This is a genomic window from Saccharothrix tamanrassetensis (assembly GCF_014203665.1).
Classification (GTDB): Bacteria; Actinomycetota; Actinomycetes; order Mycobacteriales; family Pseudonocardiaceae; genus Actinosynnema; species Actinosynnema tamanrassetense.
Genome location: NZ_JACHJN010000005.1, coordinates 575236 through 632906 on the forward strand (window position 1 = coordinate 575236; position 57671 = coordinate 632906).

At 70.5% G+C, this 57671-nt stretch carries 51 protein-coding genes and 1 pseudogene (2 of these 52 only partly in view); 27 read left to right on the top strand and 25 right to left on the bottom strand.

The genetic code is table 11. The annotated features are described in order from the left end of the window. Both FHS29_RS18970 and FHS29_RS18975 read right to left on the bottom strand, forming a co-directional pair. Positions 1-299, bottom strand: the start of a protein-coding gene (locus FHS29_RS18970) for a hypothetical protein (protein ID WP_184692130.1). 409 nt of this gene lie to the left of the window's left edge; 299 of the gene's 708 nt are visible here — the first part of the coding sequence; it begins with the start codon at positions 297-299; its stop codon lies beyond the left edge, outside the window. Positions 300-413: 114 nt separating this feature from the next. Next, positions 414-944, bottom strand: coding sequence for a hypothetical protein (locus FHS29_RS18975; RefSeq protein ID WP_184692132.1), 531 nt, complete (start codon positions 942-944; stop codon positions 414-416). A 687-nt stretch (positions 945-1631) separates the two neighbouring features. Between FHS29_RS18975 and FHS29_RS18980 the strand changes: the two genes are divergently transcribed. Further along, positions 1632-3521, top strand: coding sequence for a Calx-beta domain-containing protein (locus FHS29_RS18980; RefSeq protein ID WP_312864981.1), 1890 nt, complete (start codon positions 1632-1634; stop codon positions 3519-3521). A 357-nt stretch (positions 3522-3878) separates the two neighbouring features. Continuing rightward, positions 3879-4439, top strand: a complete 561-nt coding sequence (locus tag FHS29_RS18985; protein WP_184692136.1) for an EF-hand domain-containing protein — start codon at positions 3879-3881, stop codon at positions 4437-4439. A gap of 66 nt (positions 4440-4505) precedes the next feature. Here the strand turns inward: FHS29_RS18985 and FHS29_RS18990 are convergent, their stop codons facing one another. The 3 genes from FHS29_RS18990 to FHS29_RS19000 form a co-directional block, all read right to left on the bottom strand. Continuing rightward, on the bottom strand, positions 4506-6041 hold the full coding sequence (locus tag FHS29_RS18990) for an MFS transporter (protein ID WP_221456226.1): 1536 nt from the start codon (positions 6039-6041) through the stop codon (positions 4506-4508). 43 nt (positions 6042-6084) lie between these two features. Further along, the gene (locus tag FHS29_RS18995; protein WP_246440453.1) at positions 6085-7728 is read right to left on the bottom strand and encodes a thiamine pyrophosphate-dependent enzyme; all 1644 of its coding nucleotides are present in this window, start codon (positions 7726-7728) and stop codon (positions 6085-6087) included. Positions 7729-7824: 96 nt separating this feature from the next. Then, positions 7825-9315, bottom strand: a complete 1491-nt coding sequence (locus tag FHS29_RS19000) for an aldehyde dehydrogenase (protein ID WP_184692138.1) — start codon at positions 9313-9315, stop codon at positions 7825-7827. Between the two features lie 304 nt (positions 9316-9619). Here FHS29_RS19000 and FHS29_RS19005 point away from each other — a divergent pair, with 304 nt between their 5' ends. The 7 genes from FHS29_RS19005 to FHS29_RS19035 all read left to right on the top strand — a co-directional run bounded on the left by FHS29_RS19005 (position 9620) and on the right by FHS29_RS19035 (position 17306). Continuing rightward, complete coding sequence (locus tag FHS29_RS19005) at positions 9620-10831, top strand: FAD-dependent monooxygenase (RefSeq protein WP_184692140.1); 1212 nt, start codon at positions 9620-9622, stop codon at positions 10829-10831. A gap of 92 nt (positions 10832-10923) precedes the next feature. After that, positions 10924-11907 carry an AraC family transcriptional regulator gene (locus tag FHS29_RS19010; protein ID WP_246440454.1) on the top strand — a complete coding sequence of 328 codons (984 nt, stop codon included), beginning with the start codon at positions 10924-10926 and terminating at the stop codon, positions 11905-11907. 109 nt (positions 11908-12016) lie between these two features. Then, the gene (gene mhpA / locus FHS29_RS19015) at positions 12017-13618 is read left to right on the top strand and encodes a bifunctional 3-(3-hydroxy-phenyl)propionate/3-hydroxycinnamic acid hydroxylase MhpA (protein ID WP_184692381.1); all 1602 of its coding nucleotides are present in this window, start codon (positions 12017-12019) and stop codon (positions 13616-13618) included. After that, positions 13615-14706, top strand: coding sequence for an alpha/beta hydrolase family protein (locus tag FHS29_RS19020; RefSeq protein WP_246440455.1), 1092 nt, complete (start codon positions 13615-13617; stop codon positions 14704-14706). The genes mhpA and FHS29_RS19020 overlap by 4 nt, the downstream gene beginning before the upstream one ends. After that, positions 14706-15761, top strand: a complete 1056-nt coding sequence (locus tag FHS29_RS19025) for a maleylacetate reductase (RefSeq protein ID WP_184692145.1) — start codon at positions 14706-14708, stop codon at positions 15759-15761. The genes FHS29_RS19020 and FHS29_RS19025 overlap by 1 nt, the downstream gene beginning before the upstream one ends. Further along, positions 15758-16693 (top strand): hydroxyquinol 1,2-dioxygenase, encoded by a 936-nt coding sequence (locus tag FHS29_RS19030; RefSeq protein ID WP_184692147.1) that lies wholly within the window; start codon positions 15758-15760, stop codon positions 16691-16693. Before FHS29_RS19025 ends, FHS29_RS19030 begins: the two co-directional genes overlap by 4 nt. A gap of 52 nt (positions 16694-16745) precedes the next feature. Beyond that, the gene (locus tag FHS29_RS19035) at positions 16746-17306 is read left to right on the top strand and encodes a cupin domain-containing protein (protein ID WP_184692149.1); all 561 of its coding nucleotides are present in this window, start codon (positions 16746-16748) and stop codon (positions 17304-17306) included. Between the two features lie 58 nt (positions 17307-17364). Here FHS29_RS19035 and FHS29_RS19040 read toward each other — a convergent pair whose 3' ends face one another. The 5 genes from FHS29_RS19040 to FHS29_RS19060 form a co-directional block, all read right to left on the bottom strand. Next, complete coding sequence (locus tag FHS29_RS19040) at positions 17365-17916, bottom strand: carboxymuconolactone decarboxylase family protein (protein ID WP_184692151.1); 552 nt, start codon at positions 17914-17916, stop codon at positions 17365-17367. Between the two features lie 22 nt (positions 17917-17938). Then, entirely contained in the window at positions 17939-18430 is a 492-nt protein-coding gene (locus tag FHS29_RS19045) for a (2Fe-2S)-binding protein (RefSeq protein ID WP_184692153.1), read from the bottom strand. Further along, positions 18405-19298, bottom strand: a complete 894-nt coding sequence (locus FHS29_RS19050) for an FAD binding domain-containing protein (RefSeq protein WP_184692155.1) — start codon at positions 19296-19298, stop codon at positions 18405-18407. Before FHS29_RS19050 ends, FHS29_RS19045 begins: the two co-directional genes overlap by 26 nt. Next, on the bottom strand, positions 19295-21682 hold the full coding sequence (locus FHS29_RS19055) for a xanthine dehydrogenase family protein molybdopterin-binding subunit (RefSeq protein ID WP_246440456.1): 2388 nt from the start codon (positions 21680-21682) through the stop codon (positions 19295-19297). The genes FHS29_RS19050 and FHS29_RS19055 overlap by 4 nt, the downstream gene beginning before the upstream one ends. A gap of 269 nt (positions 21683-21951) precedes the next feature. Then, on the bottom strand, positions 21952-23553 hold the full coding sequence (locus FHS29_RS19060) for a sensor histidine kinase (RefSeq protein WP_312864982.1): 1602 nt from the start codon (positions 23551-23553) through the stop codon (positions 21952-21954). Positions 23554-23940: 387 nt separating this feature from the next. On the opposite strand from FHS29_RS19060, the gene FHS29_RS19065 reads away from it, so the two are divergent. Then, the gene (locus tag FHS29_RS19065) at positions 23941-24186 is read left to right on the top strand and encodes a three-helix bundle dimerization domain-containing protein (protein ID WP_184692159.1); all 246 of its coding nucleotides are present in this window, start codon (positions 23941-23943) and stop codon (positions 24184-24186) included. Positions 24187-24319: 133 nt separating this feature from the next. On the opposite strand, the gene FHS29_RS19070 is transcribed toward FHS29_RS19065, so the two are convergent. The 4 genes from FHS29_RS19070 to ctaD form a co-directional block, all read right to left on the bottom strand. Beyond that, complete coding sequence (locus FHS29_RS19070; RefSeq protein WP_184692387.1) at positions 24320-24865, bottom strand: EF-hand domain-containing protein; 546 nt, start codon at positions 24863-24865, stop codon at positions 24320-24322. A gap of 407 nt (positions 24866-25272) precedes the next feature. Then, entirely contained in the window at positions 25273-26418 is a 1146-nt protein-coding gene (locus FHS29_RS19075; protein WP_184692160.1) for a carboxylate-amine ligase, read from the bottom strand. A 327-nt stretch (positions 26419-26745) separates the two neighbouring features. Then, on the bottom strand, positions 26746-27012 hold the full coding sequence (locus tag FHS29_RS19080) for a DUF3040 domain-containing protein (protein WP_184692162.1): 267 nt from the start codon (positions 27010-27012) through the stop codon (positions 26746-26748). Positions 27013-27039: 27 nt separating this feature from the next. Then, positions 27040-28803 (bottom strand): aa3-type cytochrome oxidase subunit I, encoded by a 1764-nt coding sequence (gene ctaD / locus FHS29_RS19085; protein WP_184692164.1) that lies wholly within the window; start codon positions 28801-28803, stop codon positions 27040-27042. A gap of 300 nt (positions 28804-29103) precedes the next feature. Between ctaD and FHS29_RS19090 the strand changes: the two genes are divergently transcribed. After that, on the top strand, positions 29104-30237 hold the full coding sequence (locus FHS29_RS19090; RefSeq protein WP_184692166.1) for a carboxylate-amine ligase: 1134 nt from the start codon (positions 29104-29106) through the stop codon (positions 30235-30237). A gap of 110 nt (positions 30238-30347) precedes the next feature. On the opposite strand, the gene FHS29_RS19095 is transcribed toward FHS29_RS19090, so the two are convergent. After that, positions 30348-30509 (bottom strand): hypothetical protein, encoded by a 162-nt coding sequence (locus FHS29_RS19095; RefSeq protein ID WP_184692168.1) that lies wholly within the window; start codon positions 30507-30509, stop codon positions 30348-30350. A gap of 438 nt (positions 30510-30947) precedes the next feature. On the opposite strand from FHS29_RS19095, the gene FHS29_RS19100 reads away from it, so the two are divergent. Both FHS29_RS19100 and FHS29_RS19105 read left to right on the top strand, forming a co-directional pair. Then, positions 30948-31454, top strand: coding sequence for a SigE family RNA polymerase sigma factor (locus FHS29_RS19100; RefSeq protein WP_312864983.1), 507 nt, complete (start codon positions 30948-30950; stop codon positions 31452-31454). Beyond that, positions 31451-32047, top strand: a complete 597-nt coding sequence (locus tag FHS29_RS19105; protein ID WP_184692172.1) for a hypothetical protein — start codon at positions 31451-31453, stop codon at positions 32045-32047. The genes FHS29_RS19100 and FHS29_RS19105 overlap by 4 nt, the downstream gene beginning before the upstream one ends. 369 nt (positions 32048-32416) lie before the next feature. Here the strand turns inward: FHS29_RS19105 and FHS29_RS19110 are convergent, their stop codons facing one another. Further along, complete coding sequence (locus FHS29_RS19110) at positions 32417-32830, bottom strand: hypothetical protein (RefSeq protein ID WP_184692174.1); 414 nt, start codon at positions 32828-32830, stop codon at positions 32417-32419. A gap of 1097 nt (positions 32831-33927) precedes the next feature. Next, a complete protein-coding gene (locus FHS29_RS19115; protein WP_184692175.1) occupies positions 33928-34326 on the bottom strand; it encodes an STAS domain-containing protein in 399 nt (132 codons plus the stop codon). A gap of 262 nt (positions 34327-34588) precedes the next feature. Between FHS29_RS19115 and FHS29_RS19120 the strand changes: the two genes are divergently transcribed. From FHS29_RS19120 to FHS29_RS19130, 3 genes are all read left to right on the top strand, one after another. Continuing rightward, positions 34589-38728 carry a SpoIIE family protein phosphatase gene (locus FHS29_RS19120; RefSeq protein ID WP_312864984.1) on the top strand — a complete coding sequence of 1380 codons (4140 nt, stop codon included), beginning with the start codon at positions 34589-34591 and terminating at the stop codon, positions 38726-38728. After that, positions 38728-39036 carry an STAS domain-containing protein gene (locus FHS29_RS19125; protein WP_184692179.1) on the top strand — a complete coding sequence of 103 codons (309 nt, stop codon included), beginning with the start codon at positions 38728-38730 and terminating at the stop codon, positions 39034-39036. The genes FHS29_RS19120 and FHS29_RS19125 overlap by 1 nt, the downstream gene beginning before the upstream one ends. Positions 39037-39136: 100 nt before the next feature. Next, on the top strand, positions 39137-39562 hold the full coding sequence (locus FHS29_RS19130) for an ATP-binding protein (RefSeq protein ID WP_184692181.1): 426 nt from the start codon (positions 39137-39139) through the stop codon (positions 39560-39562). A 409-nt stretch (positions 39563-39971) separates the two neighbouring features. Here the strand turns inward: FHS29_RS19130 and FHS29_RS19135 are convergent, their stop codons facing one another. Together FHS29_RS19135 and FHS29_RS19140 are read right to left on the bottom strand one after the other, a co-directional pair. Next, on the bottom strand, positions 39972-40403 hold the full coding sequence (locus FHS29_RS19135) for an ATP-binding protein (protein ID WP_184692182.1): 432 nt from the start codon (positions 40401-40403) through the stop codon (positions 39972-39974). Positions 40404-41111: 708 nt separating this feature from the next. After that, a complete protein-coding gene (locus FHS29_RS19140) occupies positions 41112-41369 on the bottom strand; it encodes a hypothetical protein (protein WP_221456328.1) in 258 nt (85 codons plus the stop codon). Positions 41370-41429: 60 nt separating this feature from the next. Between FHS29_RS19140 and FHS29_RS19145 the strand changes: the two genes are divergently transcribed. Continuing rightward, a complete protein-coding gene (locus FHS29_RS19145; RefSeq protein ID WP_184692184.1) occupies positions 41430-42056 on the top strand; it encodes a TetR/AcrR family transcriptional regulator in 627 nt (208 codons plus the stop codon). A 136-nt stretch (positions 42057-42192) separates the two neighbouring features. Here the strand turns inward: FHS29_RS19145 and FHS29_RS19150 are convergent, their stop codons facing one another. Beyond that, a complete protein-coding gene (locus tag FHS29_RS19150; protein ID WP_184692186.1) occupies positions 42193-43872 on the bottom strand; it encodes a caspase, EACC1-associated type in 1680 nt (559 codons plus the stop codon). Positions 43873-44150: 278 nt separating this feature from the next. Between FHS29_RS19150 and FHS29_RS19155 the strand changes: the two genes are divergently transcribed. The 3 genes from FHS29_RS19155 to FHS29_RS19165 are packed head-to-tail and all read left to right on the top strand — an operon-like array spanning position 44151 to position 45224. Further along, a complete protein-coding gene (locus tag FHS29_RS19155) occupies positions 44151-44318 on the top strand; it encodes a hypothetical protein (RefSeq protein WP_184692188.1) in 168 nt (55 codons plus the stop codon). A 1-nt stretch (position 44319) separates the two neighbouring features. Then, a complete protein-coding gene (locus FHS29_RS19160) occupies positions 44320-44766 on the top strand; it encodes a DUF6301 family protein (RefSeq protein WP_184692190.1) in 447 nt (148 codons plus the stop codon). Then, positions 44763-45224: a TY-Chap domain-containing protein gene (locus tag FHS29_RS19165; protein WP_184692192.1), complete on the top strand. Its 462-nt coding sequence runs from the start codon at positions 44763-44765 to the stop codon at positions 45222-45224. Before FHS29_RS19160 ends, FHS29_RS19165 begins: the two co-directional genes overlap by 4 nt. A 30-nt stretch (positions 45225-45254) precedes the next feature. On the opposite strand, the gene FHS29_RS19170 is transcribed toward FHS29_RS19165, so the two are convergent. Together FHS29_RS19170 and FHS29_RS19175 are read right to left on the bottom strand one after the other, a co-directional pair. Then, positions 45255-45821 carry a dihydrofolate reductase family protein gene (locus FHS29_RS19170; RefSeq protein WP_184692194.1) on the bottom strand — a complete coding sequence of 189 codons (567 nt, stop codon included), beginning with the start codon at positions 45819-45821 and terminating at the stop codon, positions 45255-45257. Positions 45822-45871: 50 nt separating this feature from the next. Continuing rightward, positions 45872-46423, bottom strand: a complete 552-nt coding sequence (locus FHS29_RS19175) for a hypothetical protein (protein ID WP_184692196.1) — start codon at positions 46421-46423, stop codon at positions 45872-45874. A 147-nt stretch (positions 46424-46570) separates the two neighbouring features. Here FHS29_RS19175 and FHS29_RS38165 point away from each other — a divergent pair, with 147 nt between their 5' ends. The 3 genes from FHS29_RS38165 to FHS29_RS19190 all read left to right on the top strand — a co-directional run bounded on the left by FHS29_RS38165 (position 46571) and on the right by FHS29_RS19190 (position 49096). Further along, positions 46571-47611 (top strand): AAA family ATPase, encoded by a 1041-nt coding sequence (locus FHS29_RS38165; protein ID WP_221456227.1) that lies wholly within the window; start codon positions 46571-46573, stop codon positions 47609-47611. After that, on the top strand, positions 47608-48663 hold the full coding sequence (locus FHS29_RS19185) for a tetratricopeptide repeat protein (protein ID WP_184692391.1): 1056 nt from the start codon (positions 47608-47610) through the stop codon (positions 48661-48663). The genes FHS29_RS38165 and FHS29_RS19185 overlap by 4 nt, the downstream gene beginning before the upstream one ends. A gap of 247 nt (positions 48664-48910) precedes the next feature. Then, positions 48911-49096 carry a hypothetical protein gene (locus tag FHS29_RS19190; protein ID WP_184692200.1) on the top strand — a complete coding sequence of 62 codons (186 nt, stop codon included), beginning with the start codon at positions 48911-48913 and terminating at the stop codon, positions 49094-49096. Here the strand turns inward: FHS29_RS19190 and FHS29_RS38170 are convergent, their stop codons facing one another. From FHS29_RS38170 to FHS29_RS37725, 3 genes and pseudogenes are all read right to left on the bottom strand, one after another. Continuing rightward, complete coding sequence (locus FHS29_RS38170) at positions 49097-49372, bottom strand: tetratricopeptide repeat protein (RefSeq protein WP_312864985.1); 276 nt, start codon at positions 49370-49372, stop codon at positions 49097-49099. It abuts the gene before it with no gap. 1649 nt (positions 49373-51021) lie between these two features. Beyond that, positions 51022-51276: pseudogene (locus FHS29_RS38670) on the bottom strand (AfsR/SARP family transcriptional regulator); the annotation flags it as partial. A gap of 648 nt (positions 51277-51924) precedes the next feature. Next, on the bottom strand, positions 51925-52053 hold the full coding sequence (locus FHS29_RS37725; protein ID WP_281391618.1) for a hypothetical protein: 129 nt from the start codon (positions 52051-52053) through the stop codon (positions 51925-51927). Between the two features lie 512 nt (positions 52054-52565). On the opposite strand from FHS29_RS37725, the gene FHS29_RS19200 reads away from it, so the two are divergent. The 4 genes in view from FHS29_RS19200 to FHS29_RS19215 are tightly spaced (at most 52 nt apart) and all read left to right on the top strand, a layout consistent with a single transcriptional unit that may run on beyond the window. Continuing rightward, a complete protein-coding gene (locus FHS29_RS19200) occupies positions 52566-54365 on the top strand; it encodes a 1-deoxy-D-xylulose-5-phosphate synthase (protein ID WP_184692202.1) in 1800 nt (599 codons plus the stop codon). 4 nt (positions 54366-54369) lie between these two features. Further along, positions 54370-55467 (top strand): flavodoxin-dependent (E)-4-hydroxy-3-methylbut-2-enyl-diphosphate synthase, encoded by a 1098-nt coding sequence (gene ispG, locus FHS29_RS19205; protein WP_184692204.1) that lies wholly within the window; start codon positions 54370-54372, stop codon positions 55465-55467. Continuing rightward, positions 55464-56729, top strand: a complete 1266-nt coding sequence (gene ispH, locus FHS29_RS19210; protein ID WP_246440462.1) for a 4-hydroxy-3-methylbut-2-enyl diphosphate reductase — start codon at positions 55464-55466, stop codon at positions 56727-56729. Before ispG ends, ispH begins: the two co-directional genes overlap by 4 nt. Positions 56730-56781: 52 nt before the next feature. Further along, positions 56782-57671 carry the 5' portion of an FAD-dependent oxidoreductase gene (locus FHS29_RS19215; RefSeq protein WP_184692205.1) on the top strand. The gene runs 349 nt beyond the window's last position, so only the first 890 of its 1239 coding nucleotides appear in the window; the start codon lies at positions 56782-56784; the stop codon falls past the right edge of the window.

Consider the following 57671-nt stretch of genomic DNA (forward strand, 5'->3'; position numbering starts at 1 on the left):
TTCGCACCGCTTCCCGCACAGGACAGCAATTCGACGTCCGCGGCCTGGGCCGCAGGCGTGGCGACCGATACCCCGACCGCCACCAGCACCGCGACAACGGCGCCGGCGACGGATCGCCGCACCCCGGACCACAGTTTTCCGATTCCACCAGCAGTCATCGAAGCACTCCTCCCCATCCGGAAAGCGAACGAATCGACACTGTAATCCCATGGCGACGCGGCGGACGGGCGAAATGTCGATGAAACTTTCCGTGGGTGTCGAGAACGGCGAAACCGCATATTTCGTTCCTGAGCGGACACCATGTCACCCGTATGCCTCCGCCGGGCCGGCGAATCACCGGTAGGACGCTTCTCGCGAACGCAGTCGACGTAGCCGGCGACGGCCCAGGTGGTGACCGGAGGGCTTGAGCCGGTTCACAGCACGGCGGTGAAGGTGACGGTGCCGCTGACGCTGGTCAGCCCCTGGGGGGTGAGGCAGGCGGTGAGGTCGGTGGCGGGCAGGACCTTGGTCTGGACGACTGTGGCCCCCTGGAACAGCCCTGCGACCACGGTGCCGGTCAGCACGAGCACGGTGGTGCCGCCGGGCTTGAGGTTGACCTCGAAGCCGCCTTGGACGGTGCTGCTGTGCCCGGTGTTCCAGTGGTAGGTCGAGGTGTTGGTGGTGGAGCCGGCCAAGCAGCTGAAGGTGCCGCTGACCTGGGACGTGAACGTCGCGCCGGTGATGTCGGGGTGGCTGGGGGACAGGCAGCCGCCCAGCGTGCCGGTGGCGTTGAAGTCGATCTGCCTGGGCAGCAGCGTCATACCGGGGGAGTAGGTGCCGACCTGGGTTCCCAGGGCGCAGTTGACGTCCACCACGGACGCCGAGGCGGAAGCGGGCACGTGGAACAGCCCCGTGGCGCCGAGCAGCCCGCCGACCACGGCGGCGATCAATGAACGCAGACGCATGACGATTCCGTTCTTGGAAACTTCCGATGGGTGGAACGACGAGTCTGGCGCTCCACTCGTTCGTCCTCAATCGGCTGAACGGCTTGTGGTGGAACACCGTGCGTGGGTGTCGCGCGGCGCAGGAGAGCGAAGTCGAGTCGCACTCCGGAACTGGGCGACGACGTCCTTCACGAACTCGGACAGCGGGCCACGATCGCGCACGACCAGGGGTAGGCCGAGCGTGACCGCATAAATCGGTCGTCGTCACCTGTGAAGACCAGTGCCCGCACCGGCAGTGTCGTGGCACGATTTTTGTGTCCCACCGTTGGTGGATTGGTTGGAATCCCCGCGGCGACGATGATCCCAGTTACGTTTCCACGCTGGGGTAAAGCCTTCTACTTGTCGAACCGACGGGCGACCATCGCCGTGCCGGCCGAACGCGGAGCGGGGGCCCGCCGCCACCGGCCGGGGCGGTGACGGGACCGACGGCGGGTTCTTGCCGGAACCTCCCGGCAAGACCGGCAACGACAGCTGCGTCGTCCTGACCTGCTGACTCGCCCGTCTTCCATGCCCTGGGAAAGCCCGCAGCGATGCGTCCGACCGCCTTGCCGGTCAGTGTGCGACGCCTCGCCGCATCCCCTGGGCGCGTTGCGAGAACAAACCTCATCTGGAGGATCCATGTCCCAGTCCAGTAGACGGCGCCGCTCGGTGCTGCGGAGATCCTTGGCGGCGGCCACGGCCACACTGACGTTGTGGGCCACGACGGCCGTGGTGGTGGCGGCACCGCAGGCGGCGGCCCAGGTCGATCCGGTCGACGTCGTGGTCACCCTCGGCCCCGGCGCGAGCACCACGGTCGCCAAGACGGTCACCACCCCGGCGATCCCGCCCAACCCCGACCTGGTGTTCCTGGCGGACACCACCGGCAGCATGGGCGGCGCCATCACCGACGTCCGCAACAACGCGGGCGCCGTCACCAGCGCGGTGCTCGACGCCCAGCCGACGGCGCAGTTCGCGGTCTCGGAGTACCGCGACGCCGAGGACGCGTTCGTGTTCCGGGTCAACCAGAACCTCACCGGCGACCCGGCGGCCGTGCAGAACGGGATCAACGCCTGGGTCGCCGGCGGCGGCGGTGACATCCCCGAAGCCGCCATCAACGCCCTGTTCGAGATCGGCAGCGGCGCCATCGCGTTCCGCCCCGACGGCACCCGGATCGTGGCGTGGTTCGGCGACGCGCCCTCCCACGACCCCAGCCAGGGCCACACCCTGGCCGCCGCCATCGCCGCTCTGCAAGCCGCCGACATCCGCGTCATCGCGGTCAACGTGGGCCCGGCGGGTGGCGGGCTCGACGCCGGCGGCCAAGCCACCGCCATCGTGAACGCGACCGGCGGCGTGCTGCTGAACAACGTCCCGTCCAACCAGGTCGCGCAGGCCATCCTCGACGGCATCCAAGCCGTCCAGGTCACCGTCACACCCACGATCACCGCGTGCGACCCCCAGCTGACCCTCGGCTTCACCCCCGCGAGCCGGACCGTGGACAGCGGCGACGTCGCCGGGTTCACCGAGACCATCACGGTCAACCCGGGCACCCCGGCCGGCACCTACCACTGCACGGTCGACTTCCTGGTCGACGGCACCTCGCGCGGTTTCATCGAGCAGAACACCGTGCACGTGCCCGGCCTGTCCATCAACGACGTGACCGTCGACGAGGGCAACGCGGGCACCACGCCCGCCACCTTCACCGTCAGCCTGGACCGGCCGAGCCCGAGTCCGGTCACGGTGGACTTCACCACCGCCAACGGCACCGCCGTGGCACCCGGGGACTACACGGCGACCGCCGGCACGGTGACCTTCGCCCCGGGCGAGACCACCAAGCCGGTGACCGTGCCCGTCGTCGGCGACACGGTGGACGAGCTGAACGAGACCTTCACCGTGACCCTGTCCGCGGCCGGCGGCGCGGCGATCACCGACGCGGTGGGCATCGGCACGATCGTCGACGACGACCGCGACGGGGTGTTCTCCTGCCGGGCCAGCGCCTTGAACGTGGTCGGCATCGAGCCGGTGGTGGCCAACCCGGCCAACGTGCCGTGCGTGGACGACAGCGAGACGCTGGCGCAGGCCGGCCTGAACGCCGGGGCGCTGACGGTCAACGCCAAGGTGCTGTCCGCCACCACCGACCAGACGCCGGACGACCTCACCTCGGCACCGCCGGCCGCGGGCGACAACGCCACCGCGAAGGCCAAGGTCGACACGACCACCATCAGCACCCTCGGCCTGACCATCGAGCTGGGCGTGATCCAGGCCGAAGCCGCGGTCCAGTGCGTGCCGAGCGGCGGCGGGTTGGCGCCGCAGTTCTCGGGCAGTTCGACCGTCGCCTCCCTCAAGATCAACGGTGTGCCGACGACCGTCGGTTCCGCGCCGGTCACCATCCCGCTGCTGATCGGCTCGCTGAAGCTGAACAGCACCGAGACCACGGGGACCTCGGTGACCCAACGCGCCGTGGTGCTGGACACCCTGCTCACCGACGTGGTCATCGGTGAGGCGCACGCCGACATCCACGGCACCGGCACCCACCCCAACGGCAACCCCTGCACCAGCTGACCCCTGCCCGACGATCGTCCGCGTCCAAAAAGGACGGGCCGCCGCACCCGGCACGGGCGGCGGCCCGTCTCCGCCCAAGGCGCCCTGCCGGGTGCCGGCAACGCCGTGTCGGTCGGTGACGTCGACGGACGAGCCAGTGTTGCCCCGGCGTGGGCCAGTGCCGTATGCCCGTAGCCGTGCGGGTGATCAACGGTCGCGGTGCGCAGATCCTGCCGGCATGATCCGGTTCGAGACCGTCGTCGGTAAGTGCCGTGGTGTTGCGCCATCGATCACGACCGCCGGCCGGCGGCGGTGGGCAGTCGCGCGGACGGAGCCGCGCACGTCTCGTTGTTCCACTCGATCACCTGCGGAGGATTCGTGCCTGTCAACGACCTGCTCAAGACCAAGATCAACCACGGGTTCGACCACCTGGACGTCGACGGGGACGGGCTGCTCACCGAGCAGGACCACGTCCTGATGGGCAGGCGGACCGCCGAATCCCTCGGGCACGCCCCCGACTCGGCGCAGGAGAAGCGCATCGTCGGCGCCTACCTCAGGATCTGGCACGACCTGCACCTGCCGCACATCCCCGGCGGCGGCACCGCCATCTCCCGCGAGCAGTTCCTCGCCTCCACCGGTTCGCTCGCCGACGACCCGGACGCCGCACGGGCCAGCGTCGGCGCGTTGGCCGAGGCGTTCCTCGCCATCGCCGACACCGACGCCGACGGTCGCGTGAGCCCCGACGAGTTCTTCCTGTTCCAGCGCGGCCACTTCCCCGGCCTGACCGAGGCCGAGGCCACCGAGGCGTTCGGGCACCTCGACACCGACGGCGACGGTCACCTCACCGCCGAGGAGTTCACCCGCGCGTGCGTGGAGTTCTGGTCGAGCACCGACCCGGCCGCTCCCGGGAACTGGTGGATGGGCCGCGCCATGGGGTGACCCGCTCCGCAGTCGGTCGCGGTCGGTCCATCGCGGCATGACGCCTGGCGAACACAGTCGAGGCCATCAGTCGCCGGTTGCCGACGCGCGCTCGGCCGGAAGGTGCGCATCCACGGTCTCCGGACGGTCGGTCGCCCGGTTCCGCGGTACGAGGACGGTGAGGATCGCTGCGAGTACCGCCGGAATGGCGAAGGCGTAGAAGCTCCAGTGGCTCGAAAGCGAGCCCGCGTTGATCTGCGTGAGAACGTAGCCCCCGTATGCCGGCCCGACGATGGCGCCGATCCGGCCGACGCCGAGGGCCCACCCGAGCGCGGTCGCGCGCGACTGGGGTGGGTAGAGGCCGCCGATGAAGGCGTTGACGAGGGTCTGGGTGTTGGACCCGAATCCGGCGAACGCCCCGATGACCAGGAGCAGCGCGGTCGGGGGCTTGGTGATGAAGAGCAGGACGGCGACGGCCGCGATGCAGAAGGAGCCCGCGATGACCAGCTTCTCGCCGAGACGGTCCGCCAGGGCACCGGCGATGATGACGCCTGCGACGGCGCCTACGTTGAAGACCAGCAGGAAGGTGAAAGCCGACCCGGCCGAGTAACCGGCGTTCCGCATGAACTGCGGCAGCCAGGTGTTGAGCCCGTAGACCAAGAGCAGGCCGATGATCGAGATGGCCCAGAGGAGCAGCGTCATCGGCAGGCGACGCCCACCCATGATCGTCCTGGCGGTCTCGCCGAGCGCGCGCTTCGGGCCGGCCGTCGGTCTCGGGGCCGACGTCGGCCCCGCGGGTGGTCGGTACGCGGTGAGACCGAACCGCCGTGCGTACGCGGCGGCCTCGTCATGCCTGCCTTTCGCGGTCAGGAAGGCGATCGACTCGGGCAGCATCCGGATGGCCAGCGGCAGCACGATGACCAGCGGCGCGGCTCCGATGACGAACATGACGCGGAAGTCGACGACGGGCAGCAGCCAGAGCGCCAGCACGGCGGCGAGGATGCCGCCGATCGAGTAGCCGGAGAACATCAGGGCGTTGTTGAGCTGGCGACGTCCTTCCGGGGAGTACTCGGCGGTGAGCGCGATGGCGGTGGGAACGACGCCGCCGATGCCGAGCCCGGTGATGAAGCGCAGCAGGCCGAACACGGTCGGGTCGGGCGCCAGGGCGGTCAGCGGCATGGCGACCGAGAACCAGACCAGGCAGCCGATCATGGTCCGGCGTCGGCCGAGGAGGTCGGTGAGCGTGCCCACGACCATGGCTCCGACGAGCGTGCCGACCAGCGCCAGGCTCCCGATCCGTCCGACGTCGGCCGGGGTCAGCGCCCACGACTTGTCGGCGAGCAGGCTGGGGACGACGGTTCCGTAGACGATCAGGTCGTAGCCGTCGAAGATCACGGTCAGGCAGCAGATCAACAGAACCCACCGGGTGCCCCGTGAGGCCTCGTGGGGCGCGGTGGCTTTGCGTGCGGACATCGCTGGTTCCGTTCTCCTGGGAAGGAAGTGGCGTTCTGCGCCGTGTTCGAGGCGTCTCGCGGAGTTGCCGAAGTATGGAGATCGGACCATTGCCGTGTCCGCCGTCGATCCATTGGATGAACGGGCTTCTTCCGGATGCCCGGCGAACACCGCGGTGCGTGGGACTGTGCTGGAAATCCCCGACCGCGGTGGGCTATCCGTATGTCAGGTCGGCGGCCACTTCGATGTCGAGCAGCCGCGGGCCGGCACGGTCGGCGAGGGTGGGCAGGACTTCGGACAGCGCGTCCGTCAGCTCGTCGTAGCTCGTGATCCGATCGGCCGGGCAGCCGAGGCCCGCGGCGACCGTGCCGAGCCGGATCTCGGAGAACGGCGGCCACGGCTGCTTGCCCTGCCCCGACTGCTCCGCGAGCCTGTCCATGATGGCGTAGCCGCCGTTGGACAACACCAGGAACAGCGCTCCGACGTGGTAGTGGGCCGCACTCCACAACCCCTGGATCCCGTAGAGCGACGACCCGTCGCCGAGCACGGCGACGACGGGGCGGTGCGGTGCCCCCAGCTTGAGCCCGATCGCTGCCGGGAGCCCGAACCCGAGCCCACCCGCGGCCGCGCTCACGAAGCCCAGCGGCGCACGGGCGGGAACGCGACGGTGCAGCTCGGGGCGGCTGGACGGAGACTCCTCGACGAGGATCGCGTCCTCCGGCAGCCAGCGGGCCAGCAGGTCGAAGACGTGTCCGGGGCGCAGCGGCTCGCCCGCCCGCGGCGGTGGCAGTGCCGCGGCGGGCGGGCGCACGGCCGCTGCTTTCCCGGCCCGGGCCCGGACCTTGGCGACGAGGCCTCGGCAGGTGAGCGAGACGTCGGCGACGAAGGCACGGTCGGCGATGCTGTGATGGGTCTCGTCGGCGTACGGGGTGACCTGGAAGACGGTGGCTTCCGCCGGCACCAGGTCGCCCGGTTCCCACGGGTACTGCCGGAACGCAGGCGCGCCCAGGACGAGGACGACGTCGTTGTCGGCCAACGCGGAGCGTGCGCCTGACCGCGTCGGGGGCAGGTGCCCCGCGAAGGCGGAGTGGTGTTGCGGGAAACCCGCACGCGCACCGAAGGGTTCCTGCCAGACAGGTGCGCCGAGACGTTCGGCCAGCGTGACGACGGCGGACCAACTCGACTCGTCGTCCGCGGCCGACCCGACGACGAGCGCCGGCGCGTGCGCCTCGTCGAGAGCGACTGCCAGTTCGTCGAGTTCCGGCCCCAGGGTCGGCCGCCCGCGGCGTACGTCGATCGCGGCGGCCGAGCGGAGCGCCTCGGCCGGCTGGAGCCAATCGTCCATCGGCACCACGACCAGCGCGGGACCGGCACCGCTGACCGCCTCGTGATGCGCCCGGGCGAGCGCGCCCGGCACGTCCTGCGCCCGCGCCGGCTGGCCGGTCCACACCGGGTAGTCCCCGACGAGCCCCTCCAGCCGGCCGGTCAGGAAGGGATCGTGGGCCAGGTGGCGGCGGTCCTGTTGCCCGACCACGACGACCAGCGGGGCCCGATTGGTCCGCGCCGTCGCGAGAGCGCCCGCTGCGTTGGCGAGCCCGGCGGTGGTGTGCAGGCTGACGAACGCGGGGCGGCCGGTCGCGGTCGCCCAACCGGTGGCCATGCCCACGACCGAGCCCTCGTGCAGCGCGAGGGTGAAGTCGAAGTCGTCGGGGAGGCCCGTGAGGAAGGCGATCTCCGTCGATCCGGGGTTGGCGAAGATCGTCGTCAGCCCGAAGCGGCGGAGGACCTCGAAGGCGGCTTCCCGCACGGTCTGCTCCGGCCCGCGTCCGGCGACACGGGCAGCGTCCATCGTGGTCATGGAATCGGCTCCTCGGTGGAGGTCGGTGCGGATCACCGCGGATCACCGCGGATCACCGCGGATCGGCGCGGGTCACCCGGTCGGCCGTCGGTGCGGTCAGATCGGGTAGTGGCGTTCGCCGGACTGCTGGGTGATCCAGCGCAGCTCGGTGAACTCCTCCAGGGCCGCACGTGATCCGAACCTGCCCCACCCGCTGGCGCCGACGCCGCCGAAGGGCATCTGCGGCTCGTCGTGGACGGTCGCGCCGTTGATGTGGCAGATGCCCGACCGGATGCGGCCGGCCACGTCGAGGGCCTTCCCGCCGTCGCGGCTGAAGACGGCTGCCGAGAGCCCGTACTCGGTGTCGTTGGCCGTCGCGACTGCCTCGTCGACATCGGCGACGTCGATCACCGACACCACCGGGCCGAACGTCTCCTCGTGGTAGATCCGCATGTCCGGCGTGACGTGCCGGAGGACGGTCGGCCGGACGTACAGCCCGTCCGCGGACCCTCCGGTGAGGACCTCGGCGCCCTGCCGCACGGCGTCCTCGACCAGTGCCATGACGTGGTCACGAGCGCGCGCGTGCACGAGCGGGCCGATCTGGGACGCGTCGTCGTCAGGCGGGCCGACGACGAGCTTCGCCACCCGGTCGGCCAGCAGCGAGCTCAGCTCGTCGGCCGCGGAGCGTTCGACGATCACCCGCTCGGTGGACATGCAGATCTCGCCCTGGTTCATGAAGGCGCCGAAGCTGACCGCTGCCGCCGCCGCTTCGAGATCCGCGTCGGCGAGCACCACGACGGGCGCCTTGCCGCCCAGTTCGAGGAGCACCCGGGTCAGGTACCGGCCGCCGAGCTCACCGATGATCCGGCCGACCCTGGTCGAGCCGGTGAAGTTGACGCGGGCGGTCGCGGGATGCGCCACCAGTGCCTCGACGATCGCGGGCGCGTCCTCGGGCGCGTTGCTGATCAGGTTGACCGTCCCGGCCGGCGCTCCCGCGTCGTGGAGGATCTCCACGATGGCGGACTGCGTGAGCGGCGTCTGCTCGGAGGCCTTGAGCACGACCGTATTGCCGTACACCAACGGCATCGCCACCGCCCGGACGCCGAGGATGAGCGGCGCGTTCCAGGGTGCGATCCCCACGACGACGCCGACGGGCCGGCGGACCGCGAGCGCCGTCAGGCCCGGCACGTCGGACGGGATGACCTCGCCCACGGCCGAGTAGGCCTGCGCCGCCGCCTCGATGAGCATGTTCTGCGCGACGTGGACGTTGAACCCGCACCACGGTCGGGTCGCGCCCATCTCGCGGCCCATGATCGCCGAGAGCTCGGCGGCCCTCTCGCCGAACAGCTCGGCGGCTCGCAGCAGCACGGTCCGGCGTCGCGCGGGAGGGAGCCCGGCCCAGCCGGGCAGGGCTTGCGCCGCCGCGTCGACCGCGCGGTTCGCGTCCTCGACCGTTGCCGCCGCGACCCGCGCGATCGGGGCACCGCTGACCGCCTCGACGGTCTGCACCCAGCGGCCGTCCTGCGCCTGCACGGACCGGCCCGCGATGAAGAGGTCGGACGTCACGACCCGCGATGCCTCGGCCGGTACGACTCGGGTGGATGACATCGGCCTTCTCCTCGACGCTGGGGATCCGGTGACCGCCACCAGACCGCGCGGCGAGTATCCGAAGCCGCCTCCGAGCGGACAACGCCTTCGCTCATTGAATGAACACCACGTCGTGAGCGCGTCGGGGTCGGTGATCGTCTGCGGCGTGTAGCGCCGCAGACCGCCCGTCCCGGCTCTCTGGTCCGCGGCACGCAGATCACCTCGCTGCCGGACGCACGTCGGATGTCCGTTCAATGGAACATCGTGCCTCGGCGCGCCCTCCGGCAGGCAGCATGTGCGCAGTTGCCGCCGGAGGAGTTGAGGAATGACAGCACGTAAGACCGCCCCGCCCAGGATCGCGATCCTCGGTGGCGGCATCGGAGGGCTCGCCGCCGCGGCCTTCCTGCACCGGTACGGGGTCCGGGCCACCGTCTACGAGCAGGCACCGCGCATCGCCGAGGTGGGTGCCGGTCTCGTGATCGCTCCCAACGCCGCACGTCAACTGCGCAAGCTGGGGGTCCTCGAGCGGATGCGTGAGAACGTGGTCCGACTCGACGTCGGTTGGCAGTTCCGCCGCTGGGAGAACGGCGAGGTCCTCTCTTCGGAGAACCTCGCGGCTTCCTGCGAGCGTCTCTACGGCGAGCACACCTACACCGCACACCGCGCCGACCTCCTCGCGGCCATCCAGTCGCTGGTACCAGCGGATGCTGTCGAGCTCGGGCGCAAGTGCGCCGGCCTCGACACGGCCGGCGGAACGTGGCGGATCCGCTTCGCCGACGGCCACTCGACCGAAGCCGACGTCGTGATCGGTGCGGACGGGGTGCACTCCGCGGTCCGCAACGCCGTCATCGGCGCGTCACCTGCGACGTACTCCGGCCTGTGCGCCTTCCGGGCACTGGTCCCCGCCGACCGGGCACCGGACTTCGCCCGGCGTCCCGCCCAGACCCTGTGGATCGGCCCCGGCCACCACCTGGTGCACTACCCGATCTCGGCGGGCAGGTACGTGAACCTGGTCGCCTTCGCCCCCGCGGGCGACTACGCCGTCGAGTCCTGGACCGCGACCGCGACGGTCGAGCAGTTCCTCGCCGAGTTCGACGGCTGGGACCACCGCCTGACCGGGCTGATCCGTGCCGCGGGTACCCCCGGGCGATGGGCCCTGCTCGACCGCGAACCGCTCACCCGGTGGTCGCACGGCGGCGCGACACTCCTCGGCGACGCCGCGCACCCGATGTTCCCGTTCTTCGCCCAAGGCGCCGCCCAAGCGATCGAGGACGCCGCGGTCCTGGCCCGCTGCCTGGCCGAAGGCATCGACGATCCCACCGGCGCGCTCCGGCGTTACGAGGAACTCCGCGTCCCGCGCACCACGCGGCTGCAGACCATCAGCCACGGCCGTTCCCACGTCAACCACCTTCCCGACGGCCCGGAGCAGCGGGCCCGCGACGCCGCGTTCGCCCAGCACGACCCGCTCGCCGCGAATGGGTGGATCTACGGGTACGACCCTGACGACGTGCTCGCCGACGCGGGGAGACAACGGTGACGTTCACCCTGCGCCCGTCTCGTCGGCCTGTTCTCATGTCCTGTCCGGAGATTCGCGTCCTGGGCGAAGCCGAGAGGTGAAGGAGCATGGGCATGGGTGTGCTGGAGCGCTTCGCGGTGTTGAGCTCGCCGGATCTCGACGAGTTCCGCCATTCGGTGTCGCGGTTCCTCACGCCGCACCGGCTCACCCCTCTCACTTCGGGCAAGGCCGGTGTGCGCACCGACCTGTCGAAGGCTTCGGTGGGGCCGGTGTCGCTGGTGTACTGCCGTAATCGCGGTGTCGAACTCGGGGTCCACCTGACCGATCACGTGGACTACTACGACATCAACCTCGCCCTGCACGGCCGCAACCGGGTCGTGTTCGGACGGGACGAGGTGGTCGTGGACGGTTCTCGGGCGGCAGTGATCTCGCCTCGGATGCGGGTGGACATGCGGCTGAGCGACGACTACCGGCAGTTGCACGTGCGCGTCGAACGGCAGGCGCTGACCGACCACCTGGAGGCCATGCTCGGCCGCTCAGCGCCCGCCGTCATCCGCTTCGAACCCGAGATGGATCTGACCGGGCCCGCCGCCGGGGCGTGGCTGCGGACGGTCCGGTTGCTCCTCCAGGACCTCGACCAGCCGGAAGGCCTCGCCGAGCGTTCCCTCGGAGCGGCACCGTGGGCGAACCTGCTGATGACCGGCTTGTTGCTCGCGCAGCCCAACAACTACTCCCCACAGCTGGAACGCACCGACGCCGGACCGCGCCTGCTCGCGCCGGTCCGCCGCGCCATGGAGTTGATCGAGCGCGATCCCTCCGGCGACCTCAGCGTCGAACGGCTGGCCCGCGCTGTGCGGACGACGCCACGCTCGTTGCAGCGGCACTTCCGCTCGGCGTTGGGCGTGTCCCCGCACGAATACGTGCAACAGGTGCGGCTGGCGCGGGTCCACGAGGAACTTTGCGTCGCCGAACCTCGCAGCGTCACGGTCACCGAAGTGGCACTGCGGTGGGGATTCAACCACGTGCCGCGCTTCGCGGGCTTGTACCGGAAGCGCTACGGGATGAACCCGTCGCAGACGCTTCGTGACGTGTTCTAGCGCACGCAGGTCGATGTCGCGTCCCGGATCGCCTTGTCGCACAGTGGATCGTGGTTCCGCCGCCGGCTTCGTAGGGTCCACGCACCAAGCGCGAAGGAGCGTGGTGACGATGGACTTCGACGTGGCGATCGTCGGGTACGGACCGACCGGGCTGGTCCTGGCCTCGGCGTTGGGCAAGGCCGGGCACAGCGTGGCGGTGTTCGAGCGGTGGCCGACGCTGTACGGGCTGCCGAGGCTGACCCACATCGACGGCGAGACCGCGCGGATCATCCAGGCGACCGGCGACGTCGACGAGGCGCTGCGCGAAGCGTCGGTGGCGGAGGTGTACGAGTGGCGCAACGGCGCCGGTGAGTTGTTGCTGGCCGTCGACTGGTCCGGCCGGTCGAGCGGGTACGCGGCGCACTACACCATGTACCAGCCGCACATCGAGGACGCGATCGATCAGCGCGTTCGCGGCTACCCGAACGTCGAGCTGAACCAGGGGACCGGTGTCGTGGCCCTCGACCAGGGTTCCGACCACGTCCGGTTGATCGTCCGGCCCTGGCGGCGCGACCGGGACGAGCAGTGGTCGGTGGGTGCCGAGGACCGCACCGTCACAGCGCGGTACGTGGTCGGCGCCGACGGTGCGAACAGCTTCGTCCGCAACGCGCTGGGCATCGAGCAGATCGACCTGGGGGTCGACGACCGCTGGCTCAACCTGGACACCGAATGCGTCCACCCGCTCGGGCCGCGGTTCCAGGTGACCCGCCAGTTCTGCGACCCGGAACAGCCGAACATGTTCATGCCCATCGGCAAGTCCAGGCAGCGCTTCGAGGTCGGCGTTCGCACCGCGGACGATCTCGCCGAGATGGAGACGGCCGAGTGGGCGTGGCGCTGGCTCCGGCAGCGGCACGGCCTCGGACCGGAGAGCATCCGCCTCCTCCGGCAGATCGTCTACACCTTCTCCGCGCGAACAGCGGTCACCTGGCGGCACGGTCGGGTACTGCTGGCCGGGGACGCCGCGCACACCATGCCCCCGTACATGGGGCAGGGCGCCTGCTCGGGTATGCGCGACGGCATCACCCTGGGCTGGAAGCTGGACCTGGTGCTGCGCGGGCTCGCCGACGAGGCGCTGTTGGACACTTACGAGGCTGAGCGCCGCCCGCACGCCGAGATGGTCCAACGGTGTTCGATCGAGCTCGGCAAAGTCGCGAACCTCAAGGACCGCGAGGCGGCAGCGATCCGCGACGCCGCGTTCCGACGGGGGGAGGTGCCGCCGCTGCCGCCGTTCCCGACGATCACCGGTGGTGTCGTGCACCGCACGCCCAGCGGCGAGCCGTCACCGTTGGCCGGCACGCTCGCCCCGCAGGGCATCGTCGGGTCGGGCAACGGCACCGGTCGCTTCGACGACGTGGTCGGAGGTGGCTTCAGCCTGATCAGCGAACGCGATGTCCGAGCACTGCTCAACGTCGAACAGCAGGCGTTGCTCACCGCACTCGACATGTCCGTCGCGACGTTCACACCGGGGACGCCGGACAGCGTGGAAGACACGGAGGGCACGTACACCCGGTATTTCGCCGACACCGCCACGGACACCTTCATCTCCCGGCCGGACTTCCACCTGTACTGGGCAGGCCATGCCCAGGACGCGCCGGCGGCGCTGGACGCGTTGCGCGCCCAACTGTGCTGGACCGGCTCTCGAACCCCACTCGCCGCAGGAGTCGACACATGACCGACGTTCACACATCAACCGGTGGTCCGCACGCGCCGATCGAGGCGTTGTGGCGTGCCATGCCGGTGACGCGGATGCTCGACAACGGCGTCGACTACGCCGACGTTCTCGCCATGCGGCGGAGCACGGCAGACGGCATCGCGTGGGACAAGGCCGCCGAAGCGCTCGCCACGGCGCAGCTGGAGCGCGCCCGCGCCGCAGAGCGTGGCGGGCACCCGGTGACCGCGTTCGCGGCCTACCGGGCGGCGGCGGCGGACCTGCTGTTCGCGCAGATGGCGTTCAACTTCGACTGCGCTCGCAAGCGCTCGCTGTACGAAGCGTTCACCGACGCGGTCGGTCGCGCCGCGGCACTGGCCGATCCACCGTGGCGACGTGAGCACATCCCGTTCGCCGGTGGACGGATGAACGGCTGGCTGTTGCGACCGGCCGCGACACCGATCGGTGCGGTGATCGTGTTCGGCGGGCAGAGCGGGTGGGGAGCCGCGTACCTGCCCCAGGCCGACGCGCTGCTGCGGCGCGGTATGGCCGTCCTGTTGGCTGAAGGACCCGGCCAGGGTGAGAGCAGGCTGCGCCACGGGATCCTGCTCGACGTCGACGTGCGCGCCGCTTACTCGGCGTTCGTCGACCGCGCGCTGACCGTGGCGCCGCGAGCCGGGTTGTGGGGGAACAGCCTCGGCGGGCTCTACGCCGCGACGACCGCCGCCGCGGATCACAGGGTTTCGGCGGTGTGCGTCAACTCTGCTCCCGCGCAGCCCCGCCTCCAGCGGTTCCGCACGTTCGTCGAGCAGGCCGCGGCAATGCTGGGCACCAGCGATCCGGACGCGATCCAGGCCAACTTCGACCGCATCGCCTTCCGCCCCGGTGTCGACCGGATCCGGTGCCCGCTGCTGGTCCTGCACGGCGGCGCGGACCCCATCGTGCGCCTCGACCAGCAGCAGCCTTTCCTCGACGCCGCCCACGACGCCACGCTGAGGGTGTGGGAAGACGGTGAGCACACGATCTACAACCACGCGCAGGAGCGCACCGCCTACGTCGCCGACTGGTTCGCCGACCGGTTCCACCACACGGCAGCCGGGGACGTGATGTGATGCGGTTCGTCCACAACACCCTCCCGCAACGGGTCCGGTTCGCCTCGGGCGCCGCGGCGGCCGGGGTACGGGCGGAGGTGGAGCGGCTCGGTGCCCGGCGGGTCATGGTGATCGCCGCCGACGCCGAACGGGCGCTCGCCGAGGAGATCGCGGCCGATCTGCCCGTGGCGCTGCGCCACGACGAGGTCCTCATGCACGTTCCGGTCGAAGTGGCCGAGCGGGCCCGGGCCGCGGCGGCGGCACACCGGGCCGATGTGATCGTGTCGGTCGGAGGGGGCTCGACCACCGGGTTGGCCAAAGCGGTCGCCCTGACGACCGGGCTGCCGATCGTCGCGGTACCCACCACTTACGCCGGTTCCGAGGCGACGGACGTCTGGGGCCTGACGGAGAACGCGGTGAAGACCACGGGACGCGACCCGCGGGTGCTGCCCGTCGCGATCGTCTACGACCCGTCCTTGACGCTCACCCTGCCGGCGGAGATGAGCGTGGCGTCCGGGCTGAACGCACTCGCGCACTGCGTGGACAGCCTCTGGGCGCCTCAGGCCGATCCGATCAACGCGGCGCTGGCGATCGAGGGGGTGCGGGCGCTCACCATCGGGCTCCCGGAAGTCGCGCGTGATCCGTCCGGACTGGACGGTCGTGAGCACGCCCTGTACGGCGCTTACCTGGCGGCGGTGGCGTTCGCCTCGGCCGGTTCGGGGCTGCACCACAAGATCTGCCACGTCCTCGGCGGGAAGTACGACCTGCCGCACGCGCAGACCCATGCCGTCGTGCTGCCCCATGTGCTGGCGTTCAACGCGCCGAACGCACCCGACGCCGACCGGCGGCTCGCCGGGGCCTTCGGCGCCGATACCGCCCTGGCCGGGTTGCAGGCGCTGCGCGCGCGGCTGGACGCACCCAAGGCGTTGCGGGACTACGGGCTCGCCGAGGCGGACCTTCCCGACGCGGTCGAGGCGATCCTCCGATCCGTACCCGAGGGCAACCCGACACACGCCACCGGCGACAACCTGGCCGCGCTGATCCGCGCGGCGTGGGAAGGAAGTGAACCCGCATGACGACCGACCCCGGAACCTCGGCGCCCGGTGAACACGCCACCACCGCACCCGCCGTCCCGCCGGAGCAGTCCGAGCGCGAGGACGAGCTGGTCCGGCGAGTACTGGGCTCATTCGACGGTTGTACCGACCAGCGGCTCAAGCAGTTGATGCAAGCGCTCGTCCGGCACCTGCACGCCTTCCTGCGCGAGGTGAGGTTGACCGAGGACGAGTGGGGCAAGGCGATCGAGTTCCTCACCGCGGCCGGCGACATCACCGACGACAAGCGCCAGGAGTTCGTCCTGCTCTCCGACACCCTGGGAGCCTCGATGCAGACCATCACCATGAACAACGAGGCCCACGGCGACGCGACGGAGTCGACGGTGTTCGGGCCGTTCTTCGTCGACGGCAGCCCGGAGATCGAGCACGGTGGCGACATCTCCTTCGGCGCGAGCGGAGAACCGTGCTGGGTCGAGGGAACCGTCACCGACACCGCGGGCCGCCCACTGGCCGACGCGCTCATCGAAGTCTGGGAGGCGGACGCGGACGGTCTCTACGACGTCCAGTACGGCGACGACCGCACCGCGGCCCGGGCGCATCTGCACACCGACCACGAGGGACGCTACCGGTTCTGGGGCATCACACCGACTCCGTACCCGATCCCGCATGACGGACCGGTCGGCAAGATGCTGAAGGCCACGGGTCGCTCCCCGATGCGCGCATCCCACCTGCACTTCATGGTGAAGCACGCGGGCCACCGCACACTCGTCACGCACATCTTCGTACGCGGTGACGAGTACCTGGCCTCCGACTCCGTCTTCGGGGTCAAGCAGTCACTGGTCAAGGACTTCACGCGGCAGGAGGCAGGCACGCCGACTCCGGACGGCCGCGAGCTCGGCCGGGCGACCTGGTCGAAGGTCCGGTTCGACATCGTCCTGGCCCCTGCGGGCAGCTGACCCGCACTCGACCGTTCCGCAGGACCGGGGCGGGTGGAACAAAGGAGCGCAAGTGACCGACTACGACCCGTTCGTCGACGACGTGGCACCCGCGTCCGGCACCCACCGTGTCCGGCGAATCGTCACAGGACTCGGCCCGGACGGCGAGTCCACGGTGCTGATCGAGGACAGGGGTCGGTGGGCGCGCACCGGCCACGGTGTGCCGACGTACGTCGTGACGGATCTCTGGCGCACGGACGCGACACCCGCCGACAACAGCGGACCGCTGAGAGACCCGATGGACACCGACGAGAAGCTCACCATCGCGCCTTCGGCGACCGGCACGGTGTTCCGCACGCTCGAACTGCCACCTGATTCGGAGTGGCGGTTCGACGGCGACGGCAACGAGATCAGGCCGCTCGCCGTCCACACGACCCGCTCGATCGACTACGCGATCGTCGTGCGAGGCGAGATCTGGGCGGTGCTGGACGCCACGGAAGTCCGCATGCGGGCGGGGGACGTGCTGGTGCAGCGGGGCACGTCCCACGCCTGGTCCAACCGTTCCGACGAGCCTTGCCTGCTGGCCTTCGTGCTGGTCGGCGGGACGCTCTCGGAGGACCGACCCGCGGTATGACGGCGTCGGCGACGGGCCGCCCGGCACCGCGTGGAGATCCGGGGTGACGAGCGGCCCGTCATGACGCGTAGGGGGAGGGGCCGGGTTTCTCGTCCAAGGGCACGCGACCGGAGCGGGCGAACCGGCAGATCAGCATGTAGGTGCCCACGACGTACAGGAGTTCGGCGATCGCACGAGCGGAGAGCTCCCGGGCAGCGGCGTCGTAGATCGGATCGGCAACCTCGACGTTGATCACGCAGTCCTCGGTGAAGGCGAGGACCGCCCGCTGCTCCGGACTGAAGCAGCGGGCGGTGAGGTCACCGCGTGCGGTCGCGGCGATCTGCTCGTCGGTGACACCGACGCTCTTGGCCGTCACGACGTTCTGACGCCAGACGTAGTGGCAGTCCGACAGCTTGCCGACGAGCAACACCGCCAGCCGTGCGGTCCGCGCGTCGAGCTCCATGTCCTGGAACAGCTCGGCCAGGTAGTCGACGAACGGCGGGTACAACGTCGTGGCCGACGCCATGGCGCGGAACAAGTTGACCCCGGGGAGCTTCGCGAACGCGGACCGGACCTCTTCCGGTGCCGACGCCGGATCGATCAGGGGAAGCCGTTCCGCGTTGTCGCTCACGACGAATCTCCTCGTTCGCAGGTCACTGCCGGCGATCACTTTCCGCGACTCGCTCGGCGTAGCGCTTGATGGCGGTCACAATCGCGTCATAGCCGGTACAGCGGCACAGGTTCCCGCTGATGGCCTGACGGATCTCGTCCTCGTCCGGCGTCGGGTTGTGGTCGAGCAGGTCCTCGGCCGCGAAGAGCATCCCGGACAGGCAGTAACCACACTGGAAAGCGTTGTTGTCCCAGAACGATTCCTGCAGTCCCGTGAGACCGTTCGTGCTCATCGACTCGAGTGTCTCGATCTCCGCGCCGTCTTCGGCAACGGCGATCCGCAGGCAGGACTTCGTGATCAGGCCGTCAAGCCGGACCGTGCAGGCTCCGCAGTCACCGGTGAGGCACCCGATCTTCGGCCCGGTGACGCCGAAGCGGTTGCGGAGCGCTTCGATCAGGAGCTCACGCCGGTCCACAGTCGCAGAGCGGCGTTTCCCGTTCACGGTGATCTCAAGGGCAGTCAGGTCGTCGTCCATGCCGTTCCCCCTCCGTGACGCCGACGTTGGCCCGTGCCATGGCAAGCGCCCGCCGGGCCGCGGGTGCGGCGACCGCCGCGCGGTAGTCACCTGGAGCGAGCACGTCGGTCCAGGGCGCGGACAACGCGGCCACCGTTCGCGCCGCGGCCACATCCAGTTCCTGGTCGCCGAGTGGACGCCCGAGCATGATCGTGAGGTCCACCGTCATCGGCACCGCCTCGACCCCGCCGAGGACGAGGTGAGCGGTCTCGCACCGACCGTCGTCATCGAGGCGCAGCAGCGCCGCTGCGGTGACGATGGGCCAGGAGCTGCCGCCCCGCTTCAGCTTGACGTAGCCGTGCCCGGACATGCGCTCGGACGGCAGGTCGAAACCGGTGATCACCTCGTCGACGGCGAGCGTGGTCCGTCCGGCACCGAGGAACAGCTCCGCGGTCGGTACGCGGCGCGATCCCGCAGGGCCCGCGACGACCGCGTCCGCGCGGAGGGCCACCAGCGTCGCGGGCACGTCGGACTGAGGACGGGCAGCGGCGACGGAGCCGCCGATGGTGGCCTGGTTGCGCAGTGCCGACCCGCCGGTCACTCCGCTCGCCATCGTGCGCAGGAGCGGCGCGTGGCGTGTGACGTCCTCGCTGGAAAGGAGGTCGCTGTAGGTGCACATGGCGCCGAGGCGCAGCCGGGAGCCCTCGACCGAGATCGTCGCGAGGCCGGCCCGGCGGAGGTCGACGACCCGCCGGGGGCGGGACTCGGCACGTCCCATCTCCGGTACCACCCAGGTACCCCCGGCCAGCAGCCTGCTCTCCCCGTCCAGTGCGGCTACGACGTCGGCCGCGGTTCGCGGTGCGACGTACTCGAAGCGGGTCGGGATCATCGACGGGCCTCCCGGAGTGCCCTCATGATGGCGATCGGGCTCAGCGGCGTGCGGTCGAGCCGGGCACCGAGCGGCGCGACCGCGTCGTTCACCGCGTTGAACGCCGCCGCGAGCGCCCCGGCGAACCCGGCCTCGCCGACTCCCTTCGCGCCCAGTGGAGTGCCTGGCGCCGGTGTGCAGAGGTGGCCCAGCTCGACGCGCGGCACGTCGACCGCCCGGGGGAGGAGGTAGGTCTTGAAGCCGGTCGTGAGTGGAATCCCGTCGTCGTCGAAGACGAGTTCCTCGCTGAAGGCCGCGCCAAGGCCCATCACGACACCGCCGGTCACCTGCCCGTCGACCATCAGGGGATTGACGACAGTGCCGCAGTCGTGAGTGGCGACGTGCCGCAGCAGCGTGACGACACCGGTTTCGACGTCGACCTCCACGACCGAAGCGTGCACCGCATAGGGATAGGTCGTGTAGGTCTGCATCCGGCCGAGTGCGTCGGGCACCTCGCGGATGTTCGAAGGCCGGTACGTGCGCGTCGACTCCAGGTGCGGCTCCACGTCGAGCTCGAGCTCGTAGGAACGGGTGTACACGGCACGGGCAGCCTCGACAACGGAGACGCTGCGGGACGGGTCGCGGGTGAGCCGTGCGATCCCGTCCTCGATGAGCACAGGCTCGTCGTAATCCGCTCGGAGCAACGCGCGGGCAGCCGCGCGGATCTTGTCCGCCACGTCGCGAGCGGCGAGCACCGCGGCGTTGCCGCCCGTGACGAGCGAACGGCTCGAGATGTTGCCGAAACCGTACGGGCAGGTGTCGGTATCGCCTTGCACCACCGACACGGTGTCCAAGGCGACTCCCAGTTCGTCCGCGACGAGTTGGCAGATGCCCGTGTCGCTGCCCGTGCCCGGGCTGGTGACTCCGGTGAGCACCGACACGCGCCCTGACGGGCTCATCCGGACCGTCGAGGTGTCGTACGCCGCGACGAACCCACCCGGGATGTCGGCGCTTTCGGGCATCAGCTCGAACCCGAGGCCGATACCGAGGTAGCGGCCCTGCGCCCGCAGCCGCGCCTGGTCGGCGCGCAACCGTTCGTGGGAGAGGATTTCGAGCGTCTGATCGAGTGCGGCGGCGTAGTCGCCGCTGTCGAGCTCCAAGCCCGAGGTGTGCCGGTACGGGAAGGCGCTCGGAGCGACGAAGTTGCGCCGTCGCACCGTGCCGGCGTCGACGCCGGTCGCGGCCGCGACCCGCTCCATGATGCGCTCCAGCAGGAGTGTCGCACCGTCTTTGCCGAACGGCTTGGTCCCGCTCCACGGCGCCTTGTTGGTGACTACCACGCGATAGTGCACGTGGCAGTGCTCGATGGCGTAGCCGAGCCCCGTCGAGAGCGCCCCTACGTACGCCATCGCCCAACCGTGCGTGGGGGCGGCAGCGCCGTGATCGGTGAGGGCCTCGACGTCGAGGGCGAGCAGGCCCCCGTCGTCGTCGAATGCGACCCGGTAGGACAGCACCTGCTCCCGGGCGGCCGGCAGCAGTGAGGCCGCGCGTTCTTCCACCCAACTGACCGGACGGCCGACCATTCGCGCGAGAACAGGCGCGATGAAGTCCTCACGGCTTCCGTACATCTTGAGGCCGAACGAGCCACCGACCTTGGGCGCGACCACGTGGATCTGATCCTCGCGCAGTCGCATTGCTGCGGCGAGCACTGTCCGGAGCACGTGCGGGTTCTGCGTCGACGCGTAGAGAGTGAGGTGCTGCCTTCCGGCGTCCCAGTCGGCCAGGTACGTGCGTGGCTCCATCGGTGCCGCCGTACCGCGGTGGGTCCGCAGCTCGCCTTCGAGCACGTGCGGCGCTGTTCGCGCCACCTCGGCGAAGTCGTCGTTTCCGACGTGGCCTTCGATGAGGACGTTCTCGGCCCAGGCCGGGTAGAGGATCGGGGCGTCCGCCGCGAGCGCGGACTCGACGTCGAGCAGGACCGGCAGCGGCTCGTAGTCCACCTCGACCATCAGACAAGCCGCATGGGCGTCAGCCTCGGAGGTGGCTACCACGGCGGCGATCGGCTCGCCGGCGTAGACGACCTTCTCGACGGCGAGCGGGAACACGGCGCTGTGGTGTCCCCCGAGATGCCCCGCGTCCAGTCCGTGCGGGATCTCGTCACACCACGGGATCATGTCCTCACCGGTGACCACGGCGATCACTCCGGTCGCACCTTCCGCCGCCGCGGTCGACACGGACCGGATCAGCGCGTGTGCGAGCGGTGCGCGCACCAGGGCGGCGTAGACCGTGCCCGGCAGCACGATGTCGCCGGTGTAGGTCGCGTTCGCCGTCAGGTAGGCGTCACCGTCGTGCTTGCGGACCGGACGGCCCACGGACTTGCCGGCAGTACGCAACCCAACCTCCATGACGTGGACTCCGGGTATCACCGCCGGGTCCTGCGCTTCCCGTGCGGACCACTTCGGACAGTCGTCGTGGACGGACGCTAGGGCTTGGCCGAGCCGGGGTCGATCCGCTACACGACGGCGCGATCCGGTTCACGTCAGGACGCTTCGGGCGGTGATCCACTGCGGCGCTGACCCGGGTGTGACGAGCCTGCCTGCGAGTGACGGTTCGCGAACCTGCCTGCGAGTGACAGTCTCGTGTCGGTTGGCAGGCGATCACACCGCGTCGGGGGTCAGCCGCGAGGGCTGTCGGGCTGGTCTTCGGACAGCCGGTGGGCCGGCAGGGTGAACACCAGCCTGGTGCCGTCGCGGTGGTCGGTGTCCAGGCGGATGGTCCCGCCGTGGTACTCGACGATCTTGCGGCACACGGCCAAGCCGATCCCGGTGCCGCTGTACTCGTCGCGGCCGTGCAGCCGCTGGAAGATGACGAAGATCTTCTCGGCGTACTGGGGGTCGACGCCGATGCCGTTGTCCGCCACGCCGATGCGCCAGGCGGGCCTGCCGCCGGCGAGGGTGTCGGGGTCGCAGGTGATGGTCACGGCCGGGTCGCGGTCGGGCCGGCGGAACTTCAGGGCGTTGCCGACGAGGTTCTGCCACAGCATGGCCAGGTGGGTGGGATCGCCGTCCACGGTCGGCAGTCCCGCCGGCCGCTGGATGCGCGCGCGGTTCTCCTCGATCCTGGTGGCGAGGTTGTCCAGGGCCAGGCTCAGCGTGCTGTCCAGCGAAACCCCGTGCCGGAGCTGGACCTGACGCCCGACCCGGGAGAAGGTGAGCAGATCGTTGATCAGCACCTGCATGCGTTTCGCGCCGTCGACGGCGAAGCCGATGTACTGCTGGGCCCGTTCGTCGAGCTGATCGCCGTAGCGCTTGTCCAGCAACTGGCAGAACGAGGCGACCTTCCGCAGCGGTTCCTGCAGGTCGTGAGAAGCGACGTAGGCGAACTGCTCCAGCTCCGAGTTGGAGCGGCGCAATTCCTCGGTCTGGGCGTCCAGTTCCGCCGTCTGTCGTCGCAACCGCTGCTCGTTGGCGCGCGAGGCCTCCAGCGCCGCCACGATCCTGCCGCGCATCTGTTCCACGTCCTCGGCCACCGACCGGACGTCGACCGCGCCGCGCACCTCGATGCGCTGCCCGAATTCCCCGGTGGAGACCTTCCGGGACGCCACGCGCAACACCCTGAGAGGCCTGATGACCACGAGGTGGACCACCACGGCCATCGCCACGCCCATGGCCATGAGCCCCGCGGCGGTGGAGCCGAGGACCACGTCGCGCAGCCGTCGGGCGCGGTCGAGGTCGGCGTGGCCGTCCTCCCGGGCCCGGTCCAGCCGCGCGTTGTGCTCGTCGAACAACCCGCGCAGCCGGTCGAACGTCTCCTTGCCGCGCAGCACGGCGGCGGTCTCCTCCGGCCGCGGCGAGCCGGCGACGACCGCGCTGATCGCCGGCTCGGCGTACTCGCGGCGCCACTGCCGCGCCGTCCGGTCGATGGCGTCGACGTCGGCCAGCAGCGCGTCACGCCCGTCCAGCACCTCACGCAGGCGTGCCAAAGCCTGTGCTTCGACCCGGATGCCTTCCTCGTAGGGCCGCAGGTACCGGAAGTCGGCGCCCAGGACGTAGCCGCGGACACCGGTTTCCTGGTCGACCAACGCGTGCCGCAACCGGAGGGCTTCGGTGTGTGCCGGCTGGATCCGGTCCACGAGCTCGTCCGACACCTCGGCCGTGCGGCGCAGGGCCTGGGCTCCCGCCAACGCTCCCACCACCAGCAGCAGGATCATCAACCCCAGCAACAGACCGAACCACGCCTGCACGGTCAGCCTGCGCCACGGCGCGATTCGGTTCACTGGCTTCTCCGGCGTCCGGCGGGCTTGGGTGTCGACGACTCTGTTGCGCTGTCGAACACGCGGACTCTATGACATCACTGGGCGATGCCGGACCGGAGAGGGCAGTGAAGCGGCCAGTCAGGCCGTGGTGCGAACGGTGCACTCCGCGTGGGGGAGGCAACCCGCTGGGTCACCTGTTCCGCTGCCTGCTCCTCGGTCACCACGCTGGTGGTGCTGGGGTGGCGCAAGCGTGGTCGGGGCTGTGGTGGGCAGGTCCGGGGTGCGGGTTGGGAGTTCATTCACCGGAAATCCAGGCTGGCTTTGCCCCACGTTCAACCGTACGGTCCATCCGAGTGGTGGTTGGGACGAGGCTGCCGGTGGTATCCGGGTCGGTGTTGGAGGGCTGCGATGAGTGACAGGCTCGATGGGCACAAAGTCCGGGATCCGCGTGATCTGCACGCGCGGGTGGAGGTTCAGCTGGACCAGGCCGCGGAGGAGTTGACGCGTCGGTTGGCGGGCGGAGTCAGTTATCAGGTCGTGCGGGAGACCGTGGTGGAGGCGTACCGGCAGCTCGCCTCGCGGGCGAAGGTGCACGGCTTCCTGCCGATCCTGGCCGCGCGGTTGGCCCAACAGCGGCTGCAGGGCGCTCCGTGATCATCGAACCGCCCGCGATGTCCCAGGGCAGTACAGCCAGGTGAGGCCGCATTCTCCGCGCGTCTCGTGAGGCCGGTATCCGTCGAAGTCCTGACGGCCCTCACCGGACTTCCGCGAACCGGCGTCGGCGTGGTCAGTCGCCGCTGACCATGTGGGCGCCCTTCGCCGACTCGTCGGTCGCCGTGAACAGGCCCCGCACGTTCGCGGACAGCTCGGCCCAGTCCAGACGGCCGTCCGCGTCCACGTCCATCGCCCTGAACGCCGCCTGGGCCACCGCCGGGTCCGAGACCCCGCCACCGCGGTAGATCGCGGCGAACCCCTCCAGGTCGATGTAGCCGTCCCCATCACCGTCGGCCGCCTCGAAGCACCGCCGCGACGCCCGCTCCCACTTCTCCACCAGCACCTCGGTCGTCACCCGCCCCGACGTGTGCGCCTCCCGGAACTCCGCCGCCCCCACCACGCCGTCCACGTCCAGGTCCGCACCGCGGATGTAGTCCCAGACGTCCTCGTACCCCTCGACGAGTTGCCGGGCCGACGTCGAATCCTCGTCGAGCCCGAACTCCCGCACCACTCCCGCCGCCATCGAGGCGAAGTCGCCCTTGCTGATCCCGCCGTCGCCGTCCATGTCGAGAATCGCGAACACCCGGTCGATGTTGTCGAGCCGAACCTGATCCGACATGGCGAACACCTCTTCCGTCGACGACCCGAATGGTCGAGAACCGCAGCGTAGCCACGGATCAACGGAATCAGGCAGCGGGAAACGGGTCCATCTCCTACCCGATGAGGTCGTCCTCCGAATCTTGACAACGACCACGAGTAGCGCTCACCGCACGAATTCGACCGAAAGCCCGCCTCAGTACTCCACACCGGTCGGTTTCGGCGGGCCGGTCCCCCTCGCCGAACCATCTCGTCTCCGGTGCGGGCTCCATCGCTTGTGGCGGATGGAATCAGCAGGAACCGGCCGGCGCAGCAGGGCGACCTCGTGTCGGAGCACCAGCAGTCCGGCCGGGCGTCGGGTGGCGGTGCCGGGTTCATCCCGGGCGGTCCCGCACGAGAGTTCGGGGTGGTCCGCGTGATGTCCGGCGGTCACGCGGCGGTTTCCGGTAGCCGGTCGTGGCTCGTGTCCCGGGTCAGGAGCTCCACCACGTCCTCGACCCGTCCGCGGCGCTGGAACGCCTGCCGTTGGCGGACGGCGCCGTTGCCGTTCTGGAGGACCTTGGTCAGCAGGGCGTTGACCGCGCGCAGCTCCCCGCTCCGGCGCAGGGCCGGCCGGACGTGGCGGACCAGCCGGCGCAGCAGGTGGGCGGCCGGGACGCGGCGGTTGGCGAACAGGTCGATGCCGTCGCCGGTGATGCCGTCGTGCGCGGCGCGCCAGTAGGCCGCGCGCAACGCCTCGGTGGTGACCGGCAACGCCCGGTCACCTTGGCCGATCGCACCGAGGGCGGTGGTGACCAGGGCACGCACCAGGGCGGCGAGGAGGGTCGACTCGTCGACCGTGGCGGGCACGTCGGAGACCCGGACCTCGACGGTGGGCAGGTGGTCCGAGGGCCGCACGTCCCAGTACACCATCGCCCGGTCCAGCACCGCTCCGCTGTCGACCATCATGTCGAGCACGGCGTCGTAATGCTCCGCGGACGTGAAGTACGGCGGCGCGCCGGAACACGGCCAGCGGCTGTTGAGCACCGACCGCCAGCTCGCGTAGCCGGTGTCGACGCCTTGGTGGATCGGCGAGTTGGCGGTCAACGCCAGCAGCACCGGCAGCCACGGCCGCAGGTGGTTGCACACCTGCACCGCGGTCTCCCGATCCGGCACGGCGACGTGCACGTGACAGCCGCACACGCCGTGCTCGGCCGCCAGCAGACCGAAACCCTCCCCGATCCGCAGGTAGCGGTCGGAGTCGCTGAAGGACTGTCCCATCGGCCCGGTCAGGGGCACGCCGGCCGCGAGCAACTGCGCCCCGGCCTGAAGGGCCGCCGCCGCGGCCGTCGACCGTGCGGTCAGCAGGTGCCCGCGCACCTCGCGCAGCGTGCGGCACACCGGTGTGTTGGTCTCCACCTGCACGCGCGTCAGCTCGGGCTGCAGGTCCGCGCCCAGCCGGTTGGCCAGGTCGACCACCTCGCCGGCCACCGGGACGGGCAGGCCGCTGCCCGGGTCGACGACCAGGAACTCCTCCTCCACACCCAGGGTCGGCACGTCGGAACCGGCTGGAAGGGGCTGATCGGCGTTGATCATGATGTCCTCACCGCTCGCTGGTCGGGCCACACGCGAGTGCGCCGCGCACTGTCCTCACGCGAGCGTGACGACGACACGATCCCCGCACGAGGCAGCCACGTGGGTGTCGGCACGCTGCTTGACCGACGAGAAGTCCCACCGGCGGTCTCGTCCGAATGAATCCGAGAACCGTCGAAGGGATCATCGGAATACCACTCGCGGGTACGGACAAACCGAGTGTCACCGGAGTCACCGGCTTCCGCGACTCGGCGATGTCCCGGCCAGGTCGGACCCAGAGGTGGTGCACGTCGAACAGGGAACCGCTCCCTCACCCCTCGGCACGCGGTCCTACGGCTTGGCCGGCCGGGGGCGTGTGACGTGGAGGCAGGCCGCGGTCATGAGCAGCAGGCAGCCTGCGAACGCCAGTGACAGTTGGACCAGTGCCCCGCCGACCACGAAGGCGATGCCGAGCACTGCCACGCAGGTCCTGGTCGACGGTCGATGCGCCGGCCGCGCGCCGGTCGTCCGGCCGGCGAGAACCGCTGCCAGCTCCGGGTCGGTCGTCTCGAACCAGCGTTCGATCCGGCGGAGCTGACGGCGTTCGTACCGGGTCATCGAGTCCTCCAACGCCTGTCGGGGAGGTCAGTCGTCGTGCTTGGTCTCGCGGTCGGTGGGCGCCAGGTATTTCTCGGTGGTCTGGTCGACCTCGACGTCGTCCTGGTTCTTGCGCAGCACGGAGTAGTGGGATTCGGAGCGCATCCGTTCGACCATGTGGGGGTAGTGCAGTTCGAATGCGGGTCGTTCGGAGCGGATGGGCGGGAGTTCGGTGAAGTTGTGGCGGGGTGGCGGGCTGGAGGTGGCCCATTCCAGGGAGTTGCCGAAGCCCCAGGGGTCGTCGCGTCCGGCGGGTTCACCGAAGCGGTAGCTTTTGACGATGTTGTAGAGGAAGGGCAGGGTGGAGGCGCCCAGGACGAAGGCGCCGATGGTGGAGACGGTGTTGAGGCCGGTGAACTGGTCGCCGGGCAGGTAGTCGGCGTAACGGCGGGGCATGCCCTGGTTGCCGAGCCAGTGGTGGACCAGGAAGGTGAGGTGGAAACCGATGAACGTGGTCCAGAAGTGGACTTTGCCGAGGTGTTCGTCGAGCATCCGGCCGGTCATCTTGGGGAACCAGAAGTAGATGCCGGCGTAGGTGGCGAACACGATGGTGCCGAACAGGACGTAGTGGAAGTGAGCCACGACGAAGTAGGTGTCGTGGACGTGGAAGTCGATCGGTGGTGAGGCGAGCAGGATGCCGGACAGGCCGCCGAACAGGAACGTCACCAGGAACCCGACGCTGAACAGCATCGGCGATTCGAACGTCAGGTGTCCTTTCCACATGGTGCCGATCCAGTTGAAGAACTTGATGCCGGTGGGGATGGCGATGATGAACGTGGTGGCGGAGAAGAACAGCATGAGCACCGCGCCGGTGGCGTACATGTGGTGCGCCCAGACGACCACCGAGTACAGCGCGATGGCGATGGTGGCGTAGACCAGCCCCTTGTAGCCGAAGATCGGTTTGCGGCTGAACACCGGCAGGATCTCCGAGACGATGCCGAAGAACGGCAGTGCGACGATGTAGACCTCGGGATGGCCGAAGAACCAGAACAGGTGCTGCCAGAGGATCACGCCGCCGTTGCCGGCGTCGAACACGTGCGCGCCGAGGTGCCGGTCGGCCAGCAGGCCCAGCAGCGCGGCGGTCAGGATCGGGAACGCCACCAGCACCAGGATGCTGGTGACCAGGATGTTCCAGGTGAAGATCGGCATCCGGAACATGGTCATGCCCGGTGCCCGCAGGCACACCACGGTGGTGATCATGTTGACCGCGCCCAGGATGGTGCCCAGACCGCCGATCACCAGCCCGGAGATCCACAGGTCCGCACCCACACCGGGGGTGTGGATCGCGCTGGACAGCGGGGTGTAGGCGGTCCAGCCGAAGTCCGGCGCGCCCGCCGGGGTGAGGAACGCGCTGACCGCGATCAGCCCGCCGAACAGGTACAGCCAGTAGGACAGGGCGTTGAGGCGCGGGAACGCCACGTCCGGCGACCCGATCTGCAGCGGCAGCACGAAGTTGGCGAACCCGAACACGATCGGCGTCGCGTACAGCAGCAGCATGACCGTGCCGTGCATGGTGAACAGCTGGTTGTACTGCTCGTTGGACAGGAACTGCAGCCCCGGCCGGGCCAGCTCGCCCCGCATCAGCAACGCCATCAACCCACCGACCAGGAAGAACCCGAACGACGTGGTCAGATACATCAACCCGATCATCTTGTGATCGGTGGTGCCGAACAGGCGCAGCAGCGCCGAACCCCTCGGACGAGGCCGCCCGGCCTCCCGGGGCACGATCGGCATCGGCTTCAGCGTCGTCATGACCATCCTCGGCTTACTTGGGCAGGGCACGGGTCCGCCGGGGCGGACGACCGCTCTCACGTCCCCCGCAGCTACCCGGAGCCGCCGGAGACCCGCCCGATTACCCGGCTCCGGTGCTCTTATTCGCCTGTGCCCGCAGTTCACCCGTTCGTCCCGGTTCCGCGACCTGTTCCGGTCCCGACACGCCGGCGCACGTCCCGGCTGCCACCGCACCTCCCGGCCGCCGGCGTTTCGCCCCTCCGATCAGCCGGGTACCTCGGATACCTGGGCCGAACGCCGCCGGAGGCCACTTTGGACGCCTTGCCACCTGCCCTCACGCTGGGCGTCGAAGAGGAGTTCCTGCTGGTGGACCCCCGGACCGGGGAGCCGGCACCACACGGCCGCGAGGTCGCGGAGGCGGCCCGCCGGCGCTTCGGGGTGGACCTCGACGTCGAACTGGTCGCCGCCCAGGTCGAAACCCGCACCGCCGTGTGTCACGACCTGGCCGACGTGCGCGGGCAACTGCACGGGCTCCGCATGGTGGCCGCCGAAACCGCGCGTGGTCTGGGCTGCCGGCTGCTCGCGGTCGGTGTGGCGCCGGTGGGTGGGCCGGACCTGCGGACCGGCAGCGAAGACCGCTACCGGCGGCTCGCCGGGGACTACCGGCTCCTGGCCGCCGAACAGTCCATCTGCGGCTGTCACGTACACGTCGCCGTGCCGGATCCGGAGACGGCGGTGCGGGTGTGCAACCACGTGCGGCCGTGGCTTCCGGTGCTCGGTACGGTGACGGCGAACTCCCCGTTCGCCCGCGGCCTCGACACCGGCTACGCCAGCTGGCGTTCGATCGTCTGGGCGCGCTGGCCCAGCGCCGGTCCTCCGCCCTACTTCGAGTCGCCGGAGCACTACGAGTCGACGTGCAACATGATGGTGGAGTCGGGTGCCGCCCACGACCTGAGGAACATCTACTGGGACGTCCGGCCGTCCTCCCACCTGCCCACCGTGGAGGTGCGGGTCGCCGACGTCGCGGCCACGGTGGACGAAGCGGTGTTGCTGGCCGCCTTGGTGCGCGGGCTCGTCGCCACCGCGCTGGCCGGCCTCCGCCGGGGACTGCCGGCGCCACCCGTGCCCACCGAGGTGTTGCGCGCCGCGATGTGGCGTGCGGCGCGGGACGGCATCACCGGCATGTCCCTCGACGTGTTCTCCGGACGGCTCGAACCCACCCGGTTGCTGCTGGACCGCCTGGTGCACCACGTCCGGGACCATCTCGGCGCAGCCGACCTCGACCTCGTCCGCCACCGGCTGTCAGCTCTGGACGCCGATGGCGGCGGTGCGGCCAGGCAACGACAAGCCTTCGCCCGCGCAGGCAGGATGTCCGACGTGCTGGAGCTGCTGGCGCGCGACACCTTGTCCGGTTCGGAGACGTGGACCGATGAGCCGTCCACACCGACCGCGTGACTCGGCTTCAGCGGTCCGCAGGAGCTCTCTGCCGGCCGTGAGGCATCAGCTGGTCCGGCGAGGAGGTGGTGCGGTGCAGGAACCCGTCGTCCTGTCGGACCGGTCGGTGGTCAGTCCGGTGGCTCGACTGCGGCGGCGTCGTGGCGGACGTCCTGCCCGGTCGGTGTCGTGCGCTCGACGTTCGGAACCTCCACATCCAGGTCTTCCAGTCGTGGCGTGCCGGGGGAGTGGGGCGGGTCGGGGTTGATCGGTGCGTTGTCGCCTTCGGTCACCGGAGGCGGTTACCCGGGCGATCGGACTTCAAGCGGCTCGATCGACTGATGTCGGAGCAGCGCAGCCACCCTGACCATCGGCTGCGGGGACCTGCTCGACAGCGGATTCCACCTGTGAGTACGAGTACCCGACGGCATCAACGCCACCGGAAGCCGCCTCCATGTTGCCGAACAGAGGAAGGACACCCGTTGGTCCAGTGGGCGCCGGTGGGCGACGAATGTCCGTACTTCATGCCTCGCTACAGCATCCAGCGATCGAGGCAGGTCGTGGGTGTCGTAGTGCAGTTCCCGCAGGGATCGCGGCGCCTCGCGCGGCCCTGCGACTGCGGTGGCGGTGGACATCCGGCCGACTCCGGTGTGGTGTGGATCTCACACGGTCTGATGCAACCGATCGCCGCCGGCGGCTGTATCTGGGTCGGTCGATGAGGGGCGGTGCGGGTGGATCGGCTGGATTTCACGCCGTTGGTGGTCGGTCGTGCTGCGGCGTGGCGGAGGTTGGCGTTCCTGATCTGCGGTGATTGGCAGGGTGCCGAGGATCTGGTGCAGACGGCGGTGATGCGGCTGTACCGGCAGTGGCATCGGTTGGACGCCGAGGGTGTGGAGGGTTATGCCCGGCAGGTGATCTCGCGGTTGGCGATCGACGCGGCGAAGAAGCGGTCGCGGTTCGGCGAGGTGCGTGCGGAGTTGCCGGAGCGGGCGTCGGTAGGGCAGGGGTCGCCGGAGGACGCGATGGACGTGCGGACGGCTTTGGCCGGTGTGCCGGCCGGTCAGCGCGCGGTGCTGGTGCTGCGGTTCTACCTGGACCTGTCGGTGGCGGAGACGGCCGAGGCGTTGGGGATCGGGACCGGGACCGTGAAGTCGCAGTGCGCGCGGGGACTGGAGACGTTGAGGACGCTGCTGCTCGGCGCGGATCCGGCTGTGCGGGCACCGCAGGAGAGGAAGTGACGGACATGACCGTGGGCAGGGAACTTTTCGAGCGGGCACTGGACGGCGAACCGCCACTCGGGCTGGACGTGGCGGCGTTGGAACGGGCCGAAGCGCGCCGTGCGCGACGGCTCCGGTTCGCAGTGCCGCTGGCCGCGGCGTCCGTGGCGGCTGTGGTGATCGGCGGCGGCGTCGCCCTCACCGGAGGGTTCGGCACGCTCGGCGGTGGTCCTGCGTCCGCCGGCTCGCAGCCCGTGCCCGGGACCGCGCCGCCGGGCAACCCGGAGGCGGGCTACTGCTACCGCACGGCCGACATCGGTAGCCGCGAGGTCAACCAGCACCTGCTGTTCGGCATCGCCGGCGACGGACCGGACGGCCGCGGCGACATCACCGGCGAGATCATGTCCATCTGCGCCGACGCGTGGAAGAACAACCACGCCGGCTGGAACAAGGCCTCGCCCACGATCGAGGGGTCGGCTCATCCGGTGCCCGCGCTGGTGGCCTGCGTACTGGACGGCCGCGCCGTCGATGCAATGGAAGGGGCCGTCGCGGTCTTCCCCGGCGGGCCCGACACCTGCGCAGGCCTCGGTCTACCGGTCGCCGACCTCGGTTGAGAGAGGACCCGGCCTCGCAGACGAATCAGACCCGGAAGTAGTCCCGCACCGGGCGAGGCCGCGAGAATCACCTCGGAGGCCTCGCCCGGTGGCGCTGCGCACTGCCGGACGCTTGGTGAGGCCGGCGTTGCTGCTTGTGGTGGCCTGCGTAGGCCTTGGAGAAGGTCGTCCATGGATCTCTCCCGCGAGGAGAAGTGGTCGAGGAGTCGGCGTCGGATGCCGCCGATGTTCCGTTCGCGGGGCGTCCATCGGGGGTGCTTGGGCGTTGCGGACGTGATCATCGCTTCGCGTTCGGGTGCCCTGCCGATCCCGACGTGGACACCCGCGGCGTCCGAGTGCGAACGCCGTCCCGGCTGCCCTACGCCGGCTTCACCGCGGTCGGTTCCGCCATCGGTCCACGAGGATGTTGCCCACCAGACAACCCAGAGCGGCAAAGATGATCAAAATGCCGTTCCGGCCTTGCGCGGCGGTGAACTCCGAGCCGGTGGTCGGAGTCACCACGGATGTCGACAGCAGCACGATGACGGCGATCGCGATCATCGTGAGAACCGGGGTCGACGTCGCGATCATGCTTCCGGGCGTGCAGCGTGCGAGTAGCTTTCCAAGGTACGTCGGGAACGACATCTCAGTCGCTTTGGCCAGTCTCCACCGCGTTGCAAACAGTGTCCCGGCCAGCACCAAGAGTACGGCGTCGGCCGCCAGGTTCCGACTCAGCGACCCTTGCCCGACCGAGACGTTGATGAAGTAGGAACCAAAGCCACCTGCCAGGAGCAAGACGGTCAAGGTGCGCACCCATCCCGCTACGATCCGCGAAGTGTGGCGGATACCGCCAGATGCCACCTGTGGCGCCGGTGAGGACGAGGATGCCAGGTGGAAGTGAATCCCACCGTGCACGGCGCTTGCTTGCACCGATGCGCCGTGCACGTCCCCGATCAACTCGTTCCGAGCCTGTGGCGGCGTTGGGAGCGTGCTTCCGGACGGCTCCGACTCTGCATCAGGACTGTGTGGCGTAACGCTTTCCATCCGATCGTTCTCCGAGGTCGCTGGTCCAACGTGTACGTCGTGTTTCCAGGCAGCTCAACCGATCCGTGCTACCGCTACCGCTTTGAATCCAATCGTGTGGAGTTCACGGTGCTGAGGACGTGACTGCTTCCGCGTGACCAGATGCTAGTTCCCGCCGTCTGTTCAGGGGGTCTCGCTCGTGCGACACGCCGAAAGACTGCTGTGCATGCTCTGTCACGCGCTGTCCGCAAAATTGCAGAGAAGGTTGCGGCGGCGGTATCGGCGTCACGGGCAGCTGCTGTCCGTCGCCCACAGGAGACCGGACGGTGCTGCATGCCGAGGTGACCAGTTGCCGGTCAGTGACTCGGTTGTGTGGCAACACATGACCAGCATTTCCTGAACGGGCCTGATCCAAGCTCTCGCGCGATGAGGTCGGAGGAGAGGCATAAGGCGGGAGGTTGCTGATCGAACGGTGATTCCGCGGCGATAAGAACCAGTGGAACGCGTCACCGCTCGGCATCATGAAGCGGGCGATGTTCACGGAGAACGGCCTGTCGCTGATGGACCTCCTCACCACCGAGTTGCTGCGTGCCTGCTGTTCCCGTTCAGACATGGTCTGTGGACCGCGATCCTGGGCGGCGTGCTGTTCCTGCACAGCGCCCGCGAGCAAGTCGGGCGCCAGCGCTCGCGGCTGTCCGGGGTCCGCAGGCGCTATCGGCCGAAGGAATGCACGAGCGTCGACGCCGGCCGTAAGAGGTCAGCATGCCGCTGCGGCGGTGGGAACCCACGAGGCTGGCGCAGCTCAGGGACGGGGACGCCTCATGTGACGAAAACGCGGATCACCTTGTCGGCCCGCTCCGCACGACGTCGGCGACCAATCAATCGCCGGGTGACGATGTTCGTGCCCCGGTCGGTCCGCCCAGCGCGGCGAGCGCATGGTCGAGTCGCGGGTAGACGGGCAGCTCCTCGTCGAGGTTCGTCGCCTGGATCGGTCGCAGCACCGCGCGGTGGGCGGCTGCGATGACGAAGGCGGTGCCTCGTCGCTCGGCGTGCTGCGCTGCTTCGACCAGCAGGGCCAAGCCGCTGGAGGAGAGGAAGGTCACCTCGGTGAGGTCCAGCACGAGGGGCCCGCCCGCTACGTCCAGCCGGACGAGGAGTTCGCCTCGCACCACCTCGGTGGTCTGCATGTCCAGCTCCCCGGCGATCCGCAACACCGGCACGTCGCCGATCGTGTCGGCGCGGACGGTGATCGGCGCCGACGTGGGCTCCTCGCTCATGGGCGGCCTCCTGCCGTTGGTGTACATCCTCGACGAGCGGCGTCACCCCGCGTTCCGCTGCCAACGGGTGACGGTAGTCGGCCGCCGGCAGTCACACATGACCAGTGGTCGACATCAGGACCGGGCGTGCGGGTCGATCTCCGGCAAGCGGCGCCCTCGCGGCTCTGCGCTGTCGGGAAAAGAGACGGTCAGGCCGGTAGGCTGCAGCGATGCGGGCCCGGGTCCGCTGATCATGCGGTTCCCGTGGACGAGAGGGTGGCCGGTGGCGCGGTCTGGTGACGGGGAGCGGGCACCGCAAGTGGAGGACGTGTTCTCCGCCGATGGTGAAATCGGGGCGGACCTCGCGGTGGTGGACTGGGCCGCCACGCCGCTCGGGCCGCCGGACGGGTGGCCGCAGAGCCTGCGCACAGCGGTGAGCATCGTGCTGTCGTCCCGGTTCTCCATGTGGATGGCGTGGGGCCCGGAGTTGACGTTCTTCTGCAACGCCGCCTACCGGCGCGACACGCTGGCCCGGAAGTACCCGTGGGCGCTGGGCCGCCCGGCCAACGAGGTGTGGGCCGAGATCTGGGGCGACATCGGCCCCCGGATCGAGAAGGTGCTGACCACCGGCACCGCGACGTGGGACGAGGGACTGCTGCTGTTCCTGGAGCGGTCCGGCTACCCCGAGGAGACCTACCACACGTTCTCCTACAGCCCGCTGCACGACGACGCGGGCGCGGTGGTGGGCATGCTCTGCGTGGTCAGCGAGGACACCGACCGCGTCATCGGCGAGCGGCGGATGGCCACGCTGCGGGACCTCGGCTCCGACCCGAGGGTGGTGCGCACCGAGCAGGAAACGCTCGCCTTCGTCGCCCGGCAGCTCGAGCGGAACTTCCGCGACCTGCCGTTCACGCTGACGTACCTGTTCGACGACGAGGGCCGGGCCCGGCTGGCGGCGTCGACGGGCATCCCCACCGGGCACCCGGCCGCGCCCGACGTGCTGGACCCGGATGACGAGAGGGCGCCGTGGCCGGTGTCGGAGCCCGCCCGGGGAGAGGCGGCGCTGGTGGAGCTGGACGGCCCGCCGTTCGGGGACCTGCCGTTCGGGGACTGGTCCGCACCGCCCGCGCAGGCGTTGGCGGTGCCGCTGCCGCAGCAGGGCGGCGCGCCGGTCGGGTTCCTGGTGGCCGGGTTGAACCGGTACCGGCCGCTGGACGAGGGCTACCGGGGCTTCGTCGAGCTGGTGGCCGGGCAGGTGGCGGCGGGCATCGCCAGCGCCCGCGGCTACCAGGCGCAGCAGCGGCGGGCGGAGGAGCTGGCGGAGCTGGACCGTGCCAAGACCGCGTTCTTCTCCAACATCAGCCACGAGTTCCGCACGCCGCTGACCCTGATCATGGGGCCGCTGGAGGAGCTGCGCCGCCGCCTGGGCGACTCCGACGCGCGGACCCGCGAGGAGCTGGAAGTGGTGCGCCGCAACGGGTTGCGGCTGAGCAAGCTGGTCAACACGCTGTTGGACTTCGCCCGTTTCGAGGCCGGCCGCATGCAGGCCCGGTACGAACCGGTGGACCTGTCCACCGTCACCGCCGAGCTGGCCAGCGTCTTCCGCTCCGCCGTCGACCGGGCCGGCCTGGAGTACGTGATCGACTGCCCGGCGTTGGGCGAGCCGGTCCACGTGGACCGGGGCATGTGGGAGAAGGTCCTGCTCAACCTGCTGTCCAACGCGCTGAAGTTCACCTTCGACGGTTCCATCCGGGTCGCGGTGCGAGCGGAGGGCACGCACGCCGTGGTGACCGTGGCGGACACGGGCACCGGCGTGCCCGCCGCGGAACTGCCCAGGCTGTTCGAGCGGTTCCACCGCATCGAGAACGCCCGTTCGAGGTCCAACGAGGGCAGCGGGATCGGGCTGGCGCTGGTGCGGGAACTGGTGGGTCTGCACGGCGGCACGATCTCCGCCGACAGCAGCGAAGGTGTCGGCACCACCTTCACCATCCGTCTGCCCTTCGGCACCGCCCACCTGCCGGCCGACTCGCTGGTGCCCGCCGCCGGCGATTTGGCGGTCTCCGCCACCGCCGACCCGTTCGTGCAGGAGGCGCTGCGCTGGCTGCCCGGCGACGAACCCGACGATCCGGCCCTCTTCGGCCCGGCCGCCGACCCCGGTGCGGTCGTCGCCGCCCGGGTGCTGATCGCCGACGACAACGCCGACATGCGCGAGTACCTCGCCCGCATCCTGACCGGCGTCGGCTACCACGTCGACACGGTCGACGACGGCCGGCGTGCGCTGGACGCGGCCCGCGAGCACGTCCCGGACCTCGTGGTCAGCGACGTGATGATGCCCCGCCTGGACGGGCTCGCGCTGGTGGCGGCCCTGCGAGCCGACTCGCGCACCGCGTCGGTGCCGGTCCTGCTGCTGTCGGCCCGTGCGGGGCAGGAGGCGTCGATCGAGGGCCTGCGGGCCGGCGCCGACGACTACCTGGTCAAGCCGTTCGCGGCGGCCGAACTGCTGGCGCGGGTGCGGGCGAACGTGGAACTGGCCCGGCTGCGCGGCCACCACGCGCGCTGGCGCACCGCGCTGGTGGACTCCCTGCAGGAGGCGTTCTTCGTCTGCGACGCGGACGGAGCCGTCATCGAGATCAACACCGCGTTCACCGACATCCTCGGATACGGCGCCGACGGCCTGCCCTACACCCCCGTCCACCCGTGGTGGCCCGACGCCGAGACCGATCCCGAGGCCCACGGGCAGGTCGCCGCCGCCTTCGCGGCACTGCTGGAACGGCGGCAGGGCAGCCGCACCATCCCCGTCACCCACCGGGACGGGCACCGGCTGTGGATCAGCGCCGCCATCAACGAAGCCCGGTCGCCCGACAGCGGACGCCCGGTGATGGTCGGTACCTTCCGCGACGTCACCGCCGAGCACTACGCCGTCCAACGCGACACCGCGCTCGCGGCGCTGAGCACCCGCCTGTCCGAGGCCACCAGCCTGGCCGACGCGCTGACCGGCGCCTTGGCCGAACTCCAGGGCCTGTGGCGCGCCAGGAGCGTGCTGGCCGCCGTCTTCGACCACGGCGACGAGCCGGCACTGACCGCCACCGACCCGTCGGCGGCCTGGCACCGGCTCACCGAGTCCCGACGCCGGGCGCTGACCGAGCTGCGCCGGCACCCGCCGCTCACCCCGGTCGGGGAGCAGACCGGCGCGGGGATCCGGCTCAACCACCCCGACGGCCCGTTGGTGCTGTGGGTCGACACGGGTGACCACCGACCGTTCACCGACGAGGACCGGTTGCTGCTGTCGCTGCTGGCCGGGCGGCTCGGCGAGGGCCTGCACCGCGTCCACCAGCTCGACCAGCAACGCGAGACCGCGATCACCCTGCAACGCGCCATCCTCGGTCCGTCGCACCTCCCGGAGGGCTTCGCGGTCCGCTACCAGCCCGCCACCAGTCGCCTGGAGGTCGGCGGCGACTGGTACGACATCGTCACCCTGCCCGACGGCCGGATCGGCATCGTCGTGGGCGACTGCGTCGGCCACGGGTTGCGGGCCGCCACGGTCATGGGACAGCTGCGCAGCGCCTGCCGCGCCCTCCTGCTGCAGGACCCCAGCCCCGCCCGAGCCCTCATGGCGCTGGACCGCTTCGCCGCGAGTGTTCCCGGCGCGATCTGCAGCACGGTGTTCTGCGGCGTCCTCGACCCCGCCACCGGGCACCTGACCTACACCGTCGCCGGGCACCCGCCGGGCATCCTGGCCCTCCCCGACGGCAGCACCGCCCTACTGGACCAGGGGCGCTCCGTACCGCTGGCCGTCCGGCCCGGCCGGACCCGTCCCGAGGCCGAGTTCACCATTCCCGCCCGCGCCACGCTGCTGCTCTACACCGACGGGCTGGTCGAACGCCGGCGCCGCCCGCTCGACGAGGGCATCCGGCAGGCGAGCCAGGCCGTCCACGACGGGCGGGACGTCTCCGTCGAAGACCTCGCGACCCGGGTGATGAGCGGGCTCGCCCCCGCCCCCGGCTACGAGGACGACGTCGCCCTCCTGCTCTACCGCCACCCCGCTCCGCTGGAGGTGACCTTCCCCGCCGAAACGTCCCAGCTCGCGTCCGTCCGCAGCGCGCTGCGGACCTGGCTCGGCAAGTGCCGGCTGCCGGTCGACACCGCGCAGGGCGTCCTGCTCGCCGCCGGCGAAGCGTGCGCCAACGCCATCGAGCACGGCCACCGCGACGCACCCGGTGGCCCGGTCCGGCTGCGCGCCGAGACCTCCGCCGACCACCTGCGCCTGACCGTCACCGACTCGGGCCGCTGGAAGCCCGCCGAGCCCGGTGGCGACACCCGACGAGGCCGCGGTATTCGCCTGATGCGGGCCGTGATGCAGCAGATCACCATCACCCGCGCGTCGACCGGCACCACCATCGACATGAACCTGAGGATCCGCTGATGAACACCCCGCTCACCCTGACGCCGGGCACGCGACCGGACGGCACCGCCCGGTTGACCGTCGCGGGCGAGATCGACCTGAGCAACAGCGCCGACTTCGCCCGGGCCGTCGAGGCCACCGAAGGTCGTCTCCTGGTCGACCTGACCGCCGTCGACTACCTCGACAGCGCAGCGCTGGCCGTGCTGTTCACCCACGCCGACCGCCTGGAACTCGTCGTCCGGCCCCTGCTGATGCCTCTGCTGACCATCTCCGGCCTCACCGACCTGACCACCGTGCACACCACGACACCCGACTCCGCGCACCCCTGACCGCCCGCGTTCAGGGTTGATCTCCGGCTCGGCGGGGTAGTAGTCGGACGGGCCCGTATGGAGCAGCCCGCACCGCGGGCAGCCGGGAGGTGACATGGCCGTGGTGGCCGAGAGAGCCGAGCCGCTCACGCTCGACATCCCCGCCAGTCGGTTGTCCGAGGTGGTGGCCGTGCGCCGATGGGCCGGAGAGGTCCTCGGCTGGGTCGGGTACGACTCCCTGATGGACCTCACGCTGGTGGTCACCGAGTTGGTGAGCAACGTCTACGACCACGCCCTGGGTCCGTGCCGGGTCCGGATGACGCACAACAGGGAGCCCTGCCGGATCCGGGTCGAGGTGGACGACATCTCCGAGAACCCGCCCGTGGTCGGTCGCTCCCGCCTGGGGGCCTATCGCGGCCGGGGGATGACGATGGTGTCGGCGCTGTCCGAGGAGTGGGGTTTCCGGCTCCGGCCCGAGGGCGGCAAGACGGTCTGGGCGGTCATCGACTGCGGCGCCGACCCGGGTGAGGAATCTGCCTGCGAGTGACGGTCTCGTGTCGCGTGGCGCCAGGCCAATCCGATCCCGGTGCGGCTGTACTCGTCACCGCCATGCAATCGCTGGTCGACATCCGGTGCTCAGGACACGGCAGATCACCGGGACCGTGGAGGTGCTGCGGGTGCGACCGAAGCTGCGGGAAGCCCTCGACCTCGCGCGAGCAGCCGCAAGCCCAGCGGACTTCCGCAGGGCTGTGCGGCGCACGTGCTATCGGCGTTTACCGTCCCGCGAGCGGGTGTAAACCAGAGATGTCGTTTCCGGCGTGCCGGGGACGACGGGACCGCGCAAGTGGTGGGCCAGGCTCGACGCGGTGTCGTTGAGCAACCAGCGCCCACGCCGGTCTGGTTGCGCGGTGCGAACCGGCGGCTCGAAATCCGGTGCGCACCGCGCCCGGTCCGCTCTACCGGCCGTCGCGGACGGCCGTGGCCGACGAGCAGGAGATCTCGGCCCACACGGTCTTGCCCGTCACCCGTGCGTCGACACCCCAGTCCTTGGACAGACGCTCCACGATGATCAACCCCCGGCCGCGGCTGCCGCCCAGACGCGACCTGCCCACAACAAGCCCATCGGGTGACGCGTCGTCCACCTCGACACGCACGAAGCACTGCCCCGTCGACCAGTGGAGCCGGACACGGCGAGGACCCACGGCGTGGTCGAACGCGTTGCTCACCAACTCGTTGACCACCAGCACGCAGTCGTCCCGGTCGTCCTCGTCCAAGTCGGCCAGGACCTCGCCGACCCAGCGGCGCACCACCCCTAACTGCGGAGACAGCGCGTCGAGGTCGAAAGCGAAGGACAGTCTTCCCGCCTCCGCGGCATCACTGTCGGCCACGCGTTCCACCCCGTCCTCGGCTTGACGACGCACTGCTCCCACGGCTGCCCCGATCTCGCGGCGGACAATCATGCCTGATCTCGTCACACCCGTGCCCCGGACACCCGCGCGGTACTTCGAGTACGCACTGCTGTCCCATCTGCTGCCCATGTGCGTTCAGGCAGCGTTGCCCCCTCGGTAGCGGGATCCCGTCCGTCCTGGTCACCGGCTTCTGCGTGACCCCCGCCGGGCGACGACCGGATCAGGGCAGGTTTCCGACCTGGGTCCTCTGTCGCCGTCGACCCCAGACCGTAGCCGCTCGACCCGGTGTTCTGGGCGGCGCCGACCGCGCCGGGGGCACCGCCGCCCGCCCGGTGGGCACCCGCTCGGGTGCGGTGCGGCTGGGACGATCGGTGATCGGGGCCGACCGTGGGTGGGTTCGGGCGCACCGGTCGGGTGGCTGCCGGCCGCGCATACCGCGCCTGATCGGCGTGGCGAACGGCACCGGCAAACTGGGGGAGTGGACTGGATCCTCGACCGGCTCTCGTAAGCGGCCAGGCCGGTCACCGCGGCGACCGCCCTGCGGTGCCGCGGACCGGACTGCTCATCGTGGAAGTTCGACGGAGCCGCCGGTGCACCCCTTCGGGGGCGTGCACCGGAACGTCCACGCTGAGCGGTAGTTCGCTCGAACACCCGCACATGCCGATGACTGGACGTCCAGGCGGATCTTCACGGTTCGGTGGTCGGATCGTGGAGACGCCCCAGCGGTGCGGGCGGGTCGCCCGGTGAGGGTGTTTGCGGACTCCGCTCGGCCTCGATCCGGATCTCGATGTTCGTCCTGTGGGTGATCGGATCCCAGATCTCTTCGAACGGCGACATGAACGCCTGGCCTCCGCCGCTGCGGCGGGCACGCACGGCGTACCACGCGAACCCTGCCAGGCACAGCGGCAGGCTGAGCAACGTGGCCACGGCCGAGAGCAACTCCATGAACCCGACAGTAGAGTAACATCATGTATCTGGAAACATGGTGTTACTGAAAGGCGGGCGATGGTCAGGCTGACGCGGGCACAACAGCAGCGACGCACCCACGAACACTTGCTGGACGCGGGACGGCAGGTGTTCCTGCGACGCGGCTTCCTGGCAGCGACGGTCGAGGAGATCGCCGCCGACGCCGGCTACACCCGAGGTGCCGTCTACAAGCACTTCGGCGGCAAGGAAGGGTTGTGGCTGGCGATCATCGAAGCCGACGCGGACACCCACCTGCGACAGCTGCGGAACGCCCTCGCCGAGGCCAACGACCGCGACGCCCTGATCGCGGCACTCATCCCCGCCGGCCCGACGGACGAGGCTGCGGCGAAGTGGAGCGCCGCCGCCGCGGAAGTGCTCGCCGCGACGGCACGGCAACCCGACACCGCCGCCCTGGTAGCCGCCGTCCAGCGCGGTCATGACGAGCAGGTCGCCGCCCTGCTCGCCGAGCACGCCCGACGCCTGCGCCTCGAACCCGCGGTGCCGCTGCACCAAGCGGTCGTCATGATCGGCGCACTGGGCATCGGACTGGCCCTGCGACAGACGATCGCCCCGCCGGCGGACTCCGTCGCCATCCTCACCCACGTACTGCGCACCGTCTTCCCCTTGCCCGCGCCCCCGCCCGAACACGCACTCGGAGACCATTGAACGCATCCTCGGCCGCTCAGCCCTGCGGCCGGCGTGCGGCCGGGAAGTGAGCCGGACATCTGCCCATGCCGAGGTCCGGATGCCGGGCTGTGCTGCGGTTGGTCCAATGGCGGGGTGGACCCTCCGTGCGGTCGGCTCATCCCTCGCACAGCGGTGAGCGGATCCCGCCGGTCGAGCACGGCAGGTAGTGCTCGCGCAGCATCATGCCGCCTGCGGCCTCGCCGCCGAGGAACCGCAGGAACGACGCCACGTCCTTGCTCGGCGCGCCGCGCGTGTGCAGGCGCAGCACGCTCCAGAACGGGTAGCCGCTCGACTCGGCCAGGCCGAAGTCCGGTTCCCGGCCGTCGATCTTGAGCCGGATGACGTGCGAGTACGGCGTGGCGTCGGACGCGACCGCGTAGCCCACCGAGCCGGCCACCCGATCGACCACGTCGAGGACCTGCCGCGCGGTGCCGCGCTCGCACCGCACCACACGGGCGGGACGGGTGGCGTTCTCGCAGTCGTCCGACGAGAGCGGGGGCTCGGGCGCGCCGAGCCGGTCTTCGAACTTCCGCCGGATCCCCGACTCGACGCCCCTGCCGACGAGGCGGATCGGCACGTCCCTGCCACCCAACGTGGACCAGCTGACGTGCGTGCCGTCGAAGATCTCGTGCAGCTGCCGGGAGGTGATGGTGGTGACGCCGACGTTCTCGTTGGCCACCACCGAGTACAGGCCGACGGCGATCGGTGTCGACACCAGGTCCGGCAGGTCCGCCGACTCGTCGGAGATCGCGGCGACCCCGTCGACCGCGCCCGCCACCTCCCGCAGCCCGGCCAGGTCGCCCTTGGTCTCGACCAGGATCGAAGCCGCCGGGCAGTCCTGGCGGTACCGCCTGGTGAGCGCGGTCAGGGCCGGCGCGAACGCGGTGTTCCCGACGAGCCGGATGGTGCCGGAAGCGCAGTCCCCGCCGGTGGACGCGGCGATCCCGAACCACGTGGCCGCGGCGGCCAGCACGGCGACGGCGGGGTAGGCGGCCGACCGCCACCGGTTGCGCCTGGCCGGCGCCACCGGGATGTCGTAGCCGGTGTCGCCCGAGCGGGGACCGCGCGGGTTCTTCGCGACGCGGAGATCGCCGGTGACCCGGCCGCTGCGGGTCGGGCGCTGCCAGGGCGTCTCCGCCACGACCCGCTGGTAGACGTATCGGTACAGCTCGTCGGCGTCGACGTGCCCGTCGCCGTCCAGGTCGGCGTCGCCGGTCTCCAGGCCGGCCACGAGCGCGCGGGTGAAGTAGGAGCCCTTCGGCTCGCCCTCCACGTCGCCACCGCGTTCGTAGGCGTACTCGACAGCGGTGGAGGCGGCCATCACCGCGCAGCCCTGCGGCGGCTCGATCTGGTGCACGACGTCCACGTCGCCGCCGGACTTCGGCGTCCGCCCCTCGGGAAACGCCCCGCCGAAGCAGCAGTCCAGCCACACCAGCACCTGCCGCGCCCGGCAGCGGTCCACGAGGTCCCGCACGAACGCCGCGGACACGCCCGTGGCGGGCAGCAGGTCGCGTCGGGTGTCCACGGCCGCCAGGTACAGCTCACCCGAGACGTCCTTCACGCCGTGGCCGGAGAAGTACAGCAGCACCACGTCGTCCATGCCCGCCTCGACGAGGACCTCGTTGACCCGCCGCCGGATCCGGTCCGCCTTGGCGTCGGGCAGCCACTCGACGCGGTACCCGCCGATCAGGGGGTCGGCCAGCACCTCGGCGAGCTGCCGGCCGTCGTGGCGCGGCGCGTGCAGTCGGGGAAGGTCGGCGTACCGACCGGCGGTGATCACCAGGGCGGTCCGCACCCGCCGATCCTACTGACCCGACACCGGTGCCCGGCCGGCGTCCGCTGTGCGGGCTGTCGGGGCAGCTGTGCCTCCGGAGGCAGCCGCCTTCGAGGCGAGACCACCCGGTCCCGCGGTCCGATCACCCGGGACACGCTCGATGCCGCACGCACAGGTGACCACCCGGCTCCGGAACATCTGACCACCCGCCCGAAGCGGTCAGAGCGGTCGAAGAGAGCCTCTCGATCAGGTTGAGCGGTCCTCGGCCGGCCTGTCCTAAGATAGTCGTGGAGGCTCCCGTGACAGAGCTGTGCAGCCCGGCCACGAGGATGAGCAGGGCGATCCGCGACGAGATCACCGCGCTCGTCCTCGCCCGTGGCCTGTGCTCCGGCGGCCCGCTGCCGACCGGGACCGAACCGGTCGAGACGCGCGGGATCAGCCGCATCGCCCGGTTGCGGACGCGCTGACGTGGACTACTCAGCGATGTCCCCCGCCGAGGTCTGGGAGACCGTCGACTTCTGGGCAGGTGTCCCCTGGCCGGTGTCCCGCGCCGACGCCCAGCGGATGGCGGTCGACCGCCTCGGCTGGGCGATCGAGGTCGAGGACGGGCTGGGGTACCTGGTCAACCCGGCCTTCACACCACCGGCGGTGTCGATGTCGGGCATCGACACCGTGTCGTCCGTGCGCTTCCGGATCGCGGACGTGGTCACGGAGGAGACACCGGCGACGAGGGCCTTCCTCGGCGACCTGTTCACGCTGGCGGTGCGCGAAGGGGCGGCCCGGCTGGGGCGTCCGTCCATCAGATGCGATCGCGGGCACACCGACACGACCTGGGAGATGGGGGCCGCCCGGGTCACCGTCACGCTGTCGTCGAGGTCCGTCGTGGTCCGATTCCTCACCCCGGAAGGCCGGTGACCGAGGTGACCGACTGGGAGGCGTTCGGCGGCGGTCTCACCGAGGCGTTGCGGGAAGTGTCCGACCGGGTCTTCCTGGTCGTCTTCTCGCGCGCCGATCCCCGGGTGTTCGTGCAGTTCGCCGGCGGCGAGCACGAGTTGCACGCCGAGGCGGCGGCGCCGTCCGCGGATCCCGGCCGGATGGCCGCGGCCGGGTGGAAGCCGCCGACCGGCATCGACCCGCCGAACTGGACCTGCTCCTCGCCGCTGCCCGCGTTGACGGTGGAGTACGCCGCGATCGCGGCGCGCTGTGTGGTGGCGTTGCGCGATGTCCACGGGCTCCCCGGTCCCGATGAGCTGGTGTACAAGGCATGGCGCGACGCGGAATGGCCGTCCGGCGCGGTTCCGTCCGCCGAACGGGACCTGGGTGAGAACCCGCTGGTGCTGTCGTGGCTGGGCATCCCGTCCGCGACCGGGTGACAGCAGGCGACGACCACCATCGTGACCCGGTCAGCCGAGGACGGGCTTGTAGCGCAGGAGGACCGCGCCCGATGCGAAGGTGCGGTTCTCCAGCAGTTCCAGCTTCAGCCAGGTGTCCAGTGACGGGAAGAACGGTGTGCCGCCGCCGATCGCGACCGGCCTGACCAGCACGTGGAACTCGTCTACGAGGCCGGCCCGGATCAGGGGCGCGGCGAGCGTGGCACCGCCCACCTCCATCAGGCCGTCGGTCTCGGCCTTCAGCCTCCTGGCGGTCTCGACCACGTCACCCCGTTCCAGCCTGGAGTTCCAGTCGACCGATTCCAGGGTTCGGGAGAAGACCACTTTCCGCATCCCCAGCCACAGCCGGGCGTACTCGGCCTCCACCGGGGGCACGTCGGGTGCCTGGTCGGCGGTCGGCCAGTGGGCCGACATCAGCTCGTAGAGCTTGCGCCCGTACAGCGACAGCGCGATCTGCCCGGTGCGGTCGTTCCAGTACTGGTGCAGCTCGTCGTCCGGCGTGCCCCAGCCGAGGTCGCCGTTCGCGTCGGCGGTGTAGCCGTCCACCGAGACGTTCAGGCCATAGGTCAGCGTTCCCATGGTGGTACAGAATGCCGGAGCGCGGGAAACTCCACGACCGAGGTCGCCCGTCAGGCCCCGGAAGCAGTGCGTCGGCTGAGCAGCAGGTAGCCGGTGGCAGTGCGGCGCAGCGTCAGCAACAGACTCGACGCCGCCGCGGTGGCGACTGCGACGGGAACGGCGGTGGAGATGACGACCGCTTCCGGCGCGTTGTCGCTGTCGGGCGCGATCAAGGTCAGGGCGTGCAGCAGGTAGGCCCCGCAGACCAACAGTTCCAGCGCGGCACCGGTGACCAGCGCACTCCGCCCGATCCCCATCGCCAGTCGCATCCCGCCCACGGTCAACAGCACCGACGCCACGACCTGGACCGCGACCACCGACCACGCGAGGAGCACGACCCAGCCCACCGCCGGCGGCTCGACCAGGACCACGACGGCGAGCACACCGCCGATCAGCGTCCCAATCCCGACCAGCACGCCCAGAACCGCAGCGCAGGTCACCGATCCGGGTCGCATCCCCGCTTCGTCCAACAAAGCGTCCAGCCGGGTCATGGTGTCCCTTCGGCTCGGCGACCACGCCCTCTTCATCGCCGACGCGTCCCCGACCGTTTCGCTCGGCGGCATCAGCGGATGCTGGTCAGGTGTTGTGCCAGGGTTGTCCGCAGTTGTGCGTTGTGGGGGTTTTCGGGGCGGGTTGTGGTGTTGGTGGTCGGCTGGCGGGGTCGGCGGTGCGGGTGTGGGGTGGGTGTGGGCGGTGCCGGTGATGGGTGTGTGCCGGGCGGGGTGAGCCAGGCCGGTGGTGCGTCGCACGGGTCGAACCTGTTGCAGGCCGGCGGGGACGTCACGGTCGTGGGTGATGTGATCGCCGTGGCGGGTGCGCCGGTGGTGCCGGTGATGGAGTCGGTGCCGGCTGTGTCGTGGGTGGGTCGTGTCCCGGTGGTGCCTGGGTCGTTCGTGGGCCGTGGGGCCGAGTTGGCCAGGTTGGATGCGGTGGTGGCGGGGTCGTCGGGTGGCCGTGCTGTGGTGGTGGCGGTGCACGGTCTGGGAGGGGTGGGGAAGAGCACGTTGGCGGCACGGTTCGCAGAGGTGCAGGGCGCCCGGTTCTCTTTGGTGTGGTGGATCACCGCGGATTCTCCTGCGGCGCTGGAGGTCGGGGTGGCCGATCTGGCGACCGCGTTGGCTCCGCAGTCGGCGGTTCTGCCGGTGGAGCAGCGGGTCGAGTTGGGGGTGCGGTGGCTGGCCGCGCACGAGGACTGGTTGCTGGTGCTGGACAACGTGACCGCGCCTGGTGAGGTGGCGGGGTTGTTGGAGCGGGTGCGGACCGGCACGGTGGTGATCACCAGCCGTCGGGGTTCGGGCTGGCGGGGTGTGCAGACGGTGCGGTTGGACGTGCTCCCGGCCGACGAGGCGGTGGATCTGCTGGCCCGGATCGTGCGGTCGGAATGGCCGGGCGCGGACCTGGCCGGTGGGGACCGGTTGTGCGCGGAGTTGGGGTGGCTGCCGTTGGCGGTGGAGCAGGCGGGCGCCTACCTCGCGCAGAACCGCATCACCCCCACCACTTACCTGGATCTGTTGGCGCGGTCCCGGTGCGGATGTTCACCGCGACGGCGGAGGGCGGTGACGCGCAGCGCACGATGGCGCGGGTCTGGCACGTCACCCTCGACCGGCTGGCCGACACCCCGGTGGCGGGGCGGGTGCTGCGGCAGTTGGCGTGGTACGCCCCCGACGGCATCCCTCGCGCCTTGTCGGCAGGGGTGGTCGGGGAACCGGATCTGTCCGAGGCGCTGGGCAGGCTGGCCGCCTACAACATGATCACCCTCACCTCCGACTCCGTCACGGTGCACCGGCTGGTCCAGGCGGTCACCCGCACCCCCGATCCGACCGACCCCCACCGGCGGCCCGAGGACATCACCACCGCCCGCGACACCGCCACGAACACCCTGACAACGGCCCTGGCAGAACGTGACCCGCTCAATCCCGGGGACTGGCCGGCCTACCGGACGGTCGTTCCCCACGCCCGGACCCTGCTCGACCACACCACACCGGACACCGACACCACGGCGACGTGCCTGCTCCTCACGGAGCTGGGCCGCTACCTCGAAGGCCAAGGCGACCTCGCGACCGCCATCGCCTACCACGCCCGCGCCGCCGCCGGCACCGAACGCCTCAACGGCCCCGACCACCGGGACACGCTGACCTCACGGAACAACCTGGCCGCCGCCTATCACGCAGTGGGTGACCTGGGACGTGCGATCCCGCTGCACGAAGCCACCCTCACCGACCGCGAACGCGTGCTGGGCCCCGACCACCCGCACACGTTGATCTCGCGCAACAACCTGGCTTACGCCTATCACGCGGCGGGTGATCTCGGGCGGGCGATCCCGCTGTACGAAGCCACCCTCGCCGACTGTGAACGGGTGTTGGGCATCGACCACCCGGACACGCTGGGCTCGCGCAACAACCTGGCCGGCGCTTACGACTCGGCGGGTGATCTCCGGCGGGCGATCCCGCTGCTCGAAGTCACCCTGGCCGACTACGAGCGGGTGCTGGGCCTCGACCATCCGAACACGTTGAACGCGCGGAACAACCTGGCCGGTGCCTATCGGGCGGTTGGTGATCTGGGGCGGGCGATCCCGCTGCTCGAAGCCGCCGTCGCCGACCGCGAACGCGTGTTGGGCCTCGACCATCCGGACACGTTGGGCTCGCGGAACAACCTGGCCGCCACCTACGAGTCGGCGGGTGATCCGGGTCGGGCGATCCCGCTGTTCGAAGCTGTCCTCGCCGATTGCGAACGAGTACTCGGCCGTGACCACCCCAGAACCAGGGTGATCCGCTCGAACCTCGACAACACGAAAAAACGTTGAAGCTCCATCCTCGGTTCTGCACAACGACAGCGTCGATGAGCGTGAGGGTGCCGAACGTCCGTTCGTCAGCAGAAGCGGACATTCCGTTGGTGCTGGTTGGTCCTCGTGGCCGCCCGGCACCCCTGGTGGCTCGGCCGTCCTGACGCAGAGCGGTGACCGTGGTGGCTGGTTGCTCTGCGGATTCCTACTTTTTTCACATCGGTCCGGCACCCTCGTCGGTGAATCCGGAGAGCCGAGGAGGAGTTGCATGGTGAGTCGGAAGCGGTACCTGGCTGCGACCGGGTTGTTCGCGGCGGCGCTGACCACCGGGGCGGTGGCGCGGGCGACGGAGGCGTGGCCGGTCGAGTCGAAGTCGTCGACCACGGTCGTGGACCAGTCGCAGACCACCGCCCGAGCCGATCCGGGGGACGGCAAACGGTTCAGGGCAGACTGATCAGCGGTCGGCGGCCAGGTCGTCGAGCCCGCGCAGCACGCGTTCCACGTCCTGGGTGCGGTGCTGCGCCCGGTACAGCTCTACGGCCTGCCGCCACACCTCGCGCGCCCGGCGCACCTCGCCCAGTGCCACGTGCGCCCGGGCCATCCGGTCCAGGGTGTCGGCCTCTTCGAAGCTGTCGAGCCGGCGGCGTTGCAGGTCCAGCGCCCTCCGGTAGTAGTCGACCGCGTCGGTGGGTCGGCCGCTGTGGTGGGCGATGAACCCGAGGCTGTCCAACGCGTCGGCCTCGTCTGCGCCAGCACGCGGTGGGTGTGTGCGCGGGCGAGCCGGTCACCGGCCTCCTCCGCGAGCTCCAGGGAGCGGGAAAGGTGGGTCATCGCCTCCTCGTGCAGGCCGGTGTAGGTGGCCGTGCCGCCCAGCAGGCGGTGCGCCAGGACGAGGGCGGCGCGGTCGCCGGTGCGTTCGACGGCGCGCAGCCCGATCCGCCACACCGCGACAGCGTCGTGCAGGCGTCCGCCGCGGTGGTGGAAGTCGTCCAGCGCCCAGGCCAGTTGCCACGCCTGCGTGTCGTGGCCGCGCTCGGCGGCCAACTGCTGGGCGGCCAGCAGGTTCGGGTGCTCCGCCGAGAACCAGGCGAGCGCCGACGACCCGTCGGCGATCCGGTGCGGGCGGCAACCCGGTGTGGGCGGGTCGAGGTGGATGGGGCTGCGGTGCGGTTCCAGCAGGCGGTCCGCCAGGTGCGCGGTGTGCAGGTAGAAGTCGACCAGGCGGCACAGCGCCGCGTCTTGCCCGGTGTCGTCGGTGTCCTGCTCGGCGATGCCGGCCGCGTACAGCTTGACGAGGTCGTGCATCGACCACCGGGCGGGCGCGTGCTGCACCACCAGGTGCAGGTCTTCCAGGGTGCGCAGCACCTGGCGGGTCGTGGGCACCGGCAGGTCGAGCAGGTTCGCGGCGACGGGCAGGCCGACGTCGGGGCCCGGGGCGAGCCCGAGCAGCGCGAGCGCCCTGGCCTGCTGCGCGCTCAGTGCCCGGTGCGACCAGGACAGCACGGTGGGCAGGCTCATCCCGACGTTGTCGTCGTCCAGCACGTCGAGCCGGGTGGCCTCGTCCCGCAGTTCGCCCGCCAACGCCGACAGCGGGAATTCCGGGTACGCGGTGGCGCGACCGGCGACGATGGCGAGCGCGAGCGGATAGCCGCCGCACCACGACAGCAGTTCGCGCACGGCCTCCGGTTCGGCGTCGATCCGTGCCGCTCCCACGCGGTGGGTGAGCACCGAGCGGGCCTCGTCGGCGGAGAGCGCGTCCAGGCGCACCGGGCGGGCACCGTGCCGGGCGGGCAGTTCGGCCGGCCTGTCCCGGCTGGTGACCACGATGGCACACGTCGGGCTGCCCGGCAGCAGCGGCGCGACCTGGTCGGAACTGCGAGCGTTGTCCACGACGACCAAGACCCGCCTGCCCGCCACGAGACTGCGGAACAGGGCGCTCTGCGCGTGCACGTCGGGCGGCACCGCGCGCGGGTCGACGCCGAGCGCCCCCAGGAAGCCGCGCAGGGCCGTCGACGGGTCCATCGGGCTCGCGTTGGGGCTGAAACCCTGGAGGTCCACGAACAGTTGGCCGTCCGGGAACCGGTCGGCGTGCCGGTGCGCCCAGTGCAGCGCGAGCCACGTCTTGCCGATGCCGCCCGCGCCGGTCACCGCGGTGACCGCGACGATGTCGCCGTCCGCGCCGCCCAGGGCCGTGGTGAGCTCGGCCTGCTCCGCCGCGCGGCCGGTGAAGCCCGCCGGTGCGGGCGGCAGTTGGCGCGGCACCGGGCCGGTCGGCTGTGCGCCTGGTCGCACCGTCACCACCAGCGCCGGGTCGCCGGACAGGATGCGGTGGTGCAGTTCGCGCAGCGGTTCGCCGGGGTCGGTGCCCAACTCCTCGACCAGCCGGGCGCGCAACCCGCGGTAGTGCTCCAGGGCGTCGGCGGCGCGACCCGCGCGGTAGAGCGCTTGCAGGTACTGGCCCGCCACCCGCTCGTCCAGCGGGTTGTCCTCGGCACGCGAGGCCAGTTCGGCCACCAGGTCTTCGCCGTGCCCCAGCGCGAGGCGGGCGTCGACCAGGTCGTCCTCTGCGGCGCGGCGCTCGCGTCCGAGCCTCGACCGCTCCGCGGCGGCCCACTCCCCGCCGAGCCCGGACAGCGCCCCGCCACAGAGCGACGGCGTCGGTCAACGCTCGGGCGGTGTGCGCCGGATCCCGCGAGGCGCGTGCCCCGGCGCACAGCGCGCGGAACCGGTGCAGGTCCACCAGGTCGGGGTCGCCGAGCAGGTAGCTGCCCGCGCGACGTTCGATGGACGCACGTGCGCCGCCGCCCAGTGCCAGTCGCAGTCGGGAGATGTAGGAGTAGAGCGTGCGGCGGGTTCGGGGAGAGGCGTCCGGCCCCAGACCCGGTCGGCCAAGCGATCACGGGGGACTACCCGGCCGCAGTCCACGGCCAACGCCGCGAGGACGCACCGCTGTTTGACCGGTCCCAGATCGACCGGGCTCCCGTCGACATACGCGGTGACCTCCCCCAAGAGCCCGAACTGCACCGTCATGAACTTCCCTCGCACGGCCTGGGCGACCTCTCGGTGACGAGGGATACCGCACCGGCGTGACGACACTGAGCCATTCGCGGCGCGTTCACACGAACGGCGGCGTGCCGACCGTACGTCGCGATTGTCCGCGCACCGGGTGAAGCACAGGCTCAGACCGGGCTCGATGTGGATGCGGTAGGCCCCGGCGATGGCAACGTCCGGGCGGTGGGAACCCGGCAGAAGTCCGGCGGGACAACCAATTCGGCCGCAGTATCACGCTGTGGCGGTGCAGCCGCCGGCGAATTCCTCGCTGGTCGGGTTCGCGTCCGCGAGGTCCTGGTTCCGGCCTGCCCGTTCGGCGTCGTCGCCCGCGCGCGGTCGGCCTGCCTCGATTGTTTCCATGATCCCCTCCTCCCGGTCGTCGACGCGACATTCCCGACCGCGCTGGGTAGCCGATGTGAAGATCGGTAAACACAGCTCAGCAAGCCGGCGTCCTCCGGCGGTTCCCGGGCTCTCATATCAAGATTTTTCCGCCCAGGAGCGGTCACCGTCTGCTTGTCGGCCCTCGAGGGGTCCTCATGTGGTAGTCCACGGGGCTGACCGGAGTGGCGCCCTGGGGGTACCCACTGTGACGTCACTGCCTCGGGCATGGGTCAAATTGATGAATTCGGCGACCTCGCTTGATCGTCCGGTTCGGTTGCGGCCCCTTTCTGCTTTTGCTACGTTCGGCGGGGATAGGGGGCGCCGGGGGTGTCCGAGGTCGACATCAATGAATTGCCTTGGCTGGACGGGGTGACCTGTCGGTCGACTCGGTTTGCGGGAAACCTTCCTCGTGGTGCACCGAAGTGCGCGTTAATCCGCTGACCGGTGGCTCATGTCTGCGGGTCGCCCGTTGTTCGTCGTGGGAGGTATCGATGGAGGATCAGTTCGCGGCGCGCCTGCGGGAGGGTGACGGCATTAATCCGGCGGATGTGAAAGCGCTGAGCCACCGGGAGTTATGCCGGTTCGCCGACGCCGTCCGCGCGTTCCTCGTGGAGAACGTGGTCGTCTCCGGGGGGCATCTCGGATCCAACCTCGGTGTTGTGGAACTGACCCTCGCACTCCACCGGACCTTCTCGTCGCCCGCCGATCGGATCATCTGGGACACCGGACACCAGGCGTACGTGCACAAGGTGGTCACCGGGCGCTCGCCGGACTTCAGGCGGCTGCGGGTGGCCGGGGGGATGTCGGGCTACCCCAGCCGGAAGGAGTCCGACCACGACCTCGTCGAGAACTCCCACGCGTCGACCGCGCTGTCCTACGCCGACGGCTTCGCCAAGGCCAATGCGTTGCGGCACAACGAGGACAGCCATGTCATCGCGGTCATCGGCGACGGCTCCCTGACCGGTGGCATGGCCTGGGAGGCGTTGAACAACATCGGCGATGCCCAGCGCAAGGTCATCGTCGTGCTGAACGACAACGGTCGTTCCTACAGCCCGACGGTGGGTGTGGTCAGCCACCGGCTGCACGACGACGACGGCGGCTCGGGTCTGTTCGAACAGCTGGGCCTGCGATGCGTGGGTCCGGTCGACGGCCACGACCTGGTGGCACTGGAAGAGGCTTTCGAGCTGGCCAAGCAAGCGGGTGGACCGGTGCTCGTCCACTGCCGGACCACCAAGGGACTCGGCTACCGGCCCGCGGAGACCGACGAGGTCGACCACCTGCACGCGGTGCCGCCGCGGCGGGCGGAGCCGGCCACCGCACCGAGCCGTGGCACCTGGACGCAGGCGTTCGAAGAGGAGTTGCTGGACATCGCCGAGGAACGACCGGACATCGTCGCCGTCACCGCGGCCATGCTGCACCCGGTCGGCCTCGGCCGGTTCGCCGAGAGGTACCCGGATCGGGTGTTCGACGTGGGCCTGGCCGAGCAGCACGCGGTCACGTCGAGCGCGGCGATGGCCATGGCGGGTCTGCGGCCGGTGGTGCCGATCTACTCGACGTTCCTCAACCGCGCCTTCGACCAACTGCTGCTGGACTGCGGGTTGCACGAGTGCCCGGTGACGTTCGTGCTGGACCGCTCCGGCATCACCGGGGAGGACGGCCCGAGCCACCACGGGATGTGGGACTTGTCGTTGCTCCGGATAGTGCCGAACATGCAGATCAGCGCCCCCCGCGACGGGGCCACGCTGCGGCGGGCGCTGCGGCGCTGCCTAGAGACCGCCGGCGGCCCCACCGCGATCCGCTTCCCGAAGGGGGAGTTGCCCGAGGACCTGGCGGCTTCCGCCTGCGATGGCCTCGACGTCCTCCACGGGGAGGCGCACCCGACCACCCCGCGAGACGTGTTGATCCTCGCCGTCGGGGCCATGGCGACCGAATGCCTGGCTGCCGCGATGGAACTGGAGGCCGGCGGGATCACCGTGACGGTCGTCGACCCGAGATGGGTCCACCCGCTTCCGCCGGCGGTCGCGGACATCGCGGCACAGCACCGCGTCGCGCTGTCGGTCGAGGACAACACCCGCACCGGGGGCGTCGGCACCGCGTTCCTGCAACTGCTCAGCGACCTGCGGGTGCGGACCCCTGTCCGCACGCTCGCTGTCGAGGCCGCGTTCCAGCCGCACGGCAACCGTCGGAAACTGCTCGCCGACCTCGGGTTGACGGGCGCCGCGATTGCCGACGCGGCTCACGCGTCGCTGTGCGGGCACCTCGGCGAGCAACCGTTCAGCACGGGGAGGTGAAGAGATGACCATGGCAGCGCCTGTGGTGTCCGAGCGGCGCAGGACCAGGCAGTTGATGGTCGGGTCGGTCGGGGTCGGCAGTGGGTTCCCGGTGTCGGTGCAGTCGATGACGACCACGGTCACTGCGGATGTGAATGCGACGTTGCAGCAGATCGCGGAGTTGACGGCGGCGGGGTGTGACATCGTGCGGGTGGCGTGCCCGTCGCAGGACGACGCGGACGCCCTGTCCGCGATCGCGACAAAGTCGCAGATCCCGGTGGTCGCGGACATCCACTTCCAGCCGAAGTACGTGTTCGCGGCGATCGAGGCCGGGTGTGCGGCGGTGCGGGTCAACCCGGGCAACATCAAGCGCTTCGACGACAAGGTGCGGGAGATCGCGGCGGCGGCGCGCGACCACGGAACCCCCATCAGGATCGGGGTGAACGCCGGTTCGTTGGATCCGCGGTTGATGGCGAAGTACGGCAGGGCGACCCCGGAGGCGTTGGCGGAGTCGGCGTTGTGGGAGGCGTCGTTGTTCGCCGAGCACGACTTCCACGACCTGAAGATCAGTGTGAAGCACAACGATCCGGTGGTGATGGTCCGGGCCTACGAGATCCTCGCCGAGCGGTGCGACTACCCGCTGCACCTGGGGGTGACCGAGGCGGGGCCGGCGTTCCAGGGCACGATCAAGTCGGCGGTGGCGTTCGGGGCACTGTTGCGGCAGGGCATCGGGGACACGATCCGGGTGTCGTTGTCGGCTCCTCCGGTGGAGGAGGTCAAGGTCGGGCACCAGATCCTGCAGTCGCTCAACCTGCGGCCCCGCAAGCTGGAGATCGTGTCCTGCCCGTCGTGCGGCCGTGCCCAGGTGGACGTGTACACGCTCGCGGAGCAGGTCACGGCCGGCCTGGAGGGCATGGAGGTGCCGCTGCGGGTGGCGGTGATGGGCTGCGTGGTCAACGGGCCGGGCGAGGCCCGCGAAGCCGACCTCGGTGTCGCCTCGGGCAACGGCAAGGGCCAGATCTTCGTCAAGGGCCAGGTCATCAAGACCGTGCCCGAGCACCAGATCGTGGAAACCCTCATCGAGGAGGCCATGCGCCTCGCCGACGAGGTGAGCCAGTCATGACGGGTCTTCTGCTCTACAGCGACGAATCCGCCGTCGCCGCGTCCATCGCCGAACACCTGCCGGGCACCACCCGCCGCTTGCTCCACGAGATGGTTTCCCCGAGCCCGGGGGATAGGCCGGCACTCGCCCTGCGGCACGCGCCGTCCACGACACCCGTGGTCGCGGCCGACGGCGCTGCGGCCGAACTCCTGGTCGCGGCGCTGCGCGCCACGGGCGTGCCGGCCGCACCGGAACCCCATGCCGACACAGCGGTGCCCACGATCATCCTGCCCGACCTGGGCCACCGGGACGGCGAGCGGATCGCCGACGCGGTCGCGCGGTGGTGCGGCGCGCACGCGAACCGCGAAGTCCTGCTGGCGAGCCCCCGGTCGGCGTGTGCCGGCGTGGACCGTGCCGTCGAGATCGTCGAGCTGGCGTTGCTCCGCTTCGGATCACCGGTGTACGTGCGCAAGCAGATCGTGCACAACGAGCACATCGTCGCCGACCTCACGAAGCGGGGCGCGGTGTTCGTCGACTCCGTCGACGAGGTGCCGAAAGGCGCGGTGGTCGTGTTCTCCGCACACGGTGTGTCCCCGGCTGTGCGTGCCGCGGCGGCCGAGAGGGACCTGGTCACGATCGACGCGACGTGCCCGCTGGTCGCCAAGGTGCACTCCGAGGCCCGCGGGCACGTGCGGCAGGGCCGGACGATCGCCTACATCGGCCACGCCGGGCACGAGGAGAGCGAAGGCACCCTCGGCGAGGCGCCCGACGCCATGCACCTCGTCGAGACGGTCGAGGACGTCGCTCGTCTCCAGGTCGACGACCCGCACAACGTCGCGTTCCTGACCCAGACCACGCTGGCGAGTGACGAGGTCGAAGAGATCGTGACCGCGCTGCGCAGCCGCTACCCCGACGCGAAAGGGCCACGCGGGGAGGACATCTGCTACGCCACCACCAACCGTCAGCAGGCGGTTCGGGCGGTCGCGGCCCAGTCGGACCTGGTGCTCGTGGTCGGCTCACGCACCTCGTCCAATGCCAACCGGCTGGTCGAGGTCGCGACGAGGTCGGGTGCACCGGCGGTGCTCGTCGAGGACGCGACCGAACTGGATCCCGCCCTGCTGCACAACATTTTCAGGATCGGCCTCACCGCGGCTGCGTCGACACCGGAACCGCTCGTCGAACGCGTGGTGGAAGCCCTGCGCACGCTCGGTCAGGTCGACATCGACGAGGTACGCGTCGCGCGCGAGGACATCGTCTTCAGCCTGCCCGCCGCGCTGCGCTGAGAAGCACCACACGTCCCGAGCGCGACGGCTCGATGGATGGAGGAACAGGAACATGGGTGAGTCGGCCGAGGTGGTGGTGGTCGGCGGTGGGATAGCCGGCTCGTCGCTGGCGACCGTGCTGGCGCGAGAGGGCTACCGAGTCGTCGTGCTCGAACGCCAGACCGCGTACCGGGACAAAGTGCGGGGCGAGGTGATGCCCCCCTGGGGTGTGGCGGAACTGCACCGGCTCGGCTTGGCGGAACCGCTGTTGGACGCTGGCGGCTGCTACGTGAAGCGCGGCGTGTCCTACGACGAGTTGACCGAGCCGGTGGCGGCCGAGGCAGCCGCTGTCCGGCTGGACCGGATGGTGCCCGGTGTGGCGGGCAACCTGGATGTCGGGCACCCGGAAGCGTGCGAGGCGTTGTCCCGAGCCGCCACAGCGGCCGGTGCCACCGTGGTCCGCGGCATCGGCAGCGTCGAGGTCACGCCAGGCGACGTTCCGGTGGTCCGCTATGCGCACGACGACCGAGTCCACGAGCTGCGCTGCCGACTCGTCGTGGGCGCGGACGGGCGGACGTCCACGGTGCGCAGCCGGCTCGGCATCACACTGCACCAGTCCGCGCCGCGCACCATGTGTGGTGGGTTGCTGGTCGACGACCTGCACGACTGGCCGGCCGATCAGCTGTCGGAGGGCACGGAAGCCGACCTGCACTACTACGTCCTGCCGCGAGCGAACGGACGGGCGCGGCTGTACCTGCTGCACGACATCGCGCAGAAGGGCCGTTTCGCGGGCCCGGACCGGAACGAGCGGTTCCTGACCGCCTTCCGGTTCCGCTGCATCCCCGGCAGCGAGATGTTCGGCGCCGCCCGGCCGGTGCGGCCGTGCGCGTTCCACCCGATGAACGACGGCTGGACCGACCAGCCCTACGCACCCGGGGTGGTGCTGATCGGGGACGCCGCCGG

Excerpts from the sequence above, each read along its gene's own strand:
- FHS29_RS19175 (WP_184692196.1), bottom strand. The coding sequence starts at position 46,423 with ATGCCGCCGAGCGAAACGGTCGGGGACGCGTCGGCGATGAAGAGGGCG.
- FHS29_RS19020 (WP_246440455.1), top strand. The coding sequence starts at position 13,615 with ATGACCGACGTTCACACATCAACCGGTGGTCCGCACGCGCCGATCGAG.
- FHS29_RS19115 (WP_184692175.1), bottom strand. The coding sequence starts at position 34,326 with ATGAGCGAGGAGCCCACGTCGGCGCCGATCACCGTCCGCGCCGACACG.
- FHS29_RS19170 (WP_184692194.1), bottom strand. The coding sequence starts at position 45,821 with ATGGGAACGCTGACCTATGGCCTGAACGTCTCGGTGGACGGCTACACC.
- FHS29_RS37725 (WP_281391618.1), bottom strand. The coding sequence starts at position 52,053 with ATGGAAACAATCGAGGCAGGCCGACCGCGCGCGGGCGACGACGCCGAA.
- FHS29_RS19200 (WP_184692202.1), top strand. The coding sequence starts at position 52,566 with ATGGAGGATCAGTTCGCGGCGCGCCTGCGGGAGGGTGACGGCATTAAT.
- FHS29_RS19010 (WP_246440454.1), top strand. The coding sequence starts at position 10,924 with ATGGGTGTGCTGGAGCGCTTCGCGGTGTTGAGCTCGCCGGATCTCGAC.
- FHS29_RS19125 (WP_184692179.1), top strand. The coding sequence starts at position 38,728 with ATGAACACCCCGCTCACCCTGACGCCGGGCACGCGACCGGACGGCACC.
- FHS29_RS19030 (WP_184692147.1), top strand. The coding sequence starts at position 15,758 with ATGACGACCGACCCCGGAACCTCGGCGCCCGGTGAACACGCCACCACC.
- FHS29_RS19005 (WP_184692140.1), top strand. The coding sequence starts at position 9,620 with ATGACAGCACGTAAGACCGCCCCGCCCAGGATCGCGATCCTCGGTGGC.
- FHS29_RS19145 (WP_184692184.1), top strand. The coding sequence starts at position 41,430 with ATGGTCAGGCTGACGCGGGCACAACAGCAGCGACGCACCCACGAACAC.
- mhpA (WP_184692381.1), top strand. The coding sequence starts at position 12,017 with ATGGACTTCGACGTGGCGATCGTCGGGTACGGACCGACCGGGCTGGTC.
- FHS29_RS18995 (WP_246440453.1), bottom strand. The coding sequence starts at position 7,728 with ATGACCACGATGGACGCTGCCCGTGTCGCCGGACGCGGGCCGGAGCAG.
- ispH (WP_246440462.1), top strand. The coding sequence starts at position 55,464 with ATGACGGGTCTTCTGCTCTACAGCGACGAATCCGCCGTCGCCGCGTCC.
- FHS29_RS19185 (WP_184692391.1), top strand. The coding sequence starts at position 47,608 with ATGATCACCCTCACCTCCGACTCCGTCACGGTGCACCGGCTGGTCCAG.
- FHS29_RS19190 (WP_184692200.1), top strand. The coding sequence starts at position 48,911 with ATGGTGAGTCGGAAGCGGTACCTGGCTGCGACCGGGTTGTTCGCGGCG.
- FHS29_RS18975 (WP_184692132.1), bottom strand. The coding sequence starts at position 944 with ATGCGTCTGCGTTCATTGATCGCCGCCGTGGTCGGCGGGCTGCTCGGC.
- FHS29_RS19070 (WP_184692387.1), bottom strand. The coding sequence starts at position 24,865 with ATGTCGGATCAGGTTCGGCTCGACAACATCGACCGGGTGTTCGCGATT.
- FHS29_RS19065 (WP_184692159.1), top strand. The coding sequence starts at position 23,941 with ATGAGTGACAGGCTCGATGGGCACAAAGTCCGGGATCCGCGTGATCTG.
- FHS29_RS19055 (WP_246440456.1), bottom strand. The coding sequence starts at position 21,682 with ATGGAGGTTGGGTTGCGTACTGCCGGCAAGTCCGTGGGCCGTCCGGTC.
- ispG (WP_184692204.1), top strand. The coding sequence starts at position 54,370 with ATGACCATGGCAGCGCCTGTGGTGTCCGAGCGGCGCAGGACCAGGCAG.
- FHS29_RS19050 (WP_184692155.1), bottom strand. The coding sequence starts at position 19,298 with ATGATCCCGACCCGCTTCGAGTACGTCGCACCGCGAACCGCGGCCGAC.
- FHS29_RS19045 (WP_184692153.1), bottom strand. The coding sequence starts at position 18,430 with ATGGACGACGACCTGACTGCCCTTGAGATCACCGTGAACGGGAAACGC.
- FHS29_RS19000 (WP_184692138.1), bottom strand. The coding sequence starts at position 9,315 with ATGTCATCCACCCGAGTCGTACCGGCCGAGGCATCGCGGGTCGTGACG.
- FHS29_RS19075 (WP_184692160.1), bottom strand. The coding sequence starts at position 26,418 with ATGATCAACGCCGATCAGCCCCTTCCAGCCGGTTCCGACGTGCCGACC.
- FHS29_RS19025 (WP_184692145.1), top strand. The coding sequence starts at position 14,706 with ATGCGGTTCGTCCACAACACCCTCCCGCAACGGGTCCGGTTCGCCTCG.
- ctaD (WP_184692164.1), bottom strand. The coding sequence starts at position 28,803 with ATGACGACGCTGAAGCCGATGCCGATCGTGCCCCGGGAGGCCGGGCGG.
- FHS29_RS19080 (WP_184692162.1), bottom strand. The coding sequence starts at position 27,012 with ATGACCCGGTACGAACGCCGTCAGCTCCGCCGGATCGAACGCTGGTTC.
- FHS29_RS19140 (WP_221456328.1), bottom strand. The coding sequence starts at position 41,369 with ATGGAGTTGCTCTCGGCCGTGGCCACGTTGCTCAGCCTGCCGCTGTGC.